This window comes from uncultured Acinetobacter sp. (assembly GCF_947624825.1).
In the GTDB taxonomy this organism is placed as follows: Bacteria; Pseudomonadota; Gammaproteobacteria; order Pseudomonadales; family Moraxellaceae; genus Acinetobacter.
Window position 1 is genome coordinate 1 of record NZ_CANQLZ010000004.1, and the last position, 57,671, is coordinate 57,671.

General features: G+C 41.7%; 62 protein-coding genes (1 of these 62 running past the window's edge). 40 read left to right on the plus strand and 22 right to left on the minus strand.

Features of this window, described 5'->3' with window-relative positions:
* The coding region (locus Q0017_RS01795) for a hypothetical protein (protein ID WP_298142042.1) at positions 1-818 on the plus strand (818 nt) is incomplete at its 5' end.
* Between the two features lie 60 nt (positions 819-878).
* Here the strand turns inward: Q0017_RS01795 and Q0017_RS01800 are convergent.
* The gene (locus Q0017_RS01800) at positions 879-1,367 is read right to left on the minus strand and encodes a YajQ family cyclic di-GMP-binding protein (protein WP_298142044.1); all 489 of its coding nucleotides are present in this window, start codon (positions 1,365-1,367) and stop codon (positions 879-881) included.
* A 91-nt stretch (positions 1,368-1,458) separates the two neighbouring features.
* On the opposite strand from Q0017_RS01800, the gene Q0017_RS01805 reads away from it, so the two are divergent.
* Complete coding sequence (locus tag Q0017_RS01805) at positions 1,459-1,770, plus strand: rhodanese-like domain-containing protein (protein ID WP_298142046.1); 312 nt, start codon at positions 1,459-1,461, stop codon at positions 1,768-1,770.
* 25 nt (positions 1,771-1,795) lie between these two features.
* Here the strand turns inward: Q0017_RS01805 and mnmC are convergent, their stop codons facing one another.
* Genes mnmC through Q0017_RS01825 form a run of 4 tightly spaced genes read right to left on the minus strand, consistent with a single transcriptional unit; the run spans position 1,796 to position 5,083 of the window.
* Positions 1,796-3,634, minus strand: coding sequence for an FAD-dependent 5-carboxymethylaminomethyl-2-thiouridine(34) oxidoreductase MnmC (gene mnmC, locus Q0017_RS01810; RefSeq protein WP_298142048.1), 1,839 nt, complete (start codon positions 3,632-3,634; stop codon positions 1,796-1,798).
* Between the two features lie 34 nt (positions 3,635-3,668).
* Positions 3,669-4,142, minus strand: coding sequence for a hypothetical protein (locus Q0017_RS01815; RefSeq protein WP_298142051.1), 474 nt, complete (start codon positions 4,140-4,142; stop codon positions 3,669-3,671).
* 6 nt (positions 4,143-4,148) lie between these two features.
* Complete coding sequence (locus Q0017_RS01820) at positions 4,149-4,451, minus strand: YciI family protein (protein WP_298142053.1); 303 nt, start codon at positions 4,449-4,451, stop codon at positions 4,149-4,151.
* 20 nt (positions 4,452-4,471) lie between these two features.
* Positions 4,472-5,083 carry a septation protein IspZ gene (locus tag Q0017_RS01825; protein WP_298142055.1) on the minus strand — a complete coding sequence of 204 codons (612 nt, stop codon included), beginning with the start codon at positions 5,081-5,083 and terminating at the stop codon, positions 4,472-4,474.
* A 47-nt stretch (positions 5,084-5,130) separates the two neighbouring features.
* Here Q0017_RS01825 and Q0017_RS01830 point away from each other — a divergent pair, with 47 nt between their 5' ends.
* Complete coding sequence (locus Q0017_RS01830) at positions 5,131-5,988, plus strand: PHP domain-containing protein (protein WP_298142057.1); 858 nt, start codon at positions 5,131-5,133, stop codon at positions 5,986-5,988.
* A 10-nt stretch (positions 5,989-5,998) separates the two neighbouring features.
* Here the strand turns inward: Q0017_RS01830 and Q0017_RS01835 are convergent, their stop codons facing one another.
* Both Q0017_RS01835 and radC read right to left on the minus strand, forming a co-directional pair.
* Positions 5,999-6,910 (minus strand): bestrophin family protein, encoded by a 912-nt coding sequence (locus Q0017_RS01835; RefSeq protein WP_298142059.1) that lies wholly within the window; start codon positions 6,908-6,910, stop codon positions 5,999-6,001.
* A gap of 92 nt (positions 6,911-7,002) precedes the next feature.
* Positions 7,003-7,686, minus strand: a complete 684-nt coding sequence (radC, locus tag Q0017_RS01840) for a DNA repair protein RadC (RefSeq protein WP_298142061.1) — start codon at positions 7,684-7,686, stop codon at positions 7,003-7,005.
* A 112-nt stretch (positions 7,687-7,798) separates the two neighbouring features.
* On the opposite strand from radC, the gene coaBC reads away from it, so the two are divergent.
* A complete protein-coding gene (gene coaBC, locus Q0017_RS01845; protein ID WP_298142063.1) occupies positions 7,799-9,079 on the plus strand; it encodes a bifunctional phosphopantothenoylcysteine decarboxylase/phosphopantothenate--cysteine ligase CoaBC in 1,281 nt (426 codons plus the stop codon).
* Between the two features lie 45 nt (positions 9,080-9,124).
* Here coaBC and secB read toward each other — a convergent pair whose 3' ends face one another.
* The 4 genes from secB to rsgA form a co-directional block, all read right to left on the minus strand.
* Positions 9,125-9,574 carry a protein-export chaperone SecB gene (gene secB, locus Q0017_RS01850; RefSeq protein WP_298142065.1) on the minus strand — a complete coding sequence of 150 codons (450 nt, stop codon included), beginning with the start codon at positions 9,572-9,574 and terminating at the stop codon, positions 9,125-9,127.
* 27 nt (positions 9,575-9,601) lie between these two features.
* Positions 9,602-9,856, minus strand: coding sequence for a glutaredoxin 3 (grxC, locus tag Q0017_RS01855; RefSeq protein WP_122900315.1), 255 nt, complete (start codon positions 9,854-9,856; stop codon positions 9,602-9,604).
* 16 nt (positions 9,857-9,872) lie between these two features.
* The gene (locus Q0017_RS01860) at positions 9,873-10,280 is read right to left on the minus strand and encodes a rhodanese-like domain-containing protein (protein ID WP_298142068.1); all 408 of its coding nucleotides are present in this window, start codon (positions 10,278-10,280) and stop codon (positions 9,873-9,875) included.
* 95 nt (positions 10,281-10,375) lie between these two features.
* On the minus strand, positions 10,376-11,434 hold the full coding sequence (rsgA, locus tag Q0017_RS01865; protein WP_298142070.1) for a ribosome small subunit-dependent GTPase A: 1,059 nt from the start codon (positions 11,432-11,434) through the stop codon (positions 10,376-10,378).
* Between the two features lie 123 nt (positions 11,435-11,557).
* On the opposite strand from rsgA, the gene orn reads away from it, so the two are divergent.
* The 3 genes from orn to Q0017_RS01880 all read left to right on the plus strand — a co-directional run bounded on the left by orn (position 11,558) and on the right by Q0017_RS01880 (position 15,486).
* Entirely contained in the window at positions 11,558-12,112 is a 555-nt protein-coding gene (orn, locus tag Q0017_RS01870; RefSeq protein ID WP_298142072.1) for an oligoribonuclease, read from the plus strand.
* 688 nt (positions 12,113-12,800) lie between these two features.
* The gene (locus Q0017_RS01875) at positions 12,801-13,604 is read left to right on the plus strand and encodes an enoyl-ACP reductase (RefSeq protein WP_297425185.1); all 804 of its coding nucleotides are present in this window, start codon (positions 12,801-12,803) and stop codon (positions 13,602-13,604) included.
* Positions 13,605-13,695: 91 nt separating this feature from the next.
* The gene (locus Q0017_RS01880; protein WP_298142074.1) at positions 13,696-15,486 is read left to right on the plus strand and encodes an SEL1-like repeat protein; all 1,791 of its coding nucleotides are present in this window, start codon (positions 13,696-13,698) and stop codon (positions 15,484-15,486) included.
* A gap of 40 nt (positions 15,487-15,526) precedes the next feature.
* Here the strand turns inward: Q0017_RS01880 and Q0017_RS01885 are convergent, their stop codons facing one another.
* The 7 genes from Q0017_RS01885 to Q0017_RS01915 form a co-directional block, all read right to left on the minus strand.
* Positions 15,527-16,924 (minus strand): efflux transporter outer membrane subunit, encoded by a 1,398-nt coding sequence (locus tag Q0017_RS01885; protein ID WP_298142076.1) that lies wholly within the window; start codon positions 16,922-16,924, stop codon positions 15,527-15,529.
* Between the two features lie 4 nt (positions 16,925-16,928).
* Positions 16,929-18,905 (minus strand): MacB family efflux pump subunit, encoded by a 1,977-nt coding sequence (locus Q0017_RS01890; RefSeq protein WP_298142078.1) that lies wholly within the window; start codon positions 18,903-18,905, stop codon positions 16,929-16,931.
* A 1-nt stretch (position 18,906) separates the two neighbouring features.
* Complete coding sequence (locus tag Q0017_RS01895; RefSeq protein ID WP_298142153.1) at positions 18,907-20,229, minus strand: efflux RND transporter periplasmic adaptor subunit; 1,323 nt, start codon at positions 20,227-20,229, stop codon at positions 18,907-18,909.
* A gap of 94 nt (positions 20,230-20,323) precedes the next feature.
* Positions 20,324-21,322: a DNA polymerase III subunit delta gene (gene holA / locus Q0017_RS01900; RefSeq protein ID WP_298142080.1), complete on the minus strand. Its 999-nt coding sequence runs from the start codon at positions 21,320-21,322 to the stop codon at positions 20,324-20,326.
* A 3-nt stretch (positions 21,323-21,325) separates the two neighbouring features.
* Entirely contained in the window at positions 21,326-21,847 is a 522-nt protein-coding gene (lptE, locus tag Q0017_RS01905; protein ID WP_297425170.1) for an LPS assembly lipoprotein LptE, read from the minus strand.
* Positions 21,848-21,957: 110 nt separating this feature from the next.
* Positions 21,958-24,579: a leucine--tRNA ligase gene (leuS, locus tag Q0017_RS01910; RefSeq protein WP_298142082.1), complete on the minus strand. Its 2,622-nt coding sequence runs from the start codon at positions 24,577-24,579 to the stop codon at positions 21,958-21,960.
* 91 nt (positions 24,580-24,670) lie between these two features.
* Entirely contained in the window at positions 24,671-24,991 is a 321-nt protein-coding gene (locus Q0017_RS01915) for a DUF4124 domain-containing protein (RefSeq protein WP_298142084.1), read from the minus strand.
* Positions 24,992-25,625: 634 nt separating this feature from the next.
* Here Q0017_RS01915 and Q0017_RS01920 point away from each other — a divergent pair.
* From Q0017_RS01920 to infC, 28 genes are all read left to right on the plus strand, one after another.
* Positions 25,626-27,353, plus strand: a complete 1,728-nt coding sequence (locus tag Q0017_RS01920) for an acetolactate synthase 3 large subunit (RefSeq protein ID WP_298142086.1) — start codon at positions 25,626-25,628, stop codon at positions 27,351-27,353.
* Positions 27,350-27,841 carry an acetolactate synthase small subunit gene (gene ilvN, locus Q0017_RS01925; protein ID WP_297425159.1) on the plus strand — a complete coding sequence of 164 codons (492 nt, stop codon included), beginning with the start codon at positions 27,350-27,352 and terminating at the stop codon, positions 27,839-27,841. Before Q0017_RS01920 ends, ilvN begins: the two co-directional genes overlap by 4 nt.
* Before the next feature lie 114 nt (positions 27,842-27,955).
* Positions 27,956-28,972 carry a ketol-acid reductoisomerase gene (gene ilvC / locus Q0017_RS01930; protein WP_298142088.1) on the plus strand — a complete coding sequence of 339 codons (1,017 nt, stop codon included), beginning with the start codon at positions 27,956-27,958 and terminating at the stop codon, positions 28,970-28,972.
* Positions 28,973-29,067: 95 nt separating this feature from the next.
* Positions 29,068-30,861, plus strand: coding sequence for a DUF262 domain-containing protein (locus tag Q0017_RS01935; RefSeq protein ID WP_298142090.1), 1,794 nt, complete (start codon positions 29,068-29,070; stop codon positions 30,859-30,861).
* A 188-nt stretch (positions 30,862-31,049) separates the two neighbouring features.
* The gene (locus Q0017_RS01940; protein ID WP_298142092.1) at positions 31,050-31,820 is read left to right on the plus strand and encodes a hypothetical protein; all 771 of its coding nucleotides are present in this window, start codon (positions 31,050-31,052) and stop codon (positions 31,818-31,820) included.
* Positions 31,821-31,893: 73 nt separating this feature from the next.
* Positions 31,894-33,171 (plus strand): glycosyltransferase family 1 protein, encoded by a 1,278-nt coding sequence (locus Q0017_RS01945; protein WP_298142094.1) that lies wholly within the window; start codon positions 31,894-31,896, stop codon positions 33,169-33,171.
* Between the two features lie 26 nt (positions 33,172-33,197).
* Entirely contained in the window at positions 33,198-33,749 is a 552-nt protein-coding gene (locus Q0017_RS01950; RefSeq protein ID WP_298142096.1) for a phosphatase PAP2 family protein, read from the plus strand.
* Positions 33,750-33,795: 46 nt separating this feature from the next.
* The gene (gene iscX, locus Q0017_RS01955; protein WP_297425145.1) at positions 33,796-33,996 is read left to right on the plus strand and encodes a Fe-S cluster assembly protein IscX; all 201 of its coding nucleotides are present in this window, start codon (positions 33,796-33,798) and stop codon (positions 33,994-33,996) included.
* A 105-nt stretch (positions 33,997-34,101) separates the two neighbouring features.
* Positions 34,102-34,533, plus strand: coding sequence for a nucleoside-diphosphate kinase (gene ndk / locus Q0017_RS01960; protein WP_297425142.1), 432 nt, complete (start codon positions 34,102-34,104; stop codon positions 34,531-34,533).
* 122 nt (positions 34,534-34,655) lie between these two features.
* The gene (rlmN, locus tag Q0017_RS01965) at positions 34,656-35,888 is read left to right on the plus strand and encodes a 23S rRNA (adenine(2503)-C(2))-methyltransferase RlmN (RefSeq protein WP_298142098.1); all 1,233 of its coding nucleotides are present in this window, start codon (positions 34,656-34,658) and stop codon (positions 35,886-35,888) included.
* 62 nt (positions 35,889-35,950) lie between these two features.
* On the plus strand, positions 35,951-36,724 hold the full coding sequence (gene pilW, locus Q0017_RS01970; RefSeq protein ID WP_298142155.1) for a type IV pilus biogenesis/stability protein PilW: 774 nt from the start codon (positions 35,951-35,953) through the stop codon (positions 36,722-36,724).
* Positions 36,715-37,494, plus strand: coding sequence for a helix-turn-helix domain-containing protein (locus Q0017_RS01975; RefSeq protein ID WP_298142100.1), 780 nt, complete (start codon positions 36,715-36,717; stop codon positions 37,492-37,494). The genes pilW and Q0017_RS01975 overlap by 10 nt, the downstream gene beginning before the upstream one ends.
* 17 nt (positions 37,495-37,511) lie before the next feature.
* Positions 37,512-38,633 (plus strand): flavodoxin-dependent (E)-4-hydroxy-3-methylbut-2-enyl-diphosphate synthase, encoded by a 1,122-nt coding sequence (gene ispG, locus Q0017_RS01980; protein WP_298142102.1) that lies wholly within the window; start codon positions 37,512-37,514, stop codon positions 38,631-38,633.
* Positions 38,634-38,636: 3 nt separating this feature from the next.
* Positions 38,637-39,932 (plus strand): histidine--tRNA ligase, encoded by a 1,296-nt coding sequence (gene hisS, locus Q0017_RS01985; protein ID WP_298142104.1) that lies wholly within the window; start codon positions 38,637-38,639, stop codon positions 39,930-39,932.
* Positions 39,933-39,953: 21 nt separating this feature from the next.
* Positions 39,954-40,661: a tetratricopeptide repeat protein gene (locus Q0017_RS01990; protein WP_298142106.1), complete on the plus strand. Its 708-nt coding sequence runs from the start codon at positions 39,954-39,956 to the stop codon at positions 40,659-40,661.
* On the plus strand, positions 40,658-41,806 hold the full coding sequence (bamB, locus tag Q0017_RS01995; protein WP_298142108.1) for an outer membrane protein assembly factor BamB: 1,149 nt from the start codon (positions 40,658-40,660) through the stop codon (positions 41,804-41,806). The genes Q0017_RS01990 and bamB overlap by 4 nt, the downstream gene beginning before the upstream one ends.
* 165 nt (positions 41,807-41,971) lie before the next feature.
* Positions 41,972-43,381: a ribosome biogenesis GTPase Der gene (gene der / locus Q0017_RS02000; RefSeq protein WP_297425125.1), complete on the plus strand. Its 1,410-nt coding sequence runs from the start codon at positions 41,972-41,974 to the stop codon at positions 43,379-43,381.
* Positions 43,382-43,464: 83 nt separating this feature from the next.
* Positions 43,465-44,295, plus strand: a complete 831-nt coding sequence (gene mazG, locus Q0017_RS02005; protein WP_298142110.1) for a nucleoside triphosphate pyrophosphohydrolase — start codon at positions 43,465-43,467, stop codon at positions 44,293-44,295.
* Positions 44,261-44,623 (plus strand): ComEA family DNA-binding protein, encoded by a 363-nt coding sequence (locus Q0017_RS02010; RefSeq protein ID WP_298142157.1) that lies wholly within the window; start codon positions 44,261-44,263, stop codon positions 44,621-44,623. The genes mazG and Q0017_RS02010 overlap by 35 nt, the downstream gene beginning before the upstream one ends.
* Before the next feature lie 140 nt (positions 44,624-44,763).
* Entirely contained in the window at positions 44,764-46,227 is a 1,464-nt protein-coding gene (gene pcnB / locus Q0017_RS02015) for a polynucleotide adenylyltransferase PcnB (protein WP_298142112.1), read from the plus strand.
* On the plus strand, positions 46,224-46,709 hold the full coding sequence (gene folK / locus Q0017_RS02020) for a 2-amino-4-hydroxy-6-hydroxymethyldihydropteridine diphosphokinase (RefSeq protein WP_298142113.1): 486 nt from the start codon (positions 46,224-46,226) through the stop codon (positions 46,707-46,709). Before pcnB ends, folK begins: the two co-directional genes overlap by 4 nt.
* Before the next feature lie 42 nt (positions 46,710-46,751).
* Positions 46,752-47,561 (plus strand): 3-methyl-2-oxobutanoate hydroxymethyltransferase, encoded by an 810-nt coding sequence (gene panB, locus Q0017_RS02025; protein WP_298142114.1) that lies wholly within the window; start codon positions 46,752-46,754, stop codon positions 47,559-47,561.
* A 3-nt stretch (positions 47,562-47,564) separates the two neighbouring features.
* Positions 47,565-48,410: a pantoate--beta-alanine ligase gene (gene panC / locus Q0017_RS02030; RefSeq protein WP_298142116.1), complete on the plus strand. Its 846-nt coding sequence runs from the start codon at positions 47,565-47,567 to the stop codon at positions 48,408-48,410.
* 20 nt (positions 48,411-48,430) lie between these two features.
* Entirely contained in the window at positions 48,431-49,282 is an 852-nt protein-coding gene (gene rapZ / locus Q0017_RS02035; RefSeq protein WP_298142118.1) for an RNase adapter RapZ, read from the plus strand.
* Positions 49,279-49,548 (plus strand): HPr family phosphocarrier protein, encoded by a 270-nt coding sequence (locus Q0017_RS02040; protein WP_297425101.1) that lies wholly within the window; start codon positions 49,279-49,281, stop codon positions 49,546-49,548. The genes rapZ and Q0017_RS02040 overlap by 4 nt, the downstream gene beginning before the upstream one ends.
* Before the next feature lie 2 nt (positions 49,549-49,550).
* Positions 49,551-50,084 (plus strand): ribosome biogenesis factor YjgA, encoded by a 534-nt coding sequence (gene yjgA / locus Q0017_RS02045; protein WP_298142120.1) that lies wholly within the window; start codon positions 49,551-49,553, stop codon positions 50,082-50,084.
* Positions 50,085-50,261: 177 nt separating this feature from the next.
* A complete protein-coding gene (gene thrS / locus Q0017_RS02050) occupies positions 50,262-52,184 on the plus strand; it encodes a threonine--tRNA ligase (RefSeq protein ID WP_298142122.1) in 1,923 nt (640 codons plus the stop codon).
* Positions 52,185-52,189: 5 nt separating this feature from the next.
* Positions 52,190-52,738, plus strand: coding sequence for a translation initiation factor IF-3 (infC, locus tag Q0017_RS02055; RefSeq protein WP_297425260.1), 549 nt, complete (start codon positions 52,190-52,192; stop codon positions 52,736-52,738).
* Between the two features lie 62 nt (positions 52,739-52,800).
* Here the strand turns inward: infC and Q0017_RS02060 are convergent, their stop codons facing one another.
* The gene (locus Q0017_RS02060) at positions 52,801-53,247 is read right to left on the minus strand and encodes an Hsp20 family protein (RefSeq protein WP_298142124.1); all 447 of its coding nucleotides are present in this window, start codon (positions 53,245-53,247) and stop codon (positions 52,801-52,803) included.
* Between the two features lie 249 nt (positions 53,248-53,496).
* Here Q0017_RS02060 and Q0017_RS02065 point away from each other — a divergent pair, with 249 nt between their 5' ends.
* The 3 genes from Q0017_RS02065 to Q0017_RS02075 are packed head-to-tail and all read left to right on the plus strand — an operon-like array spanning position 53,497 to position 54,876.
* Positions 53,497-54,120, plus strand: coding sequence for a glutathione S-transferase N-terminal domain-containing protein (locus Q0017_RS02065; RefSeq protein WP_298142126.1), 624 nt, complete (start codon positions 53,497-53,499; stop codon positions 54,118-54,120).
* 44 nt (positions 54,121-54,164) lie between these two features.
* Positions 54,165-54,449, plus strand: coding sequence for a hypothetical protein (locus tag Q0017_RS02070; RefSeq protein WP_298142127.1), 285 nt, complete (start codon positions 54,165-54,167; stop codon positions 54,447-54,449).
* Position 54,450: 1 nt separating this feature from the next.
* Positions 54,451-54,876, plus strand: coding sequence for a YqaA family protein (locus Q0017_RS02075; protein ID WP_298142129.1), 426 nt, complete (start codon positions 54,451-54,453; stop codon positions 54,874-54,876).
* On the opposite strand, the gene Q0017_RS02080 is transcribed toward Q0017_RS02075, so the two are convergent.
* Entirely contained in the window at positions 54,864-55,601 is a 738-nt protein-coding gene (locus Q0017_RS02080) for a hypothetical protein (protein WP_298142131.1), read from the minus strand. The genes Q0017_RS02075 and Q0017_RS02080 overlap by 13 nt on opposite strands.
* A 60-nt stretch (positions 55,602-55,661) precedes the next feature.
* Complete coding sequence (locus Q0017_RS02085) at positions 55,662-56,387, minus strand: energy transducer TonB (RefSeq protein WP_298142133.1); 726 nt, start codon at positions 56,385-56,387, stop codon at positions 55,662-55,664.
* Positions 56,388-56,591: 204 nt separating this feature from the next.
* Here Q0017_RS02085 and rpmI point away from each other — a divergent pair, with 204 nt between their 5' ends.
* Positions 56,592-56,786: a 50S ribosomal protein L35 gene (rpmI, locus tag Q0017_RS02090; protein WP_122900225.1), complete on the plus strand. Its 195-nt coding sequence runs from the start codon at positions 56,592-56,594 to the stop codon at positions 56,784-56,786.
* Between the two features lie 11 nt (positions 56,787-56,797).
* On the plus strand, positions 56,798-57,157 hold the full coding sequence (gene rplT, locus Q0017_RS02095; protein ID WP_005095799.1) for a 50S ribosomal protein L20: 360 nt from the start codon (positions 56,798-56,800) through the stop codon (positions 57,155-57,157).
* A 47-nt stretch (positions 57,158-57,204) separates the two neighbouring features.
* Here rplT and Q0017_RS02100 read toward each other — a convergent pair whose 3' ends face one another.
* A protein-coding gene (locus Q0017_RS02100; RefSeq protein ID WP_298142135.1) for a hypothetical protein crosses the window boundary here: on the minus strand, positions 57,205-57,671 show its 3' portion. 529 nt of this gene lie beyond the right edge of the window; only the last 467 of its 996 coding nucleotides appear in the window; the start codon falls outside the window, past its right edge; its stop codon occupies positions 57,205-57,207.

Below are 57,671 nucleotides of genomic sequence, written 5' to 3' on the forward strand. Positions count from 1 at the left end.
TTTGGTCTAAGAATGAATTTAATTGCTGGAATGGTGAATTGGATGCTCTTAAATTAACTTTCGCAAGAGATCTATTTAACATAGATCAGCGAGTTCAAAATATCATTAACAGTTTTGAACATACGTCAAAACTTGAAGTTAAGGATACTTATCAAGAATTAAAACAATTAGCTGAAGATAAAAAATTAAATAAAAACCAATTTGTCTTTGTTGTTGATGCAACTAGCCCAGAAGCGAAAGTGGATAAAGGTAGTGCGACGTTCTTATATCAAGTGCCTGATCAGAAGAACCAAGAAAAAATTGAGCAAGCACTGGCTGATTTAGAAACATTATTAGCAAAAAATGGAGATCTTGAAAAAGAATTCAGGAATTTAAAAGCTGATAAATATGAGGAGTACGTAGATCTTTTAAAAGAGAAAGATGCCATCCGCCAGTACTTTTTTAAGCTAGAAAATGGACAAGAAGTTTATCAACCCCAAGTGAATTTAGCAGAAAATAGACTATTCGATCTTGATAGTGCAATGAAACTGATTCAGGTTTTTGGACAGTCTTGGGAAAAATTTGTTAAAGAAACGATTAGTCCTGTTATGGACATCAATAAGCCGGGTACTGCATCTAAAATTAATAAGCTAGTTTCTAAATTATTAGAAAATTATAGTGTACTACGTGATGAATCTGCTCATAGACTAATCAAGGTTGCAGAACATGAAAGTATGGACCTGAAATTTGAAGTTAAATGGGGAGATATTCAAGATATTCCTGAACCAATCACTAAAATTATTACAGGTCAAGTTTTATTACAGGCAGTAGAGTGGTAAGTTAATTAATGTAGTAGTTGTATAGTGCTAAAAAATCCCGCAAATGGCGGGATTTTTTATTTAGTCTTTAAAGTTATTAAACTGTAGTGGTACACCAAATTGTTGTTCTTTTAAGAACGCCATGATTTGTTGCAACGTATCACGCTTTTTATCCGTTACACGGATTTTATCTCCTTGAATTGAAGATTGCGCTTTAATGCCGCTTTCTTTGATGGCTTTGTTAATTTTTTTGGCAGTGTCAGAGTCTAAACCGTCTTTGAGTTTAATGACTTGCACGTAATTTTTGCCAGAAGCCGCGGCTTTTTGTGGGTCAAGGGCTTGTACGTCGACTTTACGCTTATAGAAGTGGCTTTCTAACATGTTATACACTTGCTCACACTGGAAATCACTTTCGGTTGAGATTTTAATCTCTTTCGATTTTTCGTTGAGCTCAATTGAAACGTCCTGACCACGGAAGTCAAAGCGCGTTGCAATTTCTTTTTGCGTGTTTTGCACCGCGTGATTTACTTCAAATAACTCTAATTCAGATACAATGTCAAAAGAAGGCATAGTTTAGACCTTTACAAATGGAAAGAATATCTGAGATGCTAGGGATGTTTTCTTCATTTGCCAAGTGTTGTTTACATCAAAGGAGTGCACAATGATCCGTAAACAAGAAATTACAACATTTGAGTTCCCAGAAAATGCGGTTATCTGGGATGTTCGTGAACCAAGCTCGTATGCAGAGGGACACATTCAAGGTGCGATAAATCAGCCTATTGCCAATTTATCAGCAGAGAGCCTAGCTCAAGTGGCAGCGGATCAACCGGTTTATATTCTATGTGGTGGTGGCAGTAAAGCTCCGCGTGCAGCAGAATTATTAGAAGGTTTTGATAGTTCACGCGAATATATCGTGCTGATGGGAGGCACTCGTGCTGCTCGTGATGCAGGTCTTGCCTTAGAGCAAGATTAAAAAAAAGCGCCGTGAGGCGCTTTTTTTATGTAGGTTTAAAATAAGGTTTTTTGGCCTTAACCTTTTTACAAAAACGCGTCACTTGCAATTTTTGACGTAATGTTTCTGGTACAGGGCAAGCTTGGTTTAAAATTTCAGCCACTAAGATCTCACTACACAATGGCGCAAACAAGAAACCTTTAGAACCTAAACCGGCAAGCGTGTAAACCTGCTGCTGATCTTGTACTTTACCCAACAGTGGAAAGTAATCCAAACTTTGTGCACGTACTGAGGCACGACCTTGCCAAGTGTCAACTGAAGCTAAACTTTGAGCATATTGAGGTGCAACGCTATGCAGTAAGTTAAAATTATGCACATGATCTTCGGCTAATACTTCGCTGTCATCACGATTGGGGTAAAAAGAGGCACCTACAATCAGCTGCTTTGCGTCTAACTGCATGCAATAGCCACCATAACTATAGGCTTGATCAAAAGCTAAAGTATGCTCGGTATTATTAAGCCAACTCACTTGACCACGAATGGGTTTTAAAATGGGGTAGTTGTCAATTAAAGCTGCACTTTTAAGCGCACTACACACAATGACATGGTCAAATTCACCTAAGCAGGCTTGATCAGCATAAAGTATTGGGCGTGTATCATGTGTGATTTGTGTAATGTGAGCATGCTGAAGTTCAATGTGTGGATGCGCTAAAATTTCTTCACATAATAGCTGTGGTGAAAGAGCAGCAGCTTGATGCAAGCTTAAACTTGCATGATCTGTAAAACCATCTTGAGTTTGGGTGCTTAAGACTTGTTCAGGATACTCCTGAGCCAGATCTAAGAGTTGTTCAGGATTTTTTAAGGCAATTTGATTGACTGCAATTGGGCGATAAGCCTTAAATTTTGCATAATGACGCATTGCGTGTTGCCACGCTAAGGTCATGAGATGTTCATGCGCTTGGTCAATCGGAGACAGTTTGGGATTAAGTAATGCCAAAGGATTACCTGAGGCGCCGCTTAATGCCGCAGTTGCTTCAAAGATGCTAACGGCATGCCCACGTTGGGCAAACGCCCATGCTGTGCTTAAACCTGCAATCCCTGCACCTACCACAGCAATACGCCGTGAGGTGGCAAGCGGTTTTTGTGTATCTTCTGTTGCAGGCCAAATGCCTTTGAGCATTTCGCGTTTGTGTTTAAAACCGCGTGGTCGTGAAATTTCAATACCATGCTGCTTAAGACCACGTTTAAGTACGCCTGCAACACTAAATGAAGCGAAGGTTGTGCCTATATTGGATAAACGCACAAGATTGCTTAAAACTTTATCTTCCCACATATCAGGATTGCAAGAAGGCGCAAAGCCATCTAAAAACCATGCATGCACTTGATGGGTTTTAGGGATGACCGGAAAAACGTCATGCGCGTCGCCGAGCCACAAATCTAAGCTAAAACGCTCATTGGGAAAGTTTAAACGATGACAACCTGCAATTGGCAGGGGATACTGCGCCATGAGTTGCTCAGCCAAAGGTGCAAGTTCTGGCCATGCTTTTAAAGCACGTTCTAAATCAGTTTTTGTGAGAGGAAATTTTTCCACTGAAATGGCATGCAAGTGACTGTTGTTGCTTGGGCGCACCTGTTGCCACAATTGCCACAGTGCCAAGATATTTAAGCCCGTACCAAAACCGGTTTCACCAATACAAAAATAATCATGCGCTTGTAGTGCACTTAGGCGTTGGCTTAAATCATTGCCATTTAAAAACACATGCCGTGTTTCAAGTAAGCCATTATCTTTAGAAAAATAGACATCGCCAAATTGTTTAGACACAGGGATTTCGATCCCGTCGACCAATTGCCAATCAAGATCGGCTGTTACAATGCTGTATGACACAAGCAGCGTTTCCTCATCAAAACCTAAAAAAGATTTACCACTGACGACGGCGTTTATTATAGATATAGCCTGCCAATAAAAAGCCTAAAACTACGCCGACCACCACGGTTACTGCACCATATAAAAACATTTGCGCGCTACGTTCAGCTTGTAAAACCTGTAACTGTACGCCTAGGTTATCATTTTTAAGTTGTAGTTCTTGGTTTTGGGCTAAGGCTTGTAAATTGGCACGTTCAAGTTGCTGTAAACGTGTTTCTTGATCTTTCACTAAGGCTTTAACAGCCGCTTCTTGTTGTGCTTTGCTTTTACTGGTATCTAGGCTAGGTTTGCCTGTGATTGGGGTATTTGTACCTATAGGCGGCGTAGTGGGGCGCGTGGCCGGTAAAGTTACCGGTGGGGTTGCGGTCGTCGTGGCGCTATCTGTGCTTGGCACAGCAGAGGGTGTTTCTAGCGCCCATGTAAAAGAGCTTAATAAACAAAGGGTAATTACACCACAGACGACACGCATAAGACCTTATCCTTTAGGGAATGCTTTATTAAATGGCTTTACGTCAATATGGGCGTAAACACCTTCACGTAAAAATGGCTCTTCGGCTAACCATGCATCCAATGCTTCACGGCTATCAAAGTCCACTATAATGGTACTACCATAAAAACCTGCTTGTAGATTGCTGGGGTCTTTTGGCATCGCACCAGCCACAATTAAACGACCCTCATCGTCTAATTGTTGTAAACGCGCAATATGTTCAGGGCGTGTGGCAAGACGTTTTTCTAAGCTGTCTTCTTGATCTGTACAGCTCACGACAAACAATGGCATGTGATGTCTCCAAAGAGTGATTATGTAGACGATTTAAAGTATTTACGTAACAGAATAAACTGCGCAATGATAAAGGAAAACATCACAATCATGTCACCAAATGCGGTGAATTCACCCCAATATTTGCCATCTAAAAATAAATAGGCAAAGAAACAATGTAAAAACGACATTAAGGCGAACATTGCAGCCCATGCGTAGTTGAGTTTCATCCAAGCTTGAGCGCTTAAATCAAACACAGGACCAAACAGACGTTGAATTAGTGGGCGACGATCCTTCATAAAAAACGGCGACAATAAGAACGCACCAGCAAAGACTAAGTTGAGCAATACCGCTTTTAAACGAATATAAAAATCGTCGCTGAGGATTAAGGTCACACCACCAAAAATCACCGTCATAAACAACACAATCCATTGCTGTTTATCAAGGCGGAATTTTTGCATCACAAACATAACACCGTACACCACCAACATGGACAGGATTAAGCCGGTGGTTGCCACCAAAATATTGTTGTTATCCACACCGCCTGCAGAACCAATCAATTGTAATAGCGGGTGTTGGGTATCATTAGGTTCGACGGTTTTATATAAATAAAAGAAAATAATGAGGGGCACAAAGTCTAAAAGTGCTTTCATGTTAGAGTATCTAAATCTGAGCAAATGAATGAAATGTAGTATAAGTGATGGAAGGCGTAGATTTACATACACACAGTAATATTTCTGATGGAACTTTGTCACCATCTGAGCTGGTTCATGCCGCCCTAGAAAAAGGCATTCATACCTTGGCGCTCACTGATCATGACACCATGGATGGCATTGTTTTGGCTGAACAAGCGGCACTCAGTTTAGATCAGCCGTTAAAGATTATTTCAGGCGTTGAAATTTCTAGTCAATGGTCACGACCTGCTACCAAAAAAAGCTATAGCGTGCATATTGTGGCGCTCAATATGCAACAGCCTGAACCCTTAAATGTGATGCTTGAACAACAAAAAATCATTCGTGCCCAGCGTGCTAAACAGATTTGTGATTTACTGGTGCCTTTAATTGGGCAAGATATTTATGCTGATGTTTTAGCTAAAGTCGATGGGGTTGCTGATCGGGTCACGCGTAGTCATATTGCGCAAACTTTAGTGGATAAAGGGATTGTGAGTCGTGCGCAACAGGCCTTTGATAAATACATTAAAGAAGGCAAAAAAGCCTATGTTAAATTTGATGGTTTGGGTTTAGAAGAAACTATTGATGTGATTCATGCCGCAGGTGGTTTTGCCGTGTTGGCGCATCCGACTCGCTATGACTTATCTGCCACCAATATTCGTTATTTGATTGAAATTTTTGCTAAATTTGGTGGCGACGCTGTTGAGTTGCCGCCTGCAATTGAACCGGCGTCTACACGGCAAATGGTGGATCGTATGATTGCCGAGTTTGATTTAAAAGTTTCGGTGGGTAGTGATTTTCATGGTGCTAATATGCCGTGGATTAAACTGGGTCATATTCCACGGCTTAAAGATGGGCAAGTTGGAATTTGGGAAAGCTTTGTGTAATTAAGCCCGATTAAAGTAAGTTGTGATCTTGGGCTTGAATTGGCGGTGGCGTCGGTTTACCTAAGGTGCCAAGTAATTCAATTTCAATGGTACGCACCATGGCATCTAGTGGTAAGTCATTGCTTTGGGTGCCAAAAGGTTCTTCAATTTCGGTACTTAAAGCATCTAAGCCTAAAAATGTATAGGCCAAAATACCCACCAATAAAGGTGTGGCTAAACCAATGGTCGAGCCTAAACTAAATGGCAATAAAAAACAGAAAAAATACACGGTGCGATTGAGTAACACAGAATAAGCAAAAGGCACAGGGGTGGTGGCAATACGATCACAGCCAGTTTGCACAATGCTTAGTTCCATGACGTGTTGATTCATTTGACCATAAATAATGTCGGAAATTTCACCTTCTTTAAGGGCTTGCATCAATTCCCATTGAATTAAACTTAAAGTGTATTGTGGTGCATTGACTTGTTGGTACAGCTGTTTAATGGCTTGTTGGCTCATACCACTGGTTTCGACCAATGCCATCGGATTGGCAGTTTGGTGGCGCAAACGATCACGTAATACGTTGGCAAATAAAATCACATGCTGAATGACCCGTTCACGGCGCCCCTGACTGAGCATACGACAATCACGGTCAAAGTGGCGCGCATTGGCAATTAAAATGCCCCATAACTTGCGCGCTTCCCACCAACGGTCATAGCACGCACTGTTTTTAAAGCCTAAGAAAATAGACAGTGCCACACCAATTAAGGTAAAGCCGGCTAAGGGTAATTCGGGAAAATGAAAATAACCACTATAAGAGAGTCCACCCACAATCGCTGAGATCAGCATCACAATCCCCAAAGGCGGCAGGACTTTAGGTAAGATTGTGCCGCGCCATGAAAATAGCAGCTTAAAAATGTTCATTTGCTCGCGGACAATCATGAGGCAATATCGTGACAAGGGTGTATTGATCTTCAATATTTCTCAATTTTTTGTCAATAGATATGCGCCTAATTAATCAGGGAAACAAGCAATTACAGCAATTGATGTTCGGCAAATGAAAAACTGCTGTCACGGGCAATAATACAATGATCAATCAGTTGAATTTCTACCAAAGCACATGCGCTTTGAATCTGTTGAGTTAAAGTCAGGTCGGCCTTGGAGGCACAGGCTTGGGCAAAAGGATGATTATGTGCAATCACCAGATGTGTGGCATGCTGAGAAATGGCAAAGCGTAAAATTTGATTGATGGAAATAGCACAGGAATTTAAGCCACCAAAGAATAGCTTTTTAAAAGCAAGATGGCGTAATTGAGCATCTAAACACAGTACAGCAAAAACTTCACGGGTTTCGTCTAACAGTTCAAAGCGTAAGTACTCTAATAAACTGCTTGAATCGTGAAGATGGATGGGTTGTTGCTGCAATTGCTGTGTAATATAGCGTTTACCGAGTTCTTTGACCGCCATGAGTTGGGTATATTTACTCGGTCCAATGCCATGTAGCTGTGATAGTTGTTCAAGGTCGGCATTTAAAATATGGCTTAAATCACCAAAATGCTGTAACAAATGTCGGGCTAACTCAACTGCTGAGCAGCCATGAGTGCCTGAGCGTAAAAAAATCGCCAACAGTTCTGCATCGGATAAGCTTGATGCACCATATAAAATCAAGCGTTCGCGTGGCCGCTCCTGCTGTGGCCAGTCTTTAATCGTATTTTTCATTTTATTGTACTTCTTTGGTCTTAGATGTTGAGCACCCAAGAGTGCAGTCACTTGGGTGTTAGATTATTTAATGCTATTGTGAGCGCCACTGCAACACAAAGGTAGCCGGTGCGTGAGCTTTGATCTACGTGTAATTTCAAATAAAAATATTCTATTGGCGGTCACAGGCGGCATTGCTGCATATAAGATCGCAATTTTGGTTCGTCGTTTAAAAGATGCCGGATTTAGTGTTCGTGTGGTGATGACCGAAGGTGCACAAGCCTTTATTACGCCTTTAACTTTTCAAGCCTTATCTGGTAATCCCGTACATACCCAATTGCTTAACCCTGAAGCTGAAGCTGGTATGGGGCATATTGAATTGGCACGTTGGGCAGATTTATTGCTGGTTGCGCCGGCAAGCTGCGATAGCTTAGCCAAGTTTGCTGCTGGTTTGGCTGATGATTTACTCTCGACTTTATATTTGGCCACCAAAGCCCCAGTTTGGGTGGCACCTGCTATGAATCAGCAGATGTGGGCGGCTAAAGCTACGCAACGTAATTTGCAAACTTTAATAGAAGATGGCGTGCATGTCATTATGCCGGATGCTGGTTCGCAAGCTTGTGGCGATGTAGGCCTAGGTCGTATGCCTGAGCCGGAAGATTTAGCCCACCAAGTCACGGCTTATTTTCATCAAGCGCAACGTGAGATTGCCGAAAAATTTGGGTTGTTGGCCGGAAAGCATGTGGTGATTACCGCAGGACCAACCCGTGAGGCGATTGATCCGGTGCGTTATATTTCCAATCACAGCACTGGTAAAATGGGCTTTGCCTTGGCTGCTGCTTGCTATGCTGCTGGTGCTAAAGTAACTTTAATTGCAGGGCCGGTGAGTTTAGATACACCAAATGGTGTGGCGCGTATAAATGTGCATTCAGCGCAAAAAATGCTTGAGGTCAGTTTAGAGCTGTTAGAGCAAGGTTGTGATATTTTTATTGCCACCGCTGCGGTTGCCGATTATCGCGTGGCAGAAGTGGCCGAACATAAAATTAAAAAATCAGGCGATGAACTGCAAATTGCCTTGATTAAAAACCCTGATATTGTCGCTACCATTGCCCAACAAGCCAAACGTCCATTTATGGTCGGCTTTGCCGCAGAAACACGTCATGTGGAAGAATATGCAGCCGGTAAGTTGGTCGCAAAAAAACTAGATATGATTGCCTGTAATGATGTTTCACGTAGCGATATTGGTTTTGCTTCTGATGAAAATGCCATGACGGTCTTTTTTGCCCAAAACTACCAAATGCCAAAACGTGATTTAGAAAAAGCCTCCAAACAAGAGATTGCACAGCAATTGGTTGAAGCTATGCATGATGCGCTGCATCATCTAGATCAAAAAAAAGCCCCTTTTGCCGATTAAAGACTTAAATAAAAGCCCGCAAGTGCGGGCTTTTTTTAGCTTAATTTAAGCTTGACCTTCAGCTGCCGCTTGCGCGCGCTCTAAGTTTGCTTCAAATTCTGCATCAAAGTTAATTGGCGTTAACAATAATTGCGGGAAGCTGCCTTTAGTGACCATGTCATTTACTGCTTCACGTAAAAACGGGAATAAAATGTTCGGGCAGTATGCACCGAGTAAATAAGGCAGACGTTCTTCTTCTACGCCATCAATCAAGAAAATACCCGATTGTGTTACATCTACGATAAATGCAGTTTCGCCTTGGTTATTGGCTTGAACAACAACTTTTAAAGACACTTCAAAATGCGTCGGGTCAATTTTCTCAGCAGAAGATGACAAGTTTACATTCAGTTCTGGTTCCCACGCTTTGGTAAATACAGCAGCGCTTGGTACTTCAAATGAGATATCTTTGCTATATAAACGTTCTAAAGCAAGTTGCGGTTGTTGTTGTTCGCTCATGATTTAATCCTTAAAAATAAATGAAAATTATGCCAATAATTCGTCAAGTTTACCTTCACGATCAAGCGCATACAGTTGGTCAAAACCACCAATAAACTGATCGTTAATGAAAATTTGCGGCACAGTACGATGATTGGTACGCTGCATTAGTTCTACGCGTACTTCTGGTGCTTCTTTAGACAAATTAATTTCTTTATATGCAACGCCTTTACGCTCAAGGAGCTGTTTTGCGCGGACGCAGTAAGGGCATACAGTTGTTGAGTAAATTGTGACTTCAGCCATGCTGTTCTCCTTGGAGTTATTTTGCTTTAACCAATGGCAAGCCTTGCGCTTTCCAATTGCTAATTCCACCGTCTAAGCGGTAAGCGTCATTGTGACCCACTTGTTGTAAGGCTGTACCTGCCACTTGACCTAAATTACAGATAAACACCAATGGGCGCTCAGCTGCTTTTAATTCTTCAATGTGACTTGTGAGTTTGCTGTAAGGAATATTACGGCTGCCACTGACGTGGCCTTCACGGAAATCTTTGGCATCACGTAAATCAATCAACATGGCATTTTGTGCTTTGACTAAAATACCTAAAGATTGAGCCGAGATTTTGCGACCGCCACGTTTGCCTTCAATCACGAAGAACAACACCAACAGTACCGCAAGGGCACCAAACAAGAAGGGGTGATTCCCCATAAATTCGAACCAACGTTCCACAAGTCACCTAAATTAAAAATATAAATTGCCCAAAGTATAGCTGATTAGATATGGTGATCAAACTCAGCGCTTCAAGCTAAAAGTTGATGTTGGCATTAATTTTTTTGATTGGCTTCTGTGATTTCGTCAATCAAACGTAAATAACTGTCTAAACGGCGTGCCAAAATTTCACCCTCTTGTACCGCTAAGCGTAAAGCGCATTGCTTTTCGTGTTTGTGGGTACAGTTACGAAATTGACAATAGCCCAAGCGATTTTCAATTTCAGGAAAGCCTTGTTGGACTTTGTCGGCGTCTAAATGCCATAAACCAAACTCACGAATCCCCGGTGAGTCAATTAACGCGGCACCTTCACCAAACCCAATTAAACGGGTTGAAGTGGTGGTATGTTGACCCAAAGCTGAGTTTTCAGAAATGATATTGGTCTTTTGTGCCGCATCTGGAACAATGGCATTAATCAGTGTGCTTTTACCTACACCTGATTGACCGACAAATGCCACGGTTTCGCCGGCTAAACGTTGTGACAATGTGATTAAATCACCATCGGCACGGCATTGCAGCACTTCATAGCCTAAATCTTGATATTCTTGCAGCAGGGTTAAAATGGCGTCATTTTCTTTGAGCAAGTCAGATTTATTCATGACCAACAGTGCCGGAATATCAGCATCGGCACACGCCACCAAATAGCGGTCAATTAAGCCCGGTGCTGGTTCAGGCAATGGCGCAAACACAATCACAATTAAACTAATGTTGGCCGCCACAGGTTTGACTTTATGATAACGGTCGGGACGTGTGAGCAGTGAGCGACGTGGCTGAATCGCAGTAATAATCCCTAAACCCGTATTAGGATCGGCTTGCCATTTGACACGGTCGCCGGTGACCAATAATTCTAAGTTGGTACGGGTATGACAACGCCATACACTGTCTATTTCAATGGCTTTCCAAAACGGCTCCGGTTCACCGTCTATCACCACAGGTTTTTCAGGATGGACATCTGGCACCGACAAAGCTTGCACTTCAAGCTGGCGACCATAATGTTGTACCACCAAGCCTTCTAAATCATTTGAAGTATCGAGCTCTTCTTGGCGTGTTTTGTGTTGTTTCTGAATTCGGCGTTGCTGCTGTTCAGTTAAACGACGTTTACGAATTAAGGCCATTCACATCCTAAAAAACCTAAAACTGAGAAAGGCAAAATAGCATGAAGCAGGGGGCAAGTTACAGCACTCGGGCAATAAATTTGCTACTATAATCGTTTTTTAACCGAATAAGATTGCACATTTATGAGCAGCACCCCTGACACTCGCCTCATTTGGATCGACCTTGAAATGACAGGTCTAGATACCGATAACGACCAAATTATTGAAATTGCAACCATTGTGACCGATGATAATTTGAATATTTTGGCTGAAGGTCCTGTGCTTGCCATCCATCAATCACCGATTAAGTTAAACGCCATGGACGAGTGGAACACCCGTCAACATGGTCAATCAGGCTTAATTGAACGCGTGCGCCGCAGTAAACTTACCGCGCGTGATGCTGAATTACAAACACTTGAGTTTTTGAAAAAATGGGTTAGCCCAAAATCATCACCCATGTGTGGTAACTCGATTTGTCAGGATCGCCGTTTTATGCACCGTTTAATGCCGGAGCTTGAGCAATTTTTCCACTATCGTAATTTAGATGTATCAAGTGTCAAAGAATTGGCTAAACGCTGGCGCCCTGAAATTATGCAAGGCTTAAAGAAAAATGCCTCGCATTTGGCGATGGATGATATTCGTGATTCGATTGCAGAACTTAAATATTACCGTGAATACTTCTTCATTATGAACAAGTAAAATAAAGAGGCCATGCGCCTCTTTTTTATTGATAAAAATAAATTGCTGTGCCAATGATTCTGCATAAAAACTGCTTAAACCAAGTAAGGTTTAAGTTGAAAAGGGCAACAATATGCAAAGCAGTCCCCCAATTTTGACCTGTGCTAGGTTTATTTTTCTACACTATGTTTACCGCTCAAGTGGCAATTACGTATGCTGCAGGCATATAGGTGCAATGCGCTGTTTTGTTTTGGCGTTAATTGCCACATTTAAACCCAATTCTGCACGTATGTTTGCCATTCCTTAGGCCTTGTTTTAAGGTGTGTTTTAGGTGAAATTTCGGTGGTTTTTTAGCAAAAATTCCTATGTTTACTATTGCAAGTTTTGCTGGCGACTTTGGTGATGTTCGCTTTGCATGTTATGTAACTGATTCGTTTAAAGCGCTGCTGCTTACTATGCACCTAAAGCTATGCAATGGGTGTTTTATTGCCTTATTGGTCATGTCGTAAATGTATTATCCATTCTTAGGTTTACTTGGTTTGATTTAAGGTGATGCCTCAGCTTAATAGATCAAATTTAAAATTGGGTTGAGTTAAGCACAATTTTTTATGGCTTTTGCATAGATCGTGAAAAAAAGATGCATTATGCAATTTCCCAAAGCCTTCAGAGTTGGCATTATGCTGTTAAATTATTTTAAGAGAGAAGTCACATGTCACAAGGACTATTGGCAGGTAAGCGTTTCTTGATCGCAGGGATCGCCAGTAAATTATCTATTGCTTTTGGTATTGCTCAAGCTCTACACCGCGAAGGTGCAGAACTTGCCTTTACTTATCCAAACGAAAAATTAAAAAAACGCGTGGATGATTTTGCTGCACAGTTTGGTTCAACGTTGGTTTTTCCATGTGATGTTGCAAGTGATGCCGATATCGACAATGCATTCTTAGAATTGGCGAAGCATTGGGATGGTTTAGACGGTGTAGTACATTCAATTGGCTTTGCACCTGCACATACTTTAGATGGTGACTTTACCGATATTACCGACCGTGAAGGCTTTAAAATCGCGCATGACATCAGTGCCTATAGCTTTATTGCGATGGCGCGTGCAGCGAAGCCATTATTATTGGCGCGTCAAGGTTGTTTATTGACTTTAACTTATCAAGGTTCTGAACGTGTATTGCCAAACTACAACGTGATGGGCTTAGCCAAAGCGTCTTTAGAAGCCGGTGTACGTTATTTAGCATCAAGCTTGGGTGCTGAAGGTATTCGTGTGAATGCCATTTCTGCCGGTCCTATTCGCACGCTTGCAGCATCAGGCATTAAATCTTTCCGTAAAATGTTAGATGCCAACGAAAAAACTGCACCATTACGTCGTAACGTGACCATTGAAGATGTCGGCAATGCTGCACTATTCCTATGCTCACCATGGGCAAACGGGATTACTGGTGAAATCTTGTATGTCGATGCAGGCTTTAACACCGTTGGCATGAGCCCTGAATTAATGATGGGTGACTAACTCCATCTTGTTTAAAAAAAGCACCTTTTTAGGTGCTTTTTTATGGCTTAAGGTTAGAATAAATTTTTAAAAACGACAACTTGGGGAAGCTATGTGGTTTTTAGGGCTTGTGATCTTAAGCGTTATTGGCTTTGGGATATGGTTATATCAGCGTAAATCGCCTGTGGAACGGGATCAGCAGGTCTTAAGTGATGCCTTATGGGTGGATCAAGTAGATGCTGAGTTGGCATTGGCAAGATCTTTGTTTGAGGGAAAAAATCCTGATTACGAGCGTGCTTATACCTTATTACAAAATTTAAGTCAGCAACATGAATTGCCTGAAGCCTATATGTATATGGCATTTATGCAGCAACAAGGTTTAGGGCGTCCTGTGGACATCAGCGCTGCCAAAGCTTTACTTGAAACTGCACATCAACGCGGTGGTGATGAAGCAAGTTATTATTTAGGGCAAATCTGCCAAGCTGAGCAAGATAACGCCAAAGCCTTGTATTGGTATCAATATGGCGTGGCGCGTGGTAATCCAAACGCGCAATATAAATTGGCTGAATTTTATTTACATGGTATTGAAGTTGAACAAGATATACAAAAAGCACAACACATTTGGATGGATGCGGCCAAAAAAGGGCAGGTGGACGCGCAATATCGTTTGGCTGAGTATTTATGGCAGGGACAATATTTTGCCAAAGACCAAGTACGCGCCAAACAATATTTACATCAAGCAGTGCAACAACAATATCCACAAGCGATTGCTTTATTTAAACAGATTCAAGATACCCAAGGTTTTAATACAGATCACAGTATTGATTTACAATATTTAAAACAACAAGCTTTTGCAGGCGACCAATTAGCCCAATATCACTATTGTTTGGCTGTACTTAAACAGCTGCTAGATACAGAACAAACCGAGGCAGTGATAGCGCTGCTTCAACAAGATGCCCAACAGCAAAAAGCCTATGCTTTAAGTTTACTCGGTAGTGCCTATTATCACGGTTGGGGTGTGAGCTCCAATACACGCCAAGCGTTTCAATATTGGACGCGTGCTGCCGCCAAAAATGACCCAATTGCCTTATGTAGCCTTGGGGTTTTGCAACAGCACGGGATTTTGCTTGAGCAGCCAAACTTTGCACAGGCATTGGCTTTGTATCAACAAGCAGCACAAACAGGGGAGGTTGCTGCCCTGTGTTTATGGGCTGAATGTTATTTGAACGCTGTAGGCACTGCTGCCAATGCCTTACAAGCGCAGCAATTATTGAGCACTGTCGCCAAGAATTTTTCAGTTGAGGTCAATACAGCAGCCGATGCCGTGTATGTTTTGGCATTATTTTACGCACAGCCTTTACATGTGTTCACTGATCAAGGTAAAGCCAATCATTACTTAAAACAAGCTGCTGACATGGGCGCAAGCCAAGCCATGCTAGACATTGCACAAGCCTACTTAAATGGTCAATCTGGCTTTGAGGTAGATTTGGCTCAAGCGCGTGCCTACTTTGAAGCTGCTATGCAACATGGTCATATAGCAGCACAAACTCAGTATGCCTTGTTGTTGTTAGATGGACACGGTGGAGCGCAAGATCAAGCCCAAGCTTTTGAGTATTTACAAGCAGCGGCCCCACAAGATCGCTTAGCCCTGACCCATTTAGCCCGTTGTTATGAACAAGGTTTGGGTGTGGTGGTGGATCTGCCACAGGCTTTGTCGCTTTATCAAGAAGCGATTGCTTTGGGTGAGCCCGAAGCCTATTTCCATATGGGGCGTTTGTATGCGCAAGGGCATGGGGTGGTGCGTAATATTGATCAAGCGTTGGAGTGGCTTGAGCAGGCCCAGCATTTAGGTCATGTGCAGGCGGCAAAATTAGCCGATTCTTTGCAACAAGAATATGAATAAAAAAACCGAAGCATTAAGCTTCGGTTTTTTGATCTACAGTTTAATTTTTAAGTGGTGAACCACCTAGAGTTTGCATTAAAGTCACATACGCGTTGTATTGGCTTTGTTTGGTTTGCACCAAAGACAAACGTGCATTACGGGTGGTGGCTTGGGCGTCTAAAACATTTTTTAAGGCAATTGCACCATTTTTATAGCGCACTTGGGTTAAACGTTCGGTTTTTTCAGCCAATGCTACATTCTGTTGTTGCAGCGCCACTTGTCGGTTAAGTTCGGTGCGGTTAGACAGTGCATTTTCTACATCGGCAAAGGCTTGATACAAGGTTTGACGATATTGAACAATGGCTTTTTCATAGTCTAAATCACTCATGGCTAAGTCTTTTTTCATATCGTTATATTGCAAAAATGGCAGGCTTAAACTTGCCCCTAAAGCCAAGGTTGGATTTTGCAATAATTGCGTTAAAGACGTGCTTGATGTACCTAAATTGCCAGTTAAGCTAATGGATGGATAGTAACTGGCTTTGGTGGCATCTTTATTGGCTAAGGCTTTGCGTAAACGTAACTCAGCCGCTTGTAAATCGGGACGACGCGCGAGCAAACTTGCCGGTAAACCTGCCTCAATATTAGGCAGTTTAAGCGCTCCTAAACCTTTAGGTTCGGTGATGCTCAATTGCTGTAGCGGACGATTGAGTAATACTGCAAGCGCCGTGCGTGTTTCAAGCAATTGCTGCTGAATTTGACTTAAACTGGCACGTTGGCTTTGTACGGCTTGTTCAGCTTGAGTGACTTCTAAGCCTGAAACCGCCCCTGAACGATACTGACTACGCACCAAATTATAGGTTTGTTGGGTGCTATTTAAATTTTGCTCAGACACAGTTAAGCGTTCCTTTAAATAGCCCAACTGCCAATACAATTGCGTGGTGGTGGCAATCAAACTTTGTGCTGTAGCTTGTAAATCTTGTTCGGTGGCCAATGCCTCCCAACGTGCCGCTTCAGTTTGACTAGCTAAACGTCCAAACAAATCTACTTCGTAGCTGACACCGCCACTAAGCGACATACCGCGTGCGTTATTTTCACCTGAATTGAGGTCAAAATTGTGTCCTGTAGAGACACTTGAATTAACCCGCACCCCTTGACGATCTTGTGCTAAACCTGCTTGTAAACGTGCCTGTTGCAAATTGATACCGGCCACAACCAAGTCATTGTTGCTGGCTAAGACTTGCTCCACCAACCGATTTAAGTTGGCATCATTAAACAAAGTCCACCAACGATCTGCATAAACATCGGCATGAATCTGATCAGACTGTTTAGTATTGAGTGCAAAACTTTGTGGTATATCCAGCACAGGGGCTTGATAGGGGGTTTTAACCACAGCAGCACAGCCTGTAAATGCCGTGCCGATCAGTAAAGCTGTGCAGAGTTTAGAGAGCTTCATAAACATTACCTTATTCACGAGAAAGTGCATCTACAGGGTTGAGACGAGCAGCATTGCGTGCAGGAATAAAGCCAAACACGATCCCAATTAAACTTGAGCAAACAAATGCCGCCACAATAGACGTAGTGGAGTAAACCATTTGGAAGGTTCCACCGGCAAAATGGGTGATGAGCTGACCAATGCCAAGTGATAGCAACACACCCAACACTCCACCTAAAATACACACCAATACCGCTTCAATTAAAAATTGCTGTAAAATATCGCTTTGGCGCGCACCGACTGCCATTCGCACGCCAATTTCTTGTGTACGCTCAGTGACCGACACCAACATAATATTCATCACGCCAATACCACCCACCACCAATGAGATCACCGCAATTGCTGAAATGAGCAAAGTCATGGTTTGTGTGGTTTTTTGAATGGTTTCACGAATACTGTCGGCATTTTGGGTAAAGACATCTTGCGCGCCGTGACGTTGGGTCAATAAACTTAAAATGGCATTTTCAGCAGTGGCACTTGGATATTCATCTTTTACCCGTACAATAATTTGACGTACATTGGGCTGACCTAACATACGGCTCATGACAGTTGAATAGGGTAAATAGACATTGAGTGTATCTGAGCCACCCATGCCACCTGTTTGAGGATTGACGACACCAATGATTCGGCTTGGCACACTGCCCAATAACAACACTTGTCCAACTGGATTGCTACCGTCGCTAAAAAAGGTGCGTTGCGTATTGGTATCAATCACCACATCTTGGGTTTGTTGGTTGACACTGGCACGATCAAAAGGCTGACCCGATTGAAAGGTTAAGCCTTTGACGTAAAAGAAGTCTTCGCTGACACCATTGACCGTAGTCGAGGCTTCGGTATCTTTAAAACGTCCTGTGACGTTGGTATTGACCGAAGGACTAACTCCATCCACATAAGGTTGTTCGGCTAAGGCATCGGCATCGGCTGGAATTAAAGTTTTGGCTTGGGATGACCTTGAGGTATCGCCAAAGCCACGACCTTGAAATACGGTGATGGTATTAGTGCCTAAGCTACTAATATTTTTTAAAATTTGTTGCTGTGAGCCGTTACCCAGCGCCACGACTGAGACGACTGAGGCAATCCCGATAATAATGCCAAGCATGGTTAAAAAGGTGCGCATGCGATGTGCATTCATGGCCAACACCGCCATACGGAAGGCTTCACCTAAACGATCAAACACCGCGCGAACACTTGAGACTTTCTTTTGTGGGGCACGGTTTAGGCTTTGTTTTTCAAAGCCATCATCAATTTCAGGTACATTGGCACGATCAGAAATAATATTTCCGTCTGAAATTTCAATAATTCGGGTGGCGTTTTTGGCGACGTTTAAATCATGGGTCACCAAAATAATGGTATGACCTTTGGCATTGAGCTCACGTAAAATACGCATCACTTCAATACCACTATTTTTGTCTAATGCACCGGTGGGTTCATCGGCCAAAATGACATCACCACCATTCATTAAAGCACGCGCAATCGAGACACGTTGTTGTTGACCGCCAGAAAGTTGGCTTGGGCGGTTTTGGGTTTTTTCGCTTAAACCTAAATCACTGAGGAGTTTCACCGCACGTTGATGACGCTCTTCACTGTCGTGACCTGCATAAATAGCAGGTACTTCCACGTTACCTGCTGCGCTTAAATCGCCAAGTAAATGATAACGCTGGAAAATAAAGCCAAAGTATTCACGGCGCAATTGTGCCAGTTCATCGGCTTCAAGTTCACGCGTTTCACGTCCCTTGACTTGATAGCTGCCCGACGTCGGTTTATCCAAGCAGCCTAAAATATTCATTAAGGTGGATTTGCCCGATCCCGACTGACCCACAATCGCGACCAATTCACCTGCGTAAATCTCTAAATTGACCCCTTTTAAAATCTGGACGGTACCTTCACCTGCAGGGAATTCACGTACCAGATCTTTAACCGCCAACAGCGGTGTTTGTGTCTGGCTCATGTTACATTCTCATTGGTGGGCGACTAGTACTACGCTTAGCGGCATCATTTGAAGTATCATTTGCATCTGCAATCACCACTTCATCACCTTGGTTTAAGCCACGAATGACTTGTGCATTGGCACGGTTATTTAAACCAATTAATACTTGTTGAGGTTTGGCGCTACCATCTGCTTGTAACACACGTACCATCGCAACTGAGGCTTGACCTTGATCAACCAACGCTTTTTCTGCGGCATTTAATTCTAAACGAGCAGGGCGCTCACCTTGTGGACGCTCTTCTGGATTACGTTCGCTGCGCTCAGGGCGAGGGGGTGCATTGGCTGAACGTGCCGGACGCTTAGAGGCTTGAATTGCAGCTGCTGGAATGGTTAAGGTGTTACGTGCTTCATTTAACACGATATACACTTGTGCGGTCATATCAATACGCAATTTGCCGTCTTCATTGGGTACATCAAATAACGCGTTGTAATACACCGCCGTGCTTGATGATGAGCTTGAATTGTTGGTTTCGGTATTAATTGAATTGGGTGCAGGCTCAACCTGACGCAAAGTGGCGTAGTATTTCTTTTCATTGTTACCAAGGGTAGTGAAATATACCGTTTGACCTTCTTGGACTTTCATCACGTCTGCTTCAGAAATTTCAGCTTTAACGGTCATGGTGTCTAATTTAGCCAATTTCACAATAGTTGGCGCACTTTGATTGGCGTTTACGGTTTGACCTTCTTCCGTCACAATCGCAACCACCGTACCATCCATCGGTGCCACAATTTGGGTATAACCTAAGTCTTCTTTGGCTGTGGCTAAGGTTAAACGTGATTGCTCAATTTGCGCGTTAATAGCGACAATTTCCGCTTGTGCAGTTTTATAACTTGCCATTGCGCCTTCAAGTTCGGCTTTAGAGGTGGCATCTTCAGCAAACATGGCTTGTTGACGATTATATTCAGCTTCGACTTTGGCCAAATTGGCTTGGCGTACCGCCAATTGGGCTTGTTGATTTTTAATGCTCGCTTCTGCGGTTTTTACATCATTTTTTTGACGTACAGAATCAATCTCAGCAATCAATTGACCTTGTTTGATTTGGTCGCCAAGTTGCACATACATTTGTTTGACTTGACCTGAAACCTGCGCGCCAACACTCACCATCTTGGTGGCTTCTAAAATACCTGTGGCTAACACAGAGTCTTCAATGTCACCTTTGGCCACGCTTGCGGTGATATATTGCGGCGCCTGCTCTTTAGGGCTAAGAAAATACCATGCAGTGACCGCTAAAGTTGCGGCACAGAGCAATGCAAGTAAAATTTTAATCGGTTTTATTTTGACCATGAGCAATATGATGGGTTCCAAAAATTGCTCAAATTATATGTCTGAAATAAGGATAAAGCGTGGATATTTTTAATAAATCGAAAATGATTCTTATTTATCCAAGCCTAAATAAGCGTTGTCCACACACCAAAGCAATGGCTTGTTGAATCAAGTGTTCCGGATTTTCATGTCCTAAACCTTTCACCGCACTATCAATACGTAATAACAAATCAGGCCAAGTCAAAAAGTCTTGCGGATTTAAACGGCGTAAGGCTTGTTGATATAAAGCCACTTTGGTTTTCCAAATCCCCAATTGCAAAGGGTTGTGCGGTTGTTCAAATAGTTGCATCAGCAAACGCATTTCTTTACTGACGCTCCATAAAATTAACGTCATGGCTTCGCCTGAGGCGACTAAATACTGAAAAATTTTAATCGCTTGGGTAAGGTTGCCCTGTAACATGGCATCGCTTAAATCAAAAGTGCTATAGCGTGATTGATCTTGTAAACAGGCTTGTAGCTCAGCAATACCAATCACATCCAGTTCAGCAAAGGTATCACCCACTCGCATTAGACTATTTTTGGCAGCCAGTAAATTATGCTCATGATGCGCCTCTAACCATGCCCAAGCATCTGCATGCAGTTTAAGGCCAAGTTTTTCAGCTTCAACGCTTAAAATCTGCTGACGATCTTGCGCATAGTTGGCGGTTAAAGCCACTAAAGTGCCATTGGCATCTATGGTTTGAAAAAATTTAGTTTTTAAACTGGCGCTGTCTTGCTTGGGCATCACGATGACCAGTAGGTTTTCGTGACTGTCACCTTGCAATAAATAGCTGTCTAACTGTTTTAAGGCAGCGGCATCGGGCTTAATATTGCCATGTACTTCAATCGCCAGTTGGGTTGCAAATAAAGACAAACTATTAAGCGCACTAAATACCGTTTTCCAATCGCCGACATTGCTTAAATCATAACGTTGCCGTTCAATGCCTTGAGCGTGCCAATACCGACGAAAAGCGTCTAATAGATTTTGTTCAAGCAGCGGTTCTTGACCATGCAGCACCCAAGCGCCACGCGCTGATTCAATACGTTTTAAGGCTTGCAGATAGTCAAGTTTCATAAATTACTGTGCAGCTTGGGTTTTAGGTAAACGGTTAGACGAAATCTGACGCACAATTTGCTGTGCCACATCATCCACCATCACCTGATTTAAATATTTGTTTTCTTGGTCATCGGTGTTGACCGTCGCCAAGTCATATTGATAGGTACGGGTTGCAATCACGGTGCGCGGTTCAGTTAACGCATTGCCTTGTGCATCTTCAATACGAAAGGTTACATTTAAACGCAATAACACTTCAATCAGTTTGCCATTGAGTTCTAAACGACGTGGAGTATAGTCCAAAACACGCAATACATAAGCGTCCGATGAATCGCTGAGTTGTACGCCTGCTGTACCTAAATAAATGGCAAGTTTTTCTTGTAATAAGTCACTGTCAGGGTTATTGGGTAAAACAAGATTCATTTTTTGATAAGCCACAGGCGCAACACTTGGATTGGTGCCTTTTAAATGAAAGCCACAACCGGTTAAGCTTGCACCAAGACCACAAGTTAAAACAATTGCTGCTAAACGTTTGCCTAAATGCATGCGTTGTCCTCTGTTATCGAGTTTAAATTCTGTGGTGATTGTAAAGTCAAAGCCCGTTGACTGGCAACGGGCTTTGTTTGGGAATTGTGAAATCCTCAGAAAGAGCAGGATTAAACCACCAAGTTGACTAACTTGTTTGGCACCACAATTTCTTTTTTGGTTGGACCAGTTAAGAATTGCTGTACTTCAGGCAACGCTTTTGCCAATGCCAAAATGTCATCTTTAGAGATGTCTACAGCCACTTCTAACTTGCCACGTAATTTACCGTTGACTTGAACCACAATGGTTTGGGTATTACGTGTTAAGGCAGATTCGTCCACGCTTGGGAATTGAGCAGAGGTTAATTCAATTCCAAACTCAGCCAATAAAGTTTGGCTTAAATGTGGTGCAAATGGTGCAAGCAAAGTTAACAGTGTGGTAATGGATTCACGTGCAACAGCCACGTCATTGTCATCTTTGGCTTCAAACTTGTTGTTGGCGTTTAGCAATTCCATCATTGCTGCAATGGCAGTGTTAAATGCATGACGACGTTCGATGTCATCACCCACTTTTTGGATGGTTTCATGGGTTTTACGACGTAAATCTTGTGCCGCAGTAGAAAGTGCAGCTTTGTCGATATTGGCAGCAGTGTTGCCTTGTTCAAGGAAGCTTGTAGTTAAACGCCATACACGTTTTAAGAAACGGTTTGCACCTTCCACACCTGCATCAGACCATTCTAAAGATTGGTCAGGTGGAGCCGCAAACATCATAAATACACGTGCAGTATCTGCGCCGTATTGGTCAATAATTGATTGCGGGTCGATACCGTTGTTTTTCGATTTCGACATTTTTTCTTGACCGCCAACGATCACATCTAAACCATCTTCTTTATATTTGGCAGACGTGATACGACCTTTCTCGTCTTTCTCTAACTCGATGTCGGCCGGGTTAAACCACGTTTTCTTACCTGAATCTGCTTCACGGTAATAGGTATCTGCAAGCACCATACCTTGAGTTAAAAGGTTAGTGAATGGTTCGTTACCTTGAACTACACCTTCATCACGCATTAACTTGTGGAAGAAACGTGCATAAAGTAAATGTAGAATCGCATGTTCTACACCACCAATATATTGATTCACAGGTAACCACGTTTGACCTGCAGCAGGGTCAACCATACCACCGGTAAAATCAGGCGATGCGTAACGCGCGTAATACCAAGAAGATTCTACAAACGTATCCAATGTATCTGTTTCACGACGAGCGTCGCCGCCACAGCTTGGACAAGTTGTTTCATAAAATTCAGGCATTTTATTGAGTGGGTTACCAGAACCATCAGGCACCACGTCAGTCGGAAGCACAACAGGAAGTTGATCTTCTGGTACTGGTACTTGACCACACGTTGGGCAGTTAATCATTGGAATTGGACAACCCCAATAACGCTGACGAGATACACCCCAATCACGCAAACGGAATTGAACTTTTACATTTGCAAGACTTTGTGGTTCAAGTTTGGCTAAGAATGCATCATAAGCCGCTTCAAAATCTAAACCGTCAAATTCACCTGAATTGACCAATTTGCCGTCTTTAGAGCCGTACCATTCTTGCCATTGTGTTGCATCAAAGTCTGCATCTTCTGCACCTTTGGCATCAATCACTTGCTTAATGTTTAAGTTATATTTGTTGGCAAATTCAAAGTCACGTTCGTCATGTGATGGTACTGCCATCACTGCGCCTGAGCCATAAGACATCAATACGTAGTTTGCAATCCAAACTGGAAGTTCTTCACCTGTAACAGGGTGTTTTACAAACAAACCTGTTGCCATGCCTTTTTTCTCGGCAGTGGCAAGATCAGCTTCAGCAACTGAACCCATACGGCATTCTTCAATAAATGCTGCCAATTCAGGGTTGTTTTCAGCCGCTTTTAACGCCATTGGGTGTTCTGCTGCAACTGCAACATAGGTCACACCCATTAAGGTGTCGGCACGCGTAGTAAAGACTGTTAAGGCATCTGCATAAACGTCTAGGTTCGCTGAAGGGAAAGTGATTTCCATTCCTTGTGAGCGACCAATCCAGTTACGTTGCATGGTCAAGACTTGTTGTGGCCAACCGTCTTTTAGCGTATCTAAATCGTCTAGTAATTCTTGCGCATAGTCTGTGATGCGGAAGTAGTACATTGGAATATCACGTTTTTCTACCAATGCACCCGAACGCCAACCGCGACCATTTTCAACTTGTTCATTGGCTAAAACTGTTTGATCGACTGGATCCCAGTTCACCGTTGAAAGTTTACGGTAGATCAGACCTTTTTTATAAAGCTGAACAAATAACCATTGTTCCCAACGATAGTATTCTGGGGTACAGGTGGCAAATTCACGATCCCAATCAACCGACAAACCTAATTTTTTCAGTTGGTCACGCATATACGCGATGTTTTCAAAGGTCCATTTTGCCGGCGCAACTTGATGGGCAATCGCTGCATTTTCAGCAGGTAAACCAAACGCATCCCAACCCATAGGTTGCAGCACAGTTTCACCTTTTAAACGATGAAAACGACTGATCACGTCACCAATGGTGTAGTTACGCACATGACCCATATGCAGCTTGCCACTTGGGTAAGGGAACATCGAGAGGATATAACGACGTGGACCTTCTACAGTGTCGGCAACTTTAAAGGCTTTGTGCGATTCCCAGTCTTGTTGGACTTGAGGCTCAATCGCACTGGCTTGGTATTCTGAGTCAATGTGAGTAGTCATATACGTAATACAAAAGAACGGTTAAAAATTTAAGCCACAGCATAGCGCAAAATGCACCTAAAAGTGAATTTTAAGCATAGCAAAAATTGCCTTACAGACGCGTGCGACCTTGCTCAAGTGCTGCATTGGCTTCTTGTTGCTGCTGATCCATTTGATTTGGTGCAGTTTGAGGTGGAGTATTTGGATTTTGATTGCTTGGTTGTGCCGGCTTAGTCGCTTTACTTTGTGGATGATGATAGGTGTCCACTTTAGAGAGCTTTTTGGCGTTTTTAGGCGGTGGTGTAGTGGTGTAATGGGTTGAACCGTGTTGATCGACCCATTTATAAAAACTTTGCGCCATGAGCGCAGAACTGCTGCACATCAGCGCTGTAATAAGCAGTAATTTTTGAATATAAATTGTTTGAATAGACATGGTTTTCCCCTTCAATAATGTACAACATTAAAGCGCAAGCTTGTCATGTTGATGACAATAAAAGCGCGATTTGTAAGATCTTATTTTGTGATTTTAACGTATTTTATTTAAACAGTTACGGCTTTTTATATGCCATTGCATGATCCATGAAAATTTTATAACTGCATTTTTATATTATATTTATTTATATCATTCATATAAATAAATTATCAAAAATTAATTTCTGAATCATTTTAATTATTTACGCTGTTGGATTAAAAATACACAATAAGTTTATTTTTTAAGCGCATAGCAGTGAATGCAAAAAAAGCCAATTTTTCAACTTGACTTTGTGGTTTGAAACTACAAAAATGCTGTCTTTAGTTTTATATGTTTCAATTCGATCACCCTTCGAATGAATACATCTTAGCAATGGACGTTTTCTCTAGCCGAGAAGATGCACAAAGCCAACAAAATATGTTTATCCCAACATGTTTTAGATCCTTTAGTGCTCAAACAGCCAATGGATCAGATTTTTTTCTTATTGCTATCAAAACTATGAAATATGTGTGCTATAACAGTGCAGACAATGAATGAATGAAAGTATATACGGTCACAAAAATCGTATATCTTACAAATATTAGGGTGAATCACGTTGGAACTTTTATCTGGTGGTGAAATGCTTGTTCGCGCATTAGCGGACGAAGGCGTTGAACATGTTTTTGGATATCCAGGCGGCGCAGTACTGCATATTTATGATGCGCTTTTTCAACAAGAAAGAATCAATCATTACCTTGTACGTCATGAGCAAGCAGCAGGTCACATGGCCGACGCTTATTCGCGTGTCACAGGTAAAACTGGTGTTGTTCTCGTAACATCAGGTCCAGGTGCGACCAATACTGTAACGCCAATTGCAACTGCCTATATGGACTCAATCCCAATGGTGATTTTGTCAGGTCAGGTTGCAAGCCATTTGATCGGTGAGGATGCGTTCCAAGAAACTGATATGGTCGGTATTTCTCGCCCAATCGTAAAACACAGCTTCCAAGTACGTCACGCCAGCGAAATTCCTGCCATTATTAAAAAAGCATTTTATATCGCAGCGTCAGGTCGTCCGGGTCCTGTTGTGGTTGATATTCCAAAAGATGCAACCAATCCTGCAGAAAAATTTGCTTACGAATACCCTGAAAAAGTGAAGATGCGTTCGTATCAGCCACCACACCGTGGTCACTCAGGTCAAATCCGTAAAGCAATTGAAGAATTATTAAATGCTAAACGTCCTGTAATTTATTCAGGCGGTGGTGTGGTTCAAGGCAATGCTTCTGAGCAATTGACTGAACTTGCGCATATTTTAGGTTTCCCTGTGACCAATACCTTAATGGGTCTTGGTGCATTCCCAGGTAACGATGAACAATTCATCGGTATGTTGGGTATGCATGGCACATACGAAGCCAATATGACCATGCACAATGCAGATGTAATCTTGTGTGTTGGCGCGCGTTTTGATGACCGTGTGACCAATAACCCTGCAAAATTCTGTCCAAATGCGAAAGTCATTCATATTGATATTGACCCTGCAACTATTTCAAAAACCATTATGGCGCACATTCCAATTGTGGGCGCGGTTGAGCCTGTGCTCAATGAAATGTTGGCGCAGTTAAAACAATTAAATGTGTCTAAACCAAATCCAGAAGCACTTGCTGATTGGTGGAAACAGATTAATGAATGGCGTCAAGTTCACGGTTTAAAATACGACCTTCCAACTGACGGTACCATGAAGCCACAACAAGTGGTTGAAGCTTTAGATCGCGTGACCAATGGTCAAGCCATCATTACTTCTGACGTAGGTCAGCATCAAATGTTTGGTGCGATGTACTACAAATATCGTCGTCCGCGTCAATGGATCAACTCAGGTGGCTTAGGCACCATGGGTGTAGGTCTACCTTATGCAATGGCGGCAAAACTTGCCTTCCCTGAACAGCAAGTGGTGTGTATTACCGGTGAAGCATCGATTCAGATGTGTATCCAAGAGCTTTCTACCTGTAAGCAATACGGCTTAAATGTCAAAATCTTGTGCTTAAACAACCGTGCCTTAGGTATGGTTAAACAGTGGCAAGACATGAACTATGAAGGTCGTCATTCAAGCTCATATGTAGAGTCTTTACCTGACTTTGCAAAACTCATGGAAGCATACGGTCACGTTGGTATTCAAATTGACCATGCCGATGATCTTGAATCTAAGCTTGCAGAAGCAATGGCAATTAACGACAAGTGCGTATTTATTAACGTAATGGTTGATCGTTCTGAACACGTATATCCAATGTTGATTGCCGGTCAGTCTATGCAAGATATGTGGTTATCAAAAGGGGAGCGTACAGCATGAGACACATTATCTCTGTCTTAGTTGAAAACGAAGCAGGTGCGCTTTCTCGTTTAGTGGGTTTATTTTCTCAACGTGGTTATAACATTGAGACTTTAAACGTTGCACCAACCGAAGACCCAACACTTTCACGTTTAACCCTCACTACTTATGGCGACGACCATAAGATTGAGCAAATTACCAAACAACTGAACAAATTGGTTGAAGTGGTTAAAGTGGTTGATTTGTCTGAAGGTCCGCACATCGAACGTGAATTGATGCTGATTAAAGTCAAAGCATTGGGTTCAGCGCGTGATGAAATTAAACGCACCGCAGATATTTTCCGTGCACAAGTAGTTGATGTCACACCAACCACTTACACCATTCAAATTGCAGGTACAACCGAGAAAATTGACGGTTTTATTGATGCCTTAGCTGAAAACACAATTTTAGAAGTTGTGCGTTCTGGCGTATCGGGTATCGCGCGTGGCGAAAAAGTTTTAACAATCTAATTTAACTAAACATTTTTTTGACAACCTCAATACAAACCTATACAACTAGGAGAGGCTTAACTTCAGCGCAAACGGTTAAGCCATGAGGAACAAAGCATTCAAGCGGAGACAGCAATGCAAATTTTTTACGATAAAGACTGTGATTTATCTATCATCCAAAGCAAAAAAGTAGCGATCATTGGTTACGGTTCACAAGGTCATGCGCATGCGCTTAACCTTAAAGATTCTGGCGTAGACGTAACTGTTGGCTTACGTGCTAACTCTACTTCTTGGAAAAAAGCTGAAAATTCTGGTCTTAAAGTTGCTGAAGTTGCTGCTGCTGTAGCGCAAGCTGACGTAGTAATGATCTTAACTCCGGATGAATTCCAATCTCAACTTTACCGTGACGAGATTGAGCCAAACATCAAGCAAGGTGCTACTTTAGCATTTGCTCATGGTTTCTCTGTTCTTTACAACCAAGTTGTGCCACGTGCTGACCTTGACGTAATCATGGTTGCTCCAAAAGCACCAGGTCACACAGTACGTTCTGAATACCAACGTGGTTCGGGTGTTCCTGATCTTATCGCAATTCACCAAGATGCTTCTGGTAACGCACGTAACGTTGCTTTATCTTACGCTTCAGGTGTTGGTGGCGGCCGTACAGGTATCATCGAAACTTCATTCCGTGAAGAAACTGAAACTGACCTTTTTGGTGAGCAAGCAGTTCTTTGTGGTGGTGCTGTTGAACTTGTTAAAATGGGCTTCGAAACTCTTGTTGAAGCTGGTTATGCTCCAGAAATGGCGTATTTTGAATGTCTACACGAACTTAAATTGATCGTTGACTTAATGTTCGAAGGCGGTATCGCGGACATGAACTACTCTGTATCTAACAACGCTGAATACGGCGAATATGTTACTGGTACAGAAGTTATCAACGAACAATCTCGTGAAGCGATGCGTAATGCACTTAAACGTATTCAATCTGGCGAATACGCGAAGATGTTCATCAACGAAGGTGCTTTAAACTATCCTTCTATGACTGCTCGTCGTCGTCAAAATGCTGCTCACGGTATTGAAGTAACTGGTAACAAACTTCGTGCAATGATGCCTTGGATTCAAGCAAACAAAATCGTTGATAAAGAGAAAAACTAATTTTCTTATCTAGCTGATTTTTATGCTATAAAAAACCCTGCGAGAGCAGGGTTTTTTACTTCTGCAATATAGATAATATAATTTTAGAGGGAATAATGAGTAATATTCAAAATATAGATATTAGCTTAAATGAAATTGTAAAGAATATTTCTAAAGATATTTACCAAATTCCCAAATTTCAAAGGGATTTTGTTTGGACCAACAAGGATATCTTAGATCTAGGAGATTCTATAATTCGTGGTTATCCAATTTCTTCTTTATTAACTATGCCAATGAATGGGACCTTACAAGTTGGATCTCATAGTTTATTAAAAGAAGCTAAAATGGATGACTCTCAGGAACTAGATGAAAATGAGACCAAATATTTTGTTCTAGATGGACAGCAGAGAATGACATCTATAGCAAAGTTATTTTTATCAGGTGATATAAAAAATGAATACTACTATGATTTATTGGCAATATTGGTGGAAAAATTTCCTGAAGATAAAATAGACAATGATATCGGATTGAGTAATTTAAGTGCAAAGTTAGTAAAGGATCAATTGTGTAGGAATTTCGGAAGAGGAGCTGATCGTAGTGATAAACCTGTCAGACACAATAATAGATTTATTGCTGGACAGAGTGTTGTTGAAAATAAATATGGTTCGGTCGTTAGTAAATTTTTAAGAAACTTAAAAGAAGCAACAGACGATAATATTGATAAATATACAGACTACTTAAATGGTATATTAGGAGCTATTAATGGGTATAGCGTTCCTGCAACTGTAATTGCAGGAGATTCTGAACTTGGTGTAGTAATTCGAGTTTTTGAAAAAGTGAATTCAACGGGTAAAAAATTAACATTATTTGATTTAATCAATGCAAAATCTTTTGAAGTAGAAATTGAAGCATACAAAGGTGGATTGTCAGAATTTTTAACCAATAAGATTAAGGAAAAAATTAATCAAAGACCAGAATTAAAAAAGGGTTTAAATAGTTTCTTTAAATATAATGAAGACACAGAAAATTATGAAAAATTAGATCGTATTATTCGTTTTCTTGAAATTTGCCACCTGTTAGAGCAAAAGGCAATCCCAGGAATGATTCAATCTACAATGCTTAGAAGAAATGCAGAGTTTTGGTTTGACAAATGGAATGAAAAATCTAGCATTTTATTCGAGATCATTGGGTGGATTGAGGAGGAAGGATTAACTGATGTTGCACAAGTTACATTCTTAGAATATGCAATTGCTATCTTATTAGCAAATCCGAAGGCTTTTATTAATACTAAATTTAAACATGAAATTAAAAAGTATGCTTTGTACTTAACTGTAACAGGAACTAGTTTTAGTAAATCAAATCTAGATATTGTTGAAAAATTCAATGATATAGCTTTACAAATTATTAACGAACATCAATTTAAAAAATATGAATTTTCTAGCCCAGTAGGAATGCCAAATTTATTGTCTACAAATATTTTAGATATAACGACTTCTAAGGCTGAGTTTAGAGCAATACTAAATATTTTATATAATGAACGACCTAACGGTAAATTTGACCGTGATATTTTAGGATATAAAATTAATAGAGCTGATTCATCAAAATTTGATAGTCATCACATTTATCCAAAGGCACAAGTTCCTGATTTTAATAATAAATCAAAATTTAACTCTATTGCGAATATTGTACTTTTAGATAGCCAAGCAAATAGAGAGGAGGTGAAAGATAAAAGCCCAAGCGAATATTTTCAATATGTGAAAAGTTTATCTGAAGGCGAATTTTACTGTAATCAAAACTTGATCTCTATAGATGAAGCTTTGAAAGTTTCTTCTCAGGAAGAGGCGTTAATTTTTATTACTAATCGTGCGAATAAAATTGCTGAAGCTGTGAATTGTTTCTTTAAAACATAATTTATAGATTAGGTATTGTGATGCTAAGAAACATTCATATGAAAAGATGAATGTTTCAAAGAAAAAGATAAAATGAAGAATTTTATTGGTACAAATTATAAGGATAAGAACTGTAAATAATTTCATATTGTGATGATTCGTTATGCTAAATTAGCTTTCTCCCAATCTAATTATTTTGAGGTTAAATCATGAAAAAACATTTGCTTATACAATCACTTGTACTTGCTTTACCTGTTTTGGCTTTAACCTCAACGGCATCTGCCAATGATATTAATACAGAATTAAAAAGCATCTATGTACCTGTGCATCGGGTGATGATGTCAGAAGATGGGCGTTATTTTTTAGAGCTAAAATCGGGGATTTGGAACCCAAGCGCACGTTTGCACGATCAAGTATTAAATCAAGATTATCAACTGGGTGGCTTGCAAAAAGGAAATGCCATTGAGCTAAAAGGAAGCAATGCTGAGCAGCCAGATTTACAACTCAAAGGTGAGCTAAACTCTAAAGCAGGTAGTATGAGTAGCCAATTGTTACTCGATGGTTGGCAAAAAACTATCCATTTTCAGCCACTCATTTATGTTGAAAAGCGTCCAACTTTTAATTTTAAATTTTATGGTAACAACCTTATTCAACGCGTAGATGTATTACAACGCAGCAATCAACAACTTTACCAAAGCTTGGTCGGTTTTAATGCCGACGCCAGTCAAATGCAATATATCGATTTAAATTTTGATGGCTATTTTGACTTGGCGTTAAAAGCTGCAACAGTGGCTGAGAATGAAAACGAGCAAGGCTATTTATATTGGATGTATAACCCTAAAACTGCGCAATTTCAACGTGCAGCAGCGCTGGAAAAACTGCAAGGCACACCGTATGTAGATGCAGTTCAACAAGAAGTTCATTTTGGTACACAGCGCTTTAAAGTCAAAAATGGTCTGTTGCATGCTGTAACGCATTAAAGGGCAGGACATTAAACTGTCACAAAACAGGGCTATGCTAGCGGAAAAATAGACAGAATTGGCTAGGTGCATAATGGAACACACCGGTATTAGCAGCCTGTTAAAACAACAAGATTTTCCGGATAGCTTTAAATTTTATTTAAAACAACAGCACCATAGTTTTGCCGATGAAATCACTGTTTTACAAGCGTTAGTTCGACCCCGACTTAAAATAGCAATCGTGACAGAAACATGGCCGCCCGAGGTCAATGGTGTAGCACATTCTTTATTGCATTTAAGTCAAGGTTTACAAAAACAAGGTCATAAAATTTTACTGATTCGTCCTGAGCAACGCAGCACAGTGGCGAGTTTTGTGCCTAATAAAGAATGTTTGGTCAAAGCACAGACCATTCCACGCTATCCGACTTTGCAATTTGGCTTACCGCAAATGCAAAAGGTCAATCAAGCCTTAGAAGAATTTATGCCCGATGTGGTGCATATTGTGACTGAAGGCCCATTGGGCTTGGCATTGTTACATGCAGCAAAAGCCAAAAATATTCCAATTTCAAGCGGTTTTCATTCGCCTTTTCAAGATTTTAGCCGTTTCTTTGATTTAGCCTTTTTGGTTAAACCCATTCAGACTTATTTGCGTTGGTTTCATAACAATACTGCACTTACCTGTGTACCTAGTCGCGATACCGAAAAAGCCTTACGTGATTTTGGTGTGACCTGTCCGTTGACCGTTGTGGGGCGTGGGGTAGATGTCGAACATTTTAAACCTGAATTACGCTCTGAACGCTTACGGCAAAAATGGGGTGCACAGCCTGATACGCGAGTCTTGTTATATGTGGGGCGTTTATCGCCTGAAAAAGAAATTCCACTGATCATTCAAACCTATAAGCAAATGCAAGCTTCAGGGCAAGCAGTGCAATTGGTGATTGTAGGTGATGGACCACAGCGCCAAGAATTGCTGGCTTTGGCCGCAGACAGTAACATTATATTTACAGGTAACTTATACGGTACAGAACTTGCAACAGTTTATGCAAGTTGTGACGTATTTGTGTTTGCCAGCCAAGTCGAAACTTTTGGCAATGTGGTGTTAGAAGCTATGGCCAGTGGTTTACCTGTGATTGCTTACGATTATGCCGCAGCACATTTATATGTGAAGCATCATCATATGGGTTGGCTGGCACCGCTTGGGGATCAACACGGGTTTTGCCAATTTATACAACAATTACCCAATAATAAAACTTTACAGCATATGGGACGTCAAGCCTGTCAACTGGCTGCTCAAATTGGTTGGGATCATCCAGTAAAACAGTTTGAACATGCCTTGTATCGTGTGGCTCGGGAGAGTGTGATGCACACCTAGCCATCCTCGCCAATAAGGGGAAGCAGATGAATTTTAAACGTGCCAAAATAAGAATATTAGCCATGGATTTAAAAGGATGTTTGTATTTAAATCATTTTTCCCACTCACACAAAATTTGTTATTTTTTTCGTGCTATTAGCCGCTTAGGCGATGGCCCTTTTTGGTATGCCATGCTCGGTTTAGCATGGTGGGCTCGCGGTTGGGCGTTTAGCTTCAGCATTGTGTATGTTTTGCTTGGTACACTGGTAGGTACGGCAATTTATAAAATTTTAAAAGCCAAAACCATTCGTCCACGGCCTTATCAGGTGCATCAAGTGATTCGTTTAGGGGAGCGTCCACTGGATCATTTTAGTTTTCCCTCAGGGCATACTTTGCATGCTGTGCTAGCCACAACAGTGATTGGTTATATTGAACCTTTACTGTTGTTGCTGATGTTGCCTTTTACTGTGTTGGTGGCATTGTCACGTATGATTTTGGGCTTGCATTATCCAAGCGATGTGATGGTGGGTGCTTTAATTGGTGCAGCGGTGGGGGGATTAATTATTCTATGTGCACCATATTTTGCAGTGCTGCTGTAACATAAAATTTGCTAAAGTAGTGCTACACATTGATTTAGGATGAGTTATGGGCTTACGTTGGACCGACACCATTGATATTGCAATTGAATTGTATGAAGCACATCCAGATGTGGACCCACAGTGGATTCGTTTTACCGATTTACATGCGTGGATTTGTGCTTTACCTGAGTTTGAGGACAATCCAGACAAATCAACAGAAGGCTTATTAGAAGCGATTCAGATGGCTTGGATTGACGAAGCGCGTTAATCAGCACTAAAAAAAGCATTTTTTTTACAGATTAAGCGCAGAACACCGTTGATTATTCGGTATAATGCGCAAAATTTCATGTCAATTTGACTTAAGGAGCCTATCATGGCGATTGAACGTACTTTATCTATCGTAAAACCAGACGCAGTTGCTAAAAACGTTGTAGGCGAAATCTTCGCTCGTTTTGAAAAAGCGGGTCTTCAAATCGTTGCAACTAAAATGAAACACTTAACTCAAGCTGAAGCTGAAGGCTTCTACGCTGAGCACAAAGAACGTGGTTTCTTTGCTGACCTAGTTGCTTTCATGACTTCAGGTCCAGTTGTTGTTTCAGTTCTTGAAGGCGAAAACGCTGTTCTTGCTCACCGTGACATTCTTGGCGCGACTAACCCTAAAGAAGCTGCTCCTGGTACAATCCGCGCTGACTTCGCTGTAAGCATCGACGAAAACGCTGCTCACGGTTCTGACTCTGTAGCATCTGCTGATCGTGAAGTTAACTACTTCTTCGCTCAAACTGAGATTGCTCCACGTACTCGTTAATACGCAGTATTCAAACCAGATAAGTGTTATTATACTTATCTGGTTTTTTTATTCCCGAAATTTAATTTGTTCACTTCTTGAACATCTCTTCCTCTATAAACGCATGATCTAGGTAATTACACATGAGTACTGAAGTGGTCGCTTCATCTGCACATCTTGATGAAAAGCAACAATCTACGTCTATTCAGACGCATACACCGGTGGAAAAAGTGAATTTACTTGGCATGTCACGTCCACAAATGGAAAAATTCTTTGAGGACATGGGAGAGAAGAAGTTTCGCGCCGGTCAGGTGATGAAATGGATTCACCAATTCTTTGTCACTGATTTTGCCGAAATGACCAATATTTCGGGTAAATTACGCGAAAAATTAGAAAAAATCGCTGAAATTAAAGCCCCAGAAGTGGTGCACAAAAACTATTCTAAAGACGGTACCCGTAAGTGGGTGTTCCGTGTGGGTGATGGTGAAGGCTCTTTGGTTGAAACGGTTTTGATTCCTGCTGAACACCGCAGTGGCTTGCGTCGTACTTTGTGTATTTCGTCACAAGTGGGCTGTGCGCTGGATTGCTCGTTTTGTTCAACAGGCAAACAAGGTTTCCAACGTGACTTAAACCAAGCTGAAATTATTGGTCAGTTGTGGGTTGCCAACTACTCGTATATGGAAGATGTGCCTGTACTTGAGCGTGAGCGTTCAGTGACCAACGTGGTAATGATGGGCATGGGCGAACCATTGCTCAACTACGATGCTGTTTTAAACTCAATGCGTACCATGCTTGATGACTTTGCTTATGGTATGTCAAAGCGCCGTGTGACGTTGTCAACTTCAGGTGTAGTGCCTAAAATTGACCAAATGGTGAAAGATATTGATGTGGCATTGGCCATTTCATTACATGCGCCAAATGATGAATTGCGTAACGAACTTGTACCCATCAATAAAAAATATCCATTAGAGCAATTGATTGCTGCATGTCAGCGTTATATTGCCAAAGATGGCAATGAAAGTTCACGTAAACATGTAACGATTGAATATGTGATGTTAGATGGCGTAAATGACCATCCTGAACATGCACAGCAAATGATTAAATTGTTAAAAAACTTACCAAGTAAGATCAATTTAATTCCATTTAACCCATTCCCGCATGCGCCATATGGTCGTTCAAGCCGAAATCGTATTATTGCATTCCAAAAAACTTTGTCTGATGCCGGTTTTGTGTGTACGATTCGTCAGACCCGTGGTGATGATATTGACGCTGCGTGTGGTCAATTGGTGGGTCAGGTGGCCGACCGTACTCGCCGTGCCGAACAGTGGAAAAAGAAAGTTGCAGCGCAAAATGAGATTATGCGTTCGCAAGGATAATTGAATTAAGGGGGAAGAACGTGGTGGCAAAGACAATAAATCAATACCTAACCGTAGGCCTGATGCTTGCAACGACGGCAATTTTAACAGGCTGTCAAACCACGGCTTCTTCCACACCGTATAAAAAAGATCCAGTCAAATCCATTCAGGTGCGCACCCAATTGGCCGGTGAGCATTTGCGTAATGGTGACCTAGATGCGGCCAAGCGTTCACTTGATCAAGCTTTGGAATATGATGCGCGTGACAGTAATGCCAATATGATGATGGGGATTTTGCTACAACAAGAAGGCAGCCCCATTAATTTAGAAAAAGCGGCAAGTTATTTTGAACGTGCCATTAGCAGTGATCCTGATAATGCACAAGCACGTAATAATTACGGTACCTATTTGTATCGTTTAGAGCGTTATGATGATGCAATTGAGCAGTTGACAATTGCAGGCGCTGCGCTAGGTTATGAGCAGCGCTACTTAGCACTTGAAAATTTAGGTCGGGTTTATTTACGCAAAGGCGATGTGGTGAATGCTGAAAAAACATTCAAACAAGCCTTGTCTGTCAATCGTGATTCGACAATTTCAATGTTAGAGTTAGCTGAAATTTTTTATTTACGTGAACAATATGCAAGTGCCACGCAATTGTATGAACAATTTATACATCGTGTTGGCTCACATAATCAAAGTTCACGCGCGCTTTGGCTTGGAATACGTATTGCGCGTGCCAACAATGATTCACTAGGGCAGCAGGCTTTAGTCAATCAAATGCGCGCCTTGTTCCCAAATAGTCAAGAATACCAACGTTATCTGCAATTACAGTACAGTACTGAGGCCGTATGGAAATAAATCCTAATTCATCGCAATCGACTGGTTCAAGCACAGTTCCAAACGCATTAGGAAATGTACAACGTCCAGGTGAGTACTTACGTCAAGTTCGTATTAATCAAAAACGTGAGTTAGCGGATATCGCTAAAGCCTTAAATATTCCTGAAAAAACCTTAGCTGCATTGGAAAAAGACGACTATAAGTTGTTGCCTGAAGCAACTTTCATTAAGGGCTATTACCGCAGTTATGCCAAATTATTAAAGGTTGATGCCAATAACATTATTCAGCGTTTTGATGAAATCTATGCCAATGACACAGGTTTAGTGCCCAATCATGCTTTAGACAATTCCCCAATTAAAATTATGGGTAAATTGCCAGGTTCAAATCGTGACCGTAACCGTAAATGGTTAAAGCGTGGCGCGATTGCTGTGGCGGTAGTGCTTGTATTGTGGGTCGCTATTGCAGCACTTAAAAATCGTAGTCATGAGCCTGAAGCAGTAGAAGCTGAAAGTGCAGTTGAAGTGTTGTCACTCGATGGTTCAACGGTTGCGTCAACCGGTGATCAGTTGGCATTAAGCTTTAACCGTCCAACGTCGGTACATATTGTAGATTCAACCGGTAAAGTGTTACTCACCGGTCGTCAAGCCAATGCTGCAACCTTGAGCGGTGAAGCACCATTTCAGATTCGTCTAGATGATGCAACTGCAGTGTCATTAAATTTAAACAATGAAAATATTTCATTGTCGCCATACACAGTCAATGGCAAAGCAGAATTCCGTCTGTCACGTTAAGGCATAAGGTAAAGATCATGATCGTTAATCCAATTCAGCGCCGTGCAACGCGTAAGATTCGCGTCGGTTCGGTATATGTCGGTGGTGATGCCCCGATTAGCATTCAAAGTATGACCAACACAGAAACCTGTGATGTGGCAGCAACCGTTGCGCAAATTCAGCGCTGCGTGGATGCGGGTGCCGATATCATGCGGGTGTCTGTACCGAGTATGGAAGCTGCGGCAGCCTTTGGCGAAATTCGTAAGCAAGTGGATGTGCCTTTAGTGGCCGATATTCACTTTGATTACAAAATTGCTTTAGCGGTGGCTGATTTTGGTGCCGATTGTTTACGCATTAACCCGGGTAATATTGGTTCAGAAGCCAAAATTCGTGAAGTAGTGGCTGCTGCACGTCATCATGATATTTCGATGCGTATTGGTGTGAATGCCGGCTCGCTTGAAAAAGACATTCAAAAAAAATATGGTGAGCCAACCGGTCAAGCTTTGCTTGAATCTGCGATGCGTCATATTGATATTTTAGATCGTTTAAATTTCCATGAATTTAAAGTATCGGTTAAAGCATCAAATGTGTTTTTAACCATGGATGCGTATCGTTTGTTGTCACAACAAATTGATAATCCACTGCATTTAGGTGTAACCGAAGCCGGTATTTACCGCACAGGTTCGGTAAAATCTGCCATCGCCTTAGGTGGTTTGCTGATGGAAGGCATTGGCGATACCATGCGCATTTCATTGGCAGCTGAGCCTGAAGAAGAAATTAAAATTGGTTTTGATATCTTAAAATCATTGAGCTTGCGTTCAAATGGGATTAACTTCATTGCCTGCCCAAGTTGCTCACGTCAAGAATTTAACGTGATTTCGGTGATGCAGCAGCTTGAAGAGCGTCTTGAAGATATTCGCACCCCAATGGATGTTTCGGTCATTGGTTGTAAAGTGAATGGTCCGGGTGAAGCCAAAGAGGCTGATATTGGTGTAGTGGGTGCAGCACCGCGTTCTTTGGTTTATCGTAATGGCGAAAAAAGCCATTTGATTGACACAGCACAGTTGGTTGACGAAATCGAAACGATGGTGCGTCAACGCGTGATTGAGCTTGAAGATGCCAAAGCCAAAGAAATTATTCGTACAAGTTTTTCTGAGTAAATCATGAGTTCAATTGTAGCAATTAAAGGTTTTAACGACATTTTGCCAACGCAAACACCTGCGTGGCGCCGTCTAGAGCAGCATTTATCAAGTTTGATGGATGCGTATGGCTATCAACAAATCCGCTTACCGATCGTTGAACAAACCAATTTGTTTAAACGCTCGATTGGTGATGCCACCGATATCGTTGAAAAAGAAATGTACACGTTCTTAGATAAAGGTAACCCACCTGAGTCATTAACCTTACGTCCTGAAGGGACAGCAGGTTGTGTACGTGCCATGCTCGAACATAACTTACTACGCGGGGCGACCCCTCGTGTATGGTATGTTGGCCCCATGTTTCGTTATGAAAAACCACAAAAAGGTCGCTACCGTCAGTTCCATCAGTTTGGTGTAGAAACGTTTGGTGTTGCAACACCAGATATGGACGCAGAATTGATTTTAATGACTGCGCGTTTGTGGAAACGTATGGGTGTGGCCGATAAAGTTCAGCTAGAACTCAATACGTTAGGCGAGTCAGATGAGCGTGCTGCTTATCGCGCGGCTTTGGTTGATTTTTTAGAGGCGCATAAAGCCGATTTAGACGAAGATTCACAGCGTCGTTTAACCACCAATCCACTGCGTATTTTGGATTCTAAAGATGCTAAAACCCAAAGCATTTTAGAAAACGCGCCAAAATTGCATGATTTTATGGGTGAAGAAACTCTGGCGCATTTTGCTCAGTTACAACAATATTTGAGCGATGCTGGAGTTAACTTTGTCATCAATCAAAAATTGGTGCGTGGTTTAGACTACTACAACAAAACTGTATTTGAATGGACCACCACCCATTTAGGTTCGCAAGGTACAGTATGTGCCGGCGGTCGTTATGATGGTTTGGTCGGTCAGCTCAAAGGAAAAGCAGATCAATCTGTGCCTGCGGTGGGTTTTGCCATGGGTATGGAGCGTTTGTTATTGTTACTTGAGCAAGTAGAACAAGCCAGCCTTGTGCGTGATTGTGACGTATTCTTGGTGTCTGAACCTGCAGCACAAGGCAAAGCTTTAGTGCTTGCTGAGCAAATTCGTGACCAACTTGAAGCAGCAGGCTCAAGCCTACGCCTTAAAGTAGGTTCACAAGGCTCAATGAAGTCACAAATGAAAAAAGCCGATCAATCAGGTGCAGTGTATGCCTTGATCTGTGGTGATCGCGAATGGGAAGCTAAGCAAGTACTGTTTAAACAGCTTGCAACTGCCGAGCAAAGTGAAGTGGCAGTCGAGGCGATTGTCCCATTTATGCTTGAACAATTTTCTTCACAATAATATAAGGAATAGGGTAATCACATGAGCGCACTAAGTGATGAAGAACAACTTAATAGCTTAAAAAACAACACCAAAAAATACAGTTCAACTGTAATTTCTGGGGTTTTAATTGCGCTGATTGCCTATTCCGGTTGGACCTATTGGCAGAATAACCAGCAAGGCGAAGCACAGCTGCAAACTGCCAAGGTTCAGCAGCTCATGGATCAGGCTGCCATAGTGGATGTCAAAGATGACAATGCATGGAACAGCTTGACCAAGACTGCTGATGAAATCGTCAAAAACTATCCAGATTCAGTCCAAGCGATTCAAACACAATTGATGTTGGCAAAATTGGCATTTGAGCGTAACGACTATGCCACTGCTGAAAAAGCCTTAATGAAAGTTGAAAATGCCAAAGTCGACGATCAAGGCTTAATTCATGTGGTTAAATTGCGCCTAGCCTATAGCCAATTGGCACAAGATAAATTTGATGCTGCCTTGAAAAGCTTAAGTGCAGTCACCGATCCTGCGTTTAAAGCCACCGCAGATGAAGCGCGTGGTGATGTGTATGTTGCTAAAAACGATATTGAAAATGCCAAAAAAGCCTATATGAGTGCATGGGATGGCTTATTAGAACGTCAACAAGAACGTCAAATTTTACAAATTAAACTCGAAAGTGTGGGTGTTTTAGTCGATGATCCTGAAATCGAACGCCCGGTTTTAGAGATGAAAATGGATGAGCCTCAATGAAAATGAATTATAAAGCGCCCTTGGCTTTAGGCCTACTAAGTTTGGCATTGGTGGGTTGTTCAAACAAAACCATTAAGGTTGCAGAACAAAAGCCAAGTCCATTACCTAAAATTTCTGCTTCAAGCAGTATTGTCGCTATTGCCAACTATAGCGTAGCAGCAACCAACAAAATTGACCCACTACGTTTACAGTTGGGCTTGGACCAAGGTCAAATTTTTGCCGCAGACCCTAAAGGTGAAGTCACAGCCTATCAGGGTAAGCAACGTGTGTGGCAAAGTAAAATTTCTAAAGCTGGCATTAGTGCTGGCGCTGTAGCCGGCGAAGGTATTGTGGTGGTGGCCAATAAAAAAGGTCAACTGTTTGCACTTGATCAAGCCACAGGTCAAACTAAATGGCAAAGCCAACTCAGTAGTGCTGTACTTGCACCTTCATTGATTCAAGCGGGGCGTGTTATTACTTTGGCCAATGATGGTACTGTATTTGCACACGACATCAGTACAGGTCAGCAAATTTGGACTTATAACTTGCCAAAAGTTGACTTTAGCATGCGTGGTACAGCAGCACCGGTCGCGGTTGATCCACGTACGGTGTTGGTGGCATGGGCAAATAGTTATGTCTATGTGATTGATACAGTAACAGGTATTCCGCAATTACAACGCCGTGTATCAATTAACGATGGTCGCTCTGATATTCAGCGTTTAAATGATATTGACGGTGAGCCTGTAGTTGCAGGACGTTACTTAATTAGCACCAGTTATCAAGGTCAACTCACCGCTATGGACTTGGCTTCACAACAAGTGATTTGGAGTGAAGATGCATCAAGTTTACGCAGTCCGGTTATTTTTGATAACAAAGTTTTTGTGGCTCAAAGCAGCGGTCAACTTACAGCGTATGACATCACTACAGGTCAGCAACTGTGGCAAAATGAGCAGCTGCTCAATCGTCGCTTAAGTAACCCGGCTGTATTAGGTAATCAGCTGGTGGTTGGTGATTTAGATGGCGTACTGCATCTTGTTGATCCCAACAGTGGTAACTTGATCGGACGCGCCAAAACTTCAGGCGAAGTGCGCTCACTACGCACGATTGACCAACAATTATATGTATCAAGTCAAAAGGGTACGTATAGCATTTGGCAGAATCGTTAATTTTTTACCCGCTTGTGGTAAACTAGGCACCATCGTATTTTATACACGGGGACATGCACAGCACGCCCCCGTGTTTTATTTAGTCTTTGACTTATTTTTTCTTCCCATTGTTTCTGATGTTCAGGCCACTTAATGAATGGCTGATCTTAACTATAAGGTTAATCTATGAAACCCGTAATTGCGCTCATTGGTCGTCCGAACGTCGGAAAATCAACGCTGTTCAACCAAATTACCAAGAGCCGTGACGCACTGGTGGCAGACTTTGCAGGTCTGACTCGTGACCGTAAATATGGTGATGCAACCTACCAAAACAAATCCTTTATCGTCGTAGATACAGGTGGTATTGGCGAATCCGAAGGTGGGATCGACAATTACATGGCAGAGCAATCAAAAACTGCCATTCACGAAGCAGACATGATCATTTTTGTGGTGGATGCTCGTGCAGGTTTGCTTGCCTCTGATGAACAAATTGCCCGTGATTTACGTACACTTGGTAAAAAAGTCTTCCTTGTTGCTAACAAAGTTGATGGTGTACATGCAGAAGCTGCCTTGGTTGAGTTTTATAAGCTTGGTATGGGCGAGCCGATGCAAGTGGCAGCCAGCCACGGTCGTGGTGTGCAACAAATGCTTGAAGAAGTGTTGCACGATGTGCCTGAAGATGAAAATCCAGATGAACACGACAAAGACACAGGTTTACGTTTAGCGATCATTGGTCGTCCAAACGTGGGTAAATCAACACTTGTGAACCGTTTATTGGGTGAAGAACGTGTTGTTGCCTTTGACCAACCGGGTACAACGCGTGACTCGGTTTATATTCCGTTTGAACGTGATGAACGTAAATATACTCTGATTGACACAGCTGGCGTACGTCGTAAGGGTAAAGTCGATGAAATGATCGAGAAATTCTCGATTGTTAAAACACTGCAAGCCATTAAAGACGCTAACGTTATTGTGGTGGTGGTAGATGCACGTGATGGTATTGTTGAGCAAGATTTACATTTAATTGGCTATGCCTTAGAAGCTGGTCGTGCCATGGTGATTGCGGTCAATAAATGGGACAACATGACCGAGTATGACCGTAAGCAATGTAAACTTGATATTGAACGTCGCTTTGACTTTATTCCTTGGGCAAGAGTGCATTTAATTTCTGCTTTACATGGTACGGGTGTTGGTGATCTTTATCCTTCAATCCACCGTGCCTATGATTCAGCACGTTTAAAAGTATCGCCTGCTAAAATTACCCAAATCTTAAATGATGCAACAGAAGCGCATCAACCGGGTATGGTACAAGGTCGTCGTATTAAAATGCGTTATGCACATATTGGTGGTCAAAACCCACCAACGATTGTGATTCATGGTAACAAAGTGGATAAAACGCCTGCCGATTACCGTCGTTATTTAGAAAACGTGTTCCGTAAAGTGTATAAACTTGAAGGTACGCCAGTACGTATTGAGTTTAAAACTTCAGAAAACCCATTTGAAGGCCGTAAGTCACAAATGGACGAACGTGCAGCTGCGCGTAAACGTCGTTATGTACAGAAATTTAAGAAAGCTGAAAAGAAATTTAAACGTTAATTTCTGTTTAAGCATACAAGCCCAGTCTTTATGACTGGGTTTTTTTATTTACAATATGCATAAATCAAAAGAGCCAAACAACCATGCAACAGTTACTTGATATCATGCGTGAATTACGTGAAAAATGCCCTTGGGATCGTGAGCAAACCCCACAAAGCCTTACACGTTATGCCATTGAAGAAGCATATGAAGTTGAAGATGCAGTGCGTAGTGGCAATGTGAATGACATTCGTGATGAACTTGGTGACTTATTGCTGCAAGTGGTGTTTCAAGCACAAATGTATAGTGAACAAGGCGCATTTGATTTTAATGATGTGGTTGATGCCATTACACAAAAATTGATTCGTCGCCATCCACATGTATTTGAAACAGAAAAATTTGAGCAATTAACGCCTGAACAAGTGTCTCGTTTATGGCAAGACATTAAAAATCAAGAAAAACAAGGCAAACCTCAGGCCCGTTTAGATGCTATTAAGCCGGGTCCAAGTTTACAACAAGCCGAAGCCATTCAAAAAAATGCCGCCAAAATTGGTTTTGATTTTGCCCATTTAGAAGATGCGTATGGGAAATTAGAAGAAGAATTGCGTGAACTACAACAGGCTATACAAAATGGGCATTCCGACGAAATTCAAGACGAGTTTGGCGACTGTTTATTCTCATTGGTCAATGTTGGGCGTAAACTAGGAGTGTCGAGTGAAAGTGCACTGCTTGGCACCATCCATAAATTTCGTAGCCGTTTCGCTTATATCGAACAACAGGCCTTGTTACAAGGCAAATCAGTTGATCAGATGAGCCTCGCTGAGATGGATCAATTATGGGAGGCTGCCAAAACTGCCAAGGAGGCTTATCGTGCCCATCATCGTAATACTCTTACTATTGATGATCGCCCATCCAACACAGGCGAATCAATTTGATCGTGACTATGCTAAATGGCAAGCCGAGCAACAAGCCATAGATATGCGCTTACAGGCCAAAAAAGCGGCTCAAGATCCGAATTATTATTTAGGTAAACCCAGTACCAAAGTCACCGGTTCAAGTCAGGCGACAGGGGCCAAAGTCAGTTTAAATCGTGCGTCTTTGGCAGAATTACAGCAACTTTCAGGTGTGGGGGCTAAAAAAGCCCAAGCCATTATTGATTATCGGCAGCAACATGGTGGCTTTAAGCGTATTGAAGAGCTAGACAACGTTAAAGGTATTGGACCTAAGTTATTAGAAAAAAATCGCGCGCGACTGGCTTTATAAGCCAATTTGTCACAAAACAGCTGATCTTAAGCCTGCTTCGATAATTTCTGATGGATTATCAAATTGCCCTTTGAGCAGCTAAGCGATATGATTAGCGTTATCTTAATAAAATTACGTTCAGACGTAGGAGACAGCGTCTTTTGCAAACCTTGCGCGCGTCAAAATGCGGTTTATCTACCGCACAATTACCTTCTTATATTTTAGATGTCATTGATGCTTTAACCAAAGCAGGTTATGAAGCTTATATTGTGGGCGGTGGTGTTCGTGACTTAATGCTTGGTCTTAATCCAAAGGATTTTGACGCTGTCACGAATGCGACTCCAAGCCAAATCAAGGAAGTATTCGGTCGTCGCTGCCGAATTATCGGTCGTCGTTTTGAATTGGCGCATGTCTATTCAGGTCGTGAATTGGTCGAAGTAGCTACTTTCCGTGCGCCACCGAAAAAAGCCGTAACATCAGCCCAAGGCATGATTTTACGTGATAATAATTGGGGCACGATTGAGCAAGACTTTGTTCGTCGGGACTTTTCAATTAATGCCATGTATTACCAACCACGTAAAGGCATTGTGCTGGATTTCTGTAATGCAGCCGATGATATTAAACATAAAACTTTACGTCTGTTGGGTGATCCACAAAAGCGTTTTGAAGAAGATCCAGTACGTATGTTGCGAACTTTACGTTTTGCAGCCAAACTGAATTTTAGTATTGCACCTGAAATTTTAGACATCTTTAATCCAGAAGCAGCCTACTTGCTACGTGATGTATCGCCACACCGTTTATACGATGAGTCACAAAAACTCTTTACCATGGGTCACTTAAATCGTGTGATGCCAATGTTAATTGAGTTTGGTATTTGGCAACAATTGTTTGCTGATATTGTACCTAAAATCACGCCATTTATTGAACGTGCAGCAAAAAATACCGATCAACGTATTTCAATTGGTAAAACCATTAATCCTGCATTTTTCTATGCGGTATTGTTATGGGAGCAATTCCTAGAGCGTTGTTATTTTTATCAACATAAAGGTGTTGTGGCGGCCGAAGCACGCGCTCAAGCAGGCTTGGATGTACTCAAACGTCAAAGTACCCGTACTGTAATTCCACGTTTTGCTGAAACTTTTATTCGTGAAGTTTGGGAAATGCAAACGCGTTTGCTCAATCCAAAGCCACAGCAAATTGAAGCATTATCAGGACATGCGCGTTTCCGTGCTGGCTTTGACTTTTTATTGTTACGTGAAAAATCAGGCGACACCACCACCCAAGGCATGGGCGAATGGTGGGATGCGTATCAGATCATGAGCAGTGATCAAAAAGAACGTGTGATAGGACAGTATAACCGTCAACGTACTAAGAGCCGTCGTTCAAAGTCGCATGACGATGACGTGGTGTTGGCAAGACAGCCACAAGAGCTTGAGCCTTTGGTACAAGAGCCTGAATCACGTAGCCGCCGTCAGCGTAAAGCCAAGCAAGAAGTACAAACGCAGGTGCAGCGTTCGGTGGCGTCTGGTAGTACCGATGGCAGCATTGGGCATGATCATCCGATTTTAAAACGTAAACGCGTTCAACGTGATTTAAAGCAAGTGATTTTTGGACCAACGCAATGATCATCACCTATATTGGCTTAGGCAGCAATCTTGGCGATTCAAAAGAAATTTTAACCGAAGCGGTGGCAAAACTTGCCACTTTAGGTGCGGTAAAAACTTCCAAGTTGTATCAAAGCCCACCTATGGGTCCACAAGATCAACCGGATTATTTTAATGCTGTGGTGCAACTCAGCACAGATTTAGCGCCGCTTGCTTTGTTGGATCAATTACAACGTTTTGAGCAAGAAGCAGGTCGTGTACGCTTACGCCATTGGGGTGAACGTACCTTAGATCTAGATTTATTAATCTATGGTGATCAACACATTCAAAATGAACGCTTAACTGTACCGCATGTTGGGGTGTTAGAGCGTGAGTTTGTGGTGTTGCCACTTTTAGATCTCGACCCACATTTAGACGTGAAAGGTCAAAAACTACAAGACTTAGCCTTGGTTCAACAGGCAAGTTTAGCGGTTTGCGCCGATGCCGATTGGGCAACATTATAATATTTTAGGGATGTCCTTTTACTTCTATAGAGGAATAGCTACATGATTAGTCTAAGCGATTTGCGCCGCTTTAAAGCCGAAGCACGTAAATTTTCATGTCTTACATGTTATGACGCCAGTATGGCCAAAGCCATGGAAATTGCCCAAATTGATAGTATTTTGATTGGCGATTCTTTAGGGATGTCTATTCAAGGGCGTGATTCGACTTTGCCTGTCACCGTAGACGATATGGCTTATCATACTGCTGCGGTACGCCGTGGCAATAGTCATGCTTTTATTATGACCGATTTACCGTTTATGAGTTATGCCACTTTAAACGATGCTTTGCAAAACTCACGTACTGTGATGCAAGCTGGTGCGCAAATGGTCAAAATGGAAGGTGGTGCATGGTTGGCCGAAACTGTTGAGGTGTTAACCCGTAATGGGATTCCGGTATGTGTGCATTTAGGTTTAACACCGCAATCAGTGCATGTATTGGGTGGTTATAAACTTCAAGCACGTACTCGTGAAGCAGCCGATCAACTAATTAGCGATTGTAAGGCTGTGGTGGAAGCAGGTGCTGCGATATTATTGCTTGAATGCGTGCCGGCACAATTGGGGCAAGAAATTAGTGAATTATTCCCACATACGCCCGTGATTGGCATTGGGGCCGGCAATGCAACCGATGGTCAAGTGTTAGTTGTACAAGACATGCTAGGCTTAACCTTTGGTCGCGTAGCAAAATTTGTGCGTAACTTTATGAAAGAGCAAGCAGGCGAAACCGCTATTTTAGATGCTTTTAAAGCCTATCATGCAGCCGTATTAGATGGATCTTTTCCCGCCAAAGAACACACCTTTCAGGTCGAGCTATAAACAATGAAAACAGAAACCACAATTCAAGGCTTAAGTGCATCACTCAGTCCAGCCCGTGCGGCACGTAAAATCATTGGTTTTGTACCCACGATGGGTAATTTACATCAAGGTCATTTAAACCTTGTGCGTGAAGCCAAGAAACTGTGTGATGTGGTGGTGGTGAGTATTTTTGTTAATCCAATTCAATTTGGACCTAACGAAGATTTTGACAGCTACCCGCGTACTTTAGAGCAAGATCAGCGTTTGTTGGCTGAGGTGGGCTGTGACATTGTTTTTGCACCCACTGTTGAACAAATGTATGGCAATCAGTCACGTTTAACCAATATTTCAGTCGGTGGCATTACCAACGACTTATGTGGTTTACAGCGCCCTGGTCATTTTGACGGGGTGGCAGTGGTAGTGACCAAATTATTTAATATGGTGCAACCAAAATATGCCTTCTTTGGTGAAAAAGATTACCAACAATTGGCGGTAATTCGTCAGTTTGTACGTGATTTAAACATCCCGCTGGAGGTGATTGGTGTATCGATTGCCCGTGCTGAAGATGGTTTAGCTTTAAGTTCACGCAATGGTTATTTAAGCCCTGAACATCGTGCCATTGCACCGATCATCTATCAAAGCTTAAAAGCTGCGGCAACACAGTTACAAGCAGGTGAAGCTTTAGCCGATGTTTTAGCAAATCTAGGTCAAAACTTAACAGAGGCTGGTTTTGAGGTAGATTACGTAGAAGCGCGTAGTCCTCAACTGCAAAAAGTTCAACAATTTGATCAAGATGTGGTGCTGTTTGTGGCAGCTAAATTAGGTGCAACGCGTTTAATTGACAACTTACAGGTTAAACATAGCGCTTAAACACTCAAAGGAGCAATGCCATGAAGCGTATCTTAATTGTGACAGGACAATCAGGCTCAGGTAAATCATCTGCTTTACAGGTGTTAGAGGATTTGGGCTATTACTGTATCGACAATTTACCCTTGGCATTGCTTCCTGAAATTGTATCTAAACTCGATTATGAAAATAATCTAGAGCTGTTAGCGCTTGGCGTAGATGTCAGAAGTACACGTGCTGATTTGCAAGAATTTGATGACGTGTTTGCTTTATTGCAACAACACGGCGATGTTGAAGTGATTTTTTTAAGCTCACAAGACAAAGAATTATTTGCCCGTTTTAGTGCTTCACGTCGTCCGCATCCGTTATCAAGTCGTTTTCAAAGCTTAAGTGTATGTATTGAAGAAGAAAAAAAACTACTCTTGCCGATTCAAATGCGCGCAACGGTGAGTATTGATACCACCGATAAAAGTGTGCATGATTTAAAACATGTTTTGCTGTCTAAATTAGGGCAAAATGAGCGCTTGGTTGTTATTTTACAATCTTTTGGCTACAAGCATGGTATTCCATTGGATGCCGACTATGTGTTTGATGTTAGACATTTACCCAATCCGCATTGGGATTTAAGCTTACGTCAACATTCAGGACTTGATCAGCCGGTAAAAGAGTTTTTAAGCCAAAGTGAGCAAGTCAACGAGATGTTTAATGACCTGCATGGGTTTTTAGATAAATGGTTGCCAACCTTTTGTGAAGGGCATCGTCACTATATTACGGTGTCGATTGGCTGTACCGGTGGGCAACACCGTTCTGTATATATTGTGGATAGACTCAGACAAGCCCTTGAGGCAAAATGGTCTATTCAAGTCCTCCACCGAGAAATGAAGCACTGGTCATGATCGAAACAACTGTTGACGTAATGAATAAACTAGGTTTACATGCGCGTGCATCTGGTAAGCTAATTGAGGTCACTACCAAATTTCGTTCGTCGATTCAAATTGGCAAAGGTGACAAGTTAGTCGATGCAAAAAATATTATGTCTTTGCTGATGCTTGGTGCAGGCAAGGGCACAACTTTACGCTTGGTGATTGAAGGTTTAGATGAAGAAAAAGCTTTGTCTGAGATTCAAGCACTATTTGCAGCAAAATTTTACGAGGCAGATTAATCGTGGCACGTCGATCAACCCGTTTTACCGAAGAAGACTTTGAATCTTTGGAAGGACGTGCAAGTAAAACCGAACAGAAAAAAGCCGTACAACGTATGGCCGCTTTAGGTGAGCAGCTTGCACAACTGAGTATTAAGCAAATCAATAATCTCCCTGTTGAAGAACGCTTAATTGAGGCACTGCTTGATGTCCGTGCAATCACGTCAGGTGAGGCACGTCGTCGTCAGTTTTTACGTATTGGTAAATTGTTGCGCAATGAAGATGAAAGCATGATTTTATCTTATTTAACGCCGCAACAAGGCGCGAAAAAAACTGCACAGTTACAGCGTTGGGTTGATCGTATGATCAATCAAGGCGACCCTGTCATTAAAGAGTTTATGAAAGCGCACAATGCCGCTGAGCATCACCCAATTCGTCAGCATATTTTACGAATTCAGCGTGATATCAGCAAACAAGTCTCTGAAGAAGAGCTTGCGGCATCGAAGTTAAAATTATTTAACTACATCCAACAAGTGGCACTCATCTCGGATCAATAAAAACAGCGGCTGTGGCCGCTTTTTTTAATTCGAAAGGTTTAATCCATGGGTTAAGCCGTGTAAAATTCAAGACGATTTTTATTTATCCACCGTTTTTATCTTTTGAGGAATTTCCTCGATCATAATCTCGCGGTGATATGCTCTATGGTACGGGGCATCACTCCTTAAGGATTTTCTATGCCAATTATCACTTTGCCAAATGGCGATCAAAAACAGTTTGATCAAGCCGTATCTGTGATGGATGTTGCGCTCAGCATCGGTCCGGGTCTTGCAAAAAATACAGTTGCAGGTCGTGTTAACGGTCAACTCGTTGATGCTTCTGATTTAATTACTGAAGACGCAACCTTACAAATCATCACGCCAAAAGATGAAGATGGTGTTCATATCATCCGTCACTCTTGCGCACATTTAGTGGGTCATGCGGTTAAGCAATTGTTCCCTGAAGCGAAGATGGTGATTGGTCCTGTCATTGAAGATGGTTTTTATTACGATATTTTCAGTGAAAAGCCGTTTACGCCAGATGACATGGCTGCTATCGAAGCGCGTATGAAAAAGCTCATCGACCAAGATTATGATGTCATTAAAAAAATGACGCCGCGTGATGAAGTGATTGCAGAGTTCACCGCGCGTGGCGAAGACTACAAATTACGCTTGATTGCAGACATGCCTGAAGAAACCGAAATGGGCTTGTACTACCATCAAGACTATTTGGATATGTGCCGTGGTCCGCACGTTCCAAACACCAAATTCTTAAAAGCCTTTAAACTGACTAAAATGTCAGGTGCTTATTGGCGTGGTGATGCGAAAAACGAACAATTACAACGTGTTTACGGTACCGCTTGGGCAGATAAAAAGCAGCTTGCAGCATATGTAAAACGCATTGAAGAAGCAGAAAAACGCGATCACCGTAAAATTGGTAAAGCGCTTGATTTGTTCCATATGCAAGAAGAAGCACCGGGTATGGTGTTCTGGCATCCAAACGGTTGGACGATTTACCAAGTACTTGAACAGTACATGCGTAAAGTACAACAAGACAATGGTTATGAAGAAATTCGTACCCCGCAAGTGGTTGATTTCACCCTTTGGGAAAAATCAGGACATGCTGCCAACTACGCAGATAACATGTTTACCACCCATTCAGAAAACCGTAACTATGCGGTTAAGCCAATGAACTGTCCTTGTCACGTACAAGTGTTCAATCAAGGTTTAAAATCTTACCGTGATTTACCAGTACGTTTAGCTGAGTTTGGTTCGTGCCATCGTAACGAACCATCGGGTTCATTACATGGCATTATGCGTGTACGTGGCTTTACTCAAGATGACGCGCATATTTTCTGTACCAAAGAACAAATTGGTCAAGAAGTTGCAGACTTCATTAAATTGACCTTAGATGTTTATAAAGACTTTGGCTTCGAAGAAGTACAAATGAAACTCTCTACACGTCCTGAAAAACGTGTGGGTGATGACGCGCTTTGGGATATGGCAGAAAAATCTTTAGCTGATGCTTTAGATGCAGCCGGTCTTGAGTGGGAATTGCAACCGGGTGAAGGTGCATTCTACGGTCCAAAAATTGAATTCTCTTTAAAAGACTGCTTAGGTCGTGTATGGCAATGTGGTACTATTCAGTGTGACTTTAACTTACCAGAGCGTTTAGACGCCTCGTATGTCACTGAAGACAACGACCGCGATCAGCCTGTGATGTTACACCGTGCGATCTTAGGCAGTTTCGAGCGCTTCATTGGTATTTTAATTGAGCACTATGCAGGCTTTATGCCACCTTGGTTGGCACCAATTCAAGCCTGCGTGATGAACATTACTGATTCACAAGCCGAAGCGTGTGAGTCAGTCGTCGCAAAACTTAAAGAAAGCGGTATCCGCGCGATTTCAGACTTGAGAAATGAGAAAATCGGCTTTAAGATTCGTGAACGTACCTTAGAACGTGTTCCTTACTTACTGGTTTTAGGTGACCGTGAAGTTGAGGAAGGTACTGTAAACGTGCGTACCCGTTCAGGGAAAAATTTGGGTACTATGTCAATCGATGCTTTCGTTGACTTAGTGAAAGTAGCCGTTGCCGAACGCGGCCGGTACATTGTGGAGTAACAGCGATTAAACAGCCTGACCGTAATCAACAGGGCGGTAAGTCAAACCGTCCTGCTTTGAATGATGAAATTCGTGCTAAAGAAGTTCGTCTTGTAGACGAAAATGGTGAGCAAAAAGGTATTGTAAGCTTAGCAGACGCCGTGCGCGCTGCAGAAGCTGTTGATCTTGACTTGGTTGAGATCGTTGCTAATGCTGAGCCACCAGTTTGTAAAATCATGGACTTTAACAAGCATTTGTTTGACCTTAAGCAAAAGCAAAAAGAAGCGAAGAAAAAACAACATCAAGTACAGGTGAAAGAAATCAAGCTCCGCCCTGGTACTGATGTTGGTGATTACAACGTAAAATTACGTTCAATCATCAAGTTCCTTGAAGAAGGCAACAAGGTGAAAATCACCCTTCGTTTCCGTGGTCGTGAAATGGCCCATCAACAATTAGGTTTAGCGCAATTACAAAAAGTTGAAGCTGACGTAGTTGATTTTGGTGTTGTTGAGCAATCTCCAAAAATGGAAGGTCGTCAAATGGGTATGTTACTTGGACCGAAAAAGAAAAAGTAATCACCCATCAAAAAGCGCTGCAGTTGCAGCGCTTTTTTTATGCCTTATTTTAAAACAACAACTTAAGCTTGCTTTTCAATTTGCTCAAGTTGAGGTCCAATTGGAATTTGGCGTGGTAACTTTTCTTCAGGAATAATGCGTTGTAAATCAATTGATAGCAAACCATTTTGGTAATCGGCTTGTTGCACTTCAATATATTCATCTAAACGCAATGACAGTTTAAATGCACGACGTGCAATCCCTTTATGTAAAAACTCAATCTGTTCTTGGTCTTGTGGTTTAGCTTGTGCTGTAATGCTTAACAAGCGATTTTCAAGATGAATGGCCAATTCATTTTGGTCAAAACCTGCCGCCGCCACCACAATACGGTAAGCATTGTCACCGCGTTTTTCGATGTTATAAGGGGGATAATTTGGAGTGTCGCTTTGCATGGCATAGTCAAAGAAATCATTTAAACGGTCAAAGCCAATACCACGACGAAATAACGGGCTTAAAGTCATATTACTCATAAATAAAACCTTCTAAGGTTAGCAAAGTCATACAAATAAGTGGCTGCAATCTAATATTCACAACCTGACGCTTAACATCCAAAACAGATCGTTTGCGTATTTTTTATATAGGTTTAACTTAAAAAATTTCAAGAAAAAATTACCTGTAAAATTTTAATTTATTGTTTTTATAAAACATTTTTTTTACAAAAAATGTTTGAAAAGCATGTTATAAAAATACTCACTTGAGCAACTACAATGACTTTTAGCATGATTGATCTTTATTATTGGCCAACCCCCAATGGGCATAAAATTACAATTGCCTTAGAAGAAATGGGATTTGAGTATCAAATTTTTCCGATCAATATTAGCCAAAATGCTCAATTTCAACCTGATTTTTTAAAGATTTCACCCAATAACAAAATTCCTGCCATTGTTGATCAAGATGGGCCGCATGGTCAGCCAATTTCGGTGTTTGAATCAGGCGCAATTTTGCAATATCTCGCGCGTAAAACAGGTTTGTTTTATCCAAGCGCTGAAGTTGCGCGTATAGAGGTAGAGCAGTGGCTGATGTGGCAAATGGCAAGTTTTGGTCCAATGTTGGGACAAAACCATCATTTTAGTCGCTTTGCGCCTGAACGAATCGCTTATGCAACCGAGCGTTATGTTGCAGAAACTCAGCGTTTATACACAGTGTTAGATACACAGCTTGCAAATCGCGACTATGTTGCAGGTGAGTACTCGATTGCAGATATGGCGATTTTGCCTTGGATCTTACGGTATGAATGGCAGCAGATTGATTTAAATGACTATCCGTATGTTTTGTCTTATATGCAACGCCTTACTGCACGTCCTGCGGTGCAACGTGCTTTGGCAATTCAGCTTGATGTTTAAATCTGCTACCATGCAGATGAATCTTTTTTCAATGGTCTGGGTCAATGCAACAGTTTTTCTTAAATTTAACGCGTATTGTTGAAAATAACGCACGAATCTATTTAAGCATTATTTTTGGTATTGCCTTATGCTTATTGATATTTGTGGCAGAAGCGGTGCATGTGCAAAAAATTGCAGAAAGTTTAGCCACCAAAGATCAAAACATATTGCGTGCTGCGATTAGCCCGATTGCAGACATTTACACATGGGCGCGTATTGTAGTGCTGATTTTGATGTGTGTTTGGTCACGTCTTGAATATAGCCGTACCAAAAAGCGTTTAGGCTTGTAAATTGGCACTGCTCCTCCTATTTGTGAGTGCCTTTGGTGCAGCTACTTTATTGCCCTTACAATCAGAGGCAGTATTGCTCGCGATGTTAAGCCAAACTGATTATTCAGCAGCTTTGCTGATTTTTGTGGCAAGCGTAGGTAATATTTTAGGCAGTTGCGTCAATTGGTACCTAGGAATCAAGGCCGAACATTTTAAAGATAAAAAATGGTTTCCTGTATCTGAGCAAAAACTCAACCGCGCGCAAAAGCTGTATCATCGTTATGGATTTTGGTCGTTGTTGTTGAGTTGGACACCTATCATTGGTGATCCCATTACCTTGATTGCCGGTTTAATGCGAGAAAATTTCATCCGATTTTTACTGATGGTCAGCATGGCAAAAATCGGACGTTATCTATTTATTTACTGGATTATGCTTCAATTACATTGATCTACATTCAGTTTAAGTTTCTCGCTGAACTTAAAGCTTTGTAATTGATAGAAATTACGTGGTGCACTAAGTTGAACTTGTGCAAATTGTGTCACTAAACGATGATCTAAATTGAAATATCCTGAGCCTTTGGTAATACGAGTGGATGTAATTTTATTATGACGATTAAGGCTAAAATCAAATTCTATCGATCTATCCTCTGAACCCACATTATATAGTTGCGCTTCTAGCTTGGGTGGTTGACTGAGATATTTGAACCCCAAGTCTTGGCCTTGCTGCTGCTTAGTAAAACCAACCACTTCAAATTGACAAGTGGACACGATCTTAGGCGCTGTAGGCTTACTTTTGGTGGTTGATTGATAGTCGTTTGCCATCATCTCGAATTTTTGTATGACATATATAGGTTGAGAGTAAGGTTTAAAACGAGCATGTTGTGTTGCCTCAATGATCATTGCATCTAATGCTTGTAGGCCTGAACTTTGATCAATGTTCACTGTTTTGATTGCACCACTGCTATCAGCTTCTATCTTGACAGAAATTTTTCTCGGTTGACCTTCTAAATCGCCATCTTTTAATCTGACTTTCGGTGCCCGTAACCATTCTAGTTGTGGATAATCATGCATCAGTTTAAATTGTGGCTTTGCCTGATCAATTGTCGCAGTATCCGCACATATATTTTGGTTTAGTCCGAGTAAAAGACCGAAGCAGATTAATTTATGGATCATGAATAGGCATTCCTAACAGCATGTATAGCAAAGCAACATGCTGTCACTATAGGATTAGTTTTATAAGCAATGATTTAACTTAAAGACAATTTCATCTTTTAAGGTCTTTGGTTTATACAGCCAATATTTACGCGGTACGTTCAACCGTACCGATTGTGCTGCGTTTTTCACCTGTTGATCAAGGTTATATATGCCTGAGCCTTTGTTAATTTTAACTTTTTTCACATCGCCTTTTTTGTTCACTTTTAATTCAAAAGCCACACGACGTGTATGCTGATTTAAATCATCTTCTGTTAAAGCCAAAACGGGTTGTTGTTGATAAGTAAAAGTAGCTTTTTGACCCTGTTGCTGTGCCTGCCATACTTTAGAATTAAATTGGTATTGGCAAATTTTTTGATCATCATGTTGATATTTCAAGTTAAAGACTTGATAGCCAATAATAGGTAAGGTGGTGTCTTGAACCTGATGCGGTTTGACTTGCGCGCTTGATACGGCTGTAAGCAGTGCCTGATCAATTTTTTTGACCCCACTACTTTCTTGGATACTAGCTTTGGTCACTTTACCTGTTTCATCAGCATAAACACGTACAATTGCGCTACGATCTTGCCGATTTAAGTCTTGGTTTTGATAATGTGGCTTCGGAAATTTCTGCCAATCAATACGTGTGGTGAGATGAGCGGGCAGGGCAGCTAGGGTTTGTGGGGTTAATTGTTGGGTTTTGACTGGCTCACTATGAGCAAGGCAAAAGGGTAAACTAAACAGTGCTACAGCGATAATTGCTTTCATAACCAATATTTTAATGAAATGGGTAAAAATAATGCGTTCAAGTATTTCCAAAAACCATGTGGCTCGCAAGTAAAAAGATCATTTTATATTAAGTAACAATGCTTTTGTTTTAGACAAAGATGCTTTAGAATATCGGCTCCCTTACCTGCAGGTCGTTTTTGCAATGGTGCAGACGTTCCGAACAGGTGTTCAAAAGAGGTTGTTATGCCTAAGATGAAAACCCGCCGTGGTGCAGCTAAACGCTTCAAAGCGACTGCAAACGGTTTTAAGCGTAAACAAGCGTTCAAACGCCACATTTTGACCAAAAAATCTGCTAAGCGTATTCGTCAATTACGCGGCTGTGTAATGGTTCACGTAAGTGACGTTGCAGCAGTTCGCGCTATGTGCCCGTACATCTAAGGAGATTATAAATGGCTCGTGTAAAACGTGGTGTACAGGCTCATCGCCGTCACAAAAAAATTCTTGCTCGCGCTAAAGGTTACTACGGTGCTCGCTCACGCGTTTACCGCGTAGCGTTCCAAGCGGTAATCAAAGCTGGTCAATATGCTTACCGTGACCGCCGTCAAAAGAAACGTCAATTCCGTGCTTTATGGATTGCGCGTATCAATGCTGGTGCTCGTCAAAATGGTTTATCGTACAGCCGTATGATCTCTGGCTTGAAAAAAGCTCAAGTGATCATCGACCGTCGTGTACTTGCTGACATCGCTATGCATGACGCTGTTGCGTTTGCTGCTATCGCTCAAAAAGCGAAAGATGCATTGGCTGCATAAGTCTTTATGACTTGAAAAAAAGACCGCTTTTGCGGTCTTTTTTTTGTTTAAAATCCAAAATAATATGCAGCTGCACAAATCAGGGCAGTCATTAAAATCAGTTTAATCACATGTGTTGCACCGACTTTCTTGCTTGATGCTGTTGGAAAATCGAGTTTTTCATCTATAGCGCTATCTAATGGTGTTTGCGCACTTTGATGATTTAAGCGAGCAGTCGCATGGTGATTGGCGACTTTCACAATAAATTTAGCGTGTAAATCCTCAATTTTTTCGGCAAAGTGTTTATATTGCAGATGTTGTTCTGCAGACCAATCTTGAGCGCCTTGCTGCTGTGCCAATTTTCTGAGTTTTGCGATATGTTGCGTCAGCGCATCTAACTGATGTAAGCGCTCATGCGCATAATCTGCCTGCACCTCGCTTGGAAGTAAAGCCAGATAATCACTTTGATCTTGCGGATCTGGAATGCCGTAGTAAGCCATGCTTATATGCGGCACCGTAAAATCTTGAGCCAATA

Bases quoted from the DNA above. Each gene is read 5' to 3' on its own strand.
- Q0017_RS01800 (WP_298142044.1), bottom strand. From the start codon at position 1,367: ATGCCTTCTTTTGACATTGTATCTGAATTAGAGTTATTTGAAGTAAAT.
- Q0017_RS01805 (WP_298142046.1), top strand. From the start codon at position 1,459: ATGATCCGTAAACAAGAAATTACAACATTTGAGTTCCCAGAAAATGCG.
- Q0017_RS01815 (WP_298142051.1), bottom strand. From the start codon at position 4,142: ATGCGTGTCGTCTGTGGTGTAATTACCCTTTGTTTATTAAGCTCTTTT.
- Q0017_RS01820 (WP_298142053.1), bottom strand. From the start codon at position 4,451: ATGCCATTGTTTGTCGTGAGCTGTACAGATCAAGAAGACAGCTTAGAA.
- Q0017_RS01825 (WP_298142055.1), bottom strand. From the start codon at position 5,083: ATGAAAGCACTTTTAGACTTTGTGCCCCTCATTATTTTCTTTTATTTA.
- Q0017_RS01830 (WP_298142057.1), top strand. From the start codon at position 5,131: ATGGAAGGCGTAGATTTACATACACACAGTAATATTTCTGATGGAACT.
- Q0017_RS01835 (WP_298142059.1), bottom strand. From the start codon at position 6,910: ATGATTGTCCGCGAGCAAATGAACATTTTTAAGCTGCTATTTTCATGG.
- radC (WP_298142061.1), bottom strand. From the start codon at position 7,686: ATGAAAAATACGATTAAAGACTGGCCACAGCAGGAGCGGCCACGCGAA.
- secB (WP_298142065.1), bottom strand. From the start codon at position 9,574: ATGAGCGAACAACAACAACCGCAACTTGCTTTAGAACGTTTATATAGC.
- grxC (WP_122900315.1), bottom strand. From the start codon at position 9,856: ATGGCTGAAGTCACAATTTACTCAACAACTGTATGCCCTTACTGCGTC.
- rsgA (WP_298142070.1), bottom strand. From the start codon at position 11,434: ATGGCCTTAATTCGTAAACGTCGTTTAACTGAACAGCAGCAACGCCGA.
- orn (WP_298142072.1), top strand. From the start codon at position 11,558: ATGAGCAGCACCCCTGACACTCGCCTCATTTGGATCGACCTTGAAATG.
- Q0017_RS01875 (WP_297425185.1), top strand. From the start codon at position 12,801: ATGTCACAAGGACTATTGGCAGGTAAGCGTTTCTTGATCGCAGGGATC.
- Q0017_RS01880 (WP_298142074.1), top strand. From the start codon at position 13,696: ATGTGGTTTTTAGGGCTTGTGATCTTAAGCGTTATTGGCTTTGGGATA.
- Q0017_RS01885 (WP_298142076.1), bottom strand. From the start codon at position 16,924: ATGTTTATGAAGCTCTCTAAACTCTGCACAGCTTTACTGATCGGCACG.
- Q0017_RS01890 (WP_298142078.1), bottom strand. From the start codon at position 18,905: ATGAGCCAGACACAAACACCGCTGTTGGCGGTTAAAGATCTGGTACGT.
- Q0017_RS01895 (WP_298142153.1), bottom strand. From the start codon at position 20,229: ATGGTCAAAATAAAACCGATTAAAATTTTACTTGCATTGCTCTGTGCC.
- holA (WP_298142080.1), bottom strand. From the start codon at position 21,322: ATGAAACTTGACTATCTGCAAGCCTTAAAACGTATTGAATCAGCGCGT.
- lptE (WP_297425170.1), bottom strand. From the start codon at position 21,847: ATGCATTTAGGCAAACGTTTAGCAGCAATTGTTTTAACTTGTGGTCTT.
- leuS (WP_298142082.1), bottom strand. From the start codon at position 24,579: ATGACTACTCACATTGACTCAGAATACCAAGCCAGTGCGATTGAGCCT.
- Q0017_RS01915 (WP_298142084.1), bottom strand. From the start codon at position 24,991: ATGTCTATTCAAACAATTTATATTCAAAAATTACTGCTTATTACAGCG.
- ilvN (WP_297425159.1), top strand. From the start codon at position 27,350: ATGAGACACATTATCTCTGTCTTAGTTGAAAACGAAGCAGGTGCGCTT.
- ilvC (WP_298142088.1), top strand. From the start codon at position 27,956: ATGCAAATTTTTTACGATAAAGACTGTGATTTATCTATCATCCAAAGC.
- Q0017_RS01935 (WP_298142090.1), top strand. From the start codon at position 29,068: ATGAGTAATATTCAAAATATAGATATTAGCTTAAATGAAATTGTAAAG.
- Q0017_RS01940 (WP_298142092.1), top strand. From the start codon at position 31,050: ATGAAAAAACATTTGCTTATACAATCACTTGTACTTGCTTTACCTGTT.
- Q0017_RS01945 (WP_298142094.1), top strand. From the start codon at position 31,894: ATGGAACACACCGGTATTAGCAGCCTGTTAAAACAACAAGATTTTCCG.
- Q0017_RS01950 (WP_298142096.1), top strand. From the start codon at position 33,198: ATGAATTTTAAACGTGCCAAAATAAGAATATTAGCCATGGATTTAAAA.
- iscX (WP_297425145.1), top strand. From the start codon at position 33,796: ATGGGCTTACGTTGGACCGACACCATTGATATTGCAATTGAATTGTAT.
- ndk (WP_297425142.1), top strand. From the start codon at position 34,102: ATGGCGATTGAACGTACTTTATCTATCGTAAAACCAGACGCAGTTGCT.
- rlmN (WP_298142098.1), top strand. From the start codon at position 34,656: ATGAGTACTGAAGTGGTCGCTTCATCTGCACATCTTGATGAAAAGCAA.
- pilW (WP_298142155.1), top strand. From the start codon at position 35,951: ATGCTTGCAACGACGGCAATTTTAACAGGCTGTCAAACCACGGCTTCT.
- Q0017_RS01975 (WP_298142100.1), top strand. From the start codon at position 36,715: ATGGAAATAAATCCTAATTCATCGCAATCGACTGGTTCAAGCACAGTT.
- ispG (WP_298142102.1), top strand. From the start codon at position 37,512: ATGATCGTTAATCCAATTCAGCGCCGTGCAACGCGTAAGATTCGCGTC.
- hisS (WP_298142104.1), top strand. From the start codon at position 38,637: ATGAGTTCAATTGTAGCAATTAAAGGTTTTAACGACATTTTGCCAACG.
- Q0017_RS01990 (WP_298142106.1), top strand. From the start codon at position 39,954: ATGAGCGCACTAAGTGATGAAGAACAACTTAATAGCTTAAAAAACAAC.
- bamB (WP_298142108.1), top strand. From the start codon at position 40,658: ATGAAAATGAATTATAAAGCGCCCTTGGCTTTAGGCCTACTAAGTTTG.
- der (WP_297425125.1), top strand. From the start codon at position 41,972: ATGAAACCCGTAATTGCGCTCATTGGTCGTCCGAACGTCGGAAAATCA.
- mazG (WP_298142110.1), top strand. From the start codon at position 43,465: ATGCAACAGTTACTTGATATCATGCGTGAATTACGTGAAAAATGCCCT.
- Q0017_RS02010 (WP_298142157.1), top strand. From the start codon at position 44,261: ATGATCGCCCATCCAACACAGGCGAATCAATTTGATCGTGACTATGCT.
- folK (WP_298142113.1), top strand. From the start codon at position 46,224: ATGATCATCACCTATATTGGCTTAGGCAGCAATCTTGGCGATTCAAAA.
- panB (WP_298142114.1), top strand. From the start codon at position 46,752: ATGATTAGTCTAAGCGATTTGCGCCGCTTTAAAGCCGAAGCACGTAAA.
- panC (WP_298142116.1), top strand. From the start codon at position 47,565: ATGAAAACAGAAACCACAATTCAAGGCTTAAGTGCATCACTCAGTCCA.
- rapZ (WP_298142118.1), top strand. From the start codon at position 48,431: ATGAAGCGTATCTTAATTGTGACAGGACAATCAGGCTCAGGTAAATCA.
- Q0017_RS02040 (WP_297425101.1), top strand. From the start codon at position 49,279: ATGATCGAAACAACTGTTGACGTAATGAATAAACTAGGTTTACATGCG.
- thrS (WP_298142122.1), top strand. From the start codon at position 50,262: ATGCCAATTATCACTTTGCCAAATGGCGATCAAAAACAGTTTGATCAA.
- Q0017_RS02060 (WP_298142124.1), bottom strand. From the start codon at position 53,247: ATGAGTAATATGACTTTAAGCCCGTTATTTCGTCGTGGTATTGGCTTT.
- Q0017_RS02065 (WP_298142126.1), top strand. From the start codon at position 53,497: ATGATTGATCTTTATTATTGGCCAACCCCCAATGGGCATAAAATTACA.
- Q0017_RS02070 (WP_298142127.1), top strand. From the start codon at position 54,165: ATGCAACAGTTTTTCTTAAATTTAACGCGTATTGTTGAAAATAACGCA.
- Q0017_RS02080 (WP_298142131.1), bottom strand. From the start codon at position 55,601: ATGATCCATAAATTAATCTGCTTCGGTCTTTTACTCGGACTAAACCAA.
- Q0017_RS02085 (WP_298142133.1), bottom strand. From the start codon at position 56,387: ATGAAAGCAATTATCGCTGTAGCACTGTTTAGTTTACCCTTTTGCCTT.
- rpmI (WP_122900225.1), top strand. From the start codon at position 56,592: ATGCCTAAGATGAAAACCCGCCGTGGTGCAGCTAAACGCTTCAAAGCG.
- rplT (WP_005095799.1), top strand. From the start codon at position 56,798: ATGGCTCGTGTAAAACGTGGTGTACAGGCTCATCGCCGTCACAAAAAA.